The organism is Gordonia metallireducens, assembly GCF_021245825.1.
Classification (GTDB): Bacteria; Actinomycetota; Actinomycetes; order Mycobacteriales; family Mycobacteriaceae; genus Gordonia; species Gordonia namibiensis.
This window is the reverse complement of record NZ_JAJQJP010000002.1, coordinates 173,015-230,685: the sequence shown is the minus strand read 5'-3', so window position 1 is coordinate 230,685 and position 57,671 is coordinate 173,015. Positions and strand designations below refer to the sequence as shown.

Genomic DNA, 57,671 nt, shown 5'->3' with positions numbered 1-57,671 from the left:
CCGACGTTCACCGTCAATTGCTGCAGAGCGCGCACACCTTGGAAGCACTGGGCACCGATGTCCAGGACATCGAGTTCACCGTGCAAGAAGGCAAGCTCTGGATCCTGCAGACGCGCAACGCCAAACGGTCCGCGGCGGCCGCAGTGCGTTTCGCACTGTCGCTGCGCGCGGAGGGCGTCATCGACGATCGCGAAGTCGTGCGGCGCGTTGAACCGTCACACATCGCGACCCTGCTCAAGCCCGCACTGCAACCCGAGACGCGCCTTGCTGCAAAGCTTCTCGCCAAGGGACTACCTGCCTGCCCGGGCGTCGCCAGCGGTGTGGTGATCACCGACCCGGATGAGGTCCTCGAGGCCGCCGACGACCAGGACGTCATCCTGGCCCGTGCGACCACCAGTCCCGACGACATCCACGGCATGCTCGCCGCCGCTGCGATCGTCACCGAACTAGGCGGCGCGACATCGCATGCCGCGGTTGTCAGCCGTGAGATCGGACGTCCGGCCGTCGTCGGCTGCGGCGAGGGAACGATCACCTCATTCGCCGGTCAGGTCGTGACCGTGGACGGCAACAACGGCGAGGTCCGCGCCGGGGCCCTCGAGCTGACCGCGTGGAAGATCTCCGACAGTCCCGAACTGACCGAACTCGAAGCAATCATCGACGCCGTGCATCCATCGGCGGGTGCTGCAACGCTGCCCGACAAACTCACCGCGGCCCGCGCCGCCCTGGAATCCGAGACCTCGGGGGATCACGAATGACTGCGGTGACCGAGCCCGCTGGTACATCCCAAACGGCAGCCTCCTCGGCTCCACCCGTCACCTGGGGTCCGGGCCGGACCGACACCGTCGTCAACATCGTCGAGCGTGCGGTCCGCGACGCCGGCGACACCGTCTTCCTGGACTTCTCGGGCGAGCAAATGACCTACCGCGACGTGTGGGACCGGGTGCTGCGTCGTGCGGCCGGACTCCGGTCGCTGGGCGTGGGTCCCGGCGACACCGTTCTGTGCGTATTGGACAACAACGCCGACGCCGTCGTGTCCTGGTTTGCGACCAATGCACTCGGCGCGATCTGGGTGCCGGTGAACACCGCACTCAAGGCCGACTTCCTCCGTCACCAGGCTGCGGATTCGGGCGCGAAGGTCGCCATCGTCGAATCCGACTACGCCGAGCGGTTCGTCGAGATCGAGGACGGGCTGCCCGAACTGACGCATCTCGCCTACCGCGGCGAGGCGAGCGCGTCCCTGGCTCGGATCACCGCGTTGCCCCTGGCGGACCTCGACGCCGCCGGCGGCGGTGTCGAACTCGCTCCGGCACCGGTCGGTTACCGCGATCTGTCGATGCTGATCTACACCTCGGGCACCACCGGGCCGTCGAAGGGCTGCATGATCAGCCACAATTACGCGGCGAACCTGGCCGCGACCAGTGCCGCGAAACGCGATCGGACGCATACCCTCTGGACACCGCTCCCCTTATTCCACCTCAACGCGGCAGCGACGTCTGTGCTCGCGACCGCGGTCAACCAGTCGACGCTGGCGATCGCCCCGCGCTTCTCGCTCTCGAACTTCTGGCCGGAGGTGGAACGCACCGGTGCACGCCGGGTCTCGATCCTCGGCGTGATGATCTCACTCATCGCCTCGATGCCCGACACCCCGGAGATGCTGCGTTGCCACGGTCAGATCGTCCAGGTCGGCGGCGCGCCGTGGACCCCGGAACTGATCGAGACGTGGCGGACGCGCTTCGGCGTGGAGTCCGCGGGCAGTGCGGTGTTCGGCCTCACCGAGGCCACCTACATCACCAGCACGCCGTCGGACATGTCCCCGCCGCTCGGTTGCGCCGGCCGCCGCAACGACGACTTCGACGTCCGGATCGTCGACGACGAGGACAACGAGGTCCCCGACGGCCGGCCCGGCGAGATCATCTTGCGGCCGCGGCGCCCGCACATCATGTTCGAGGGTTACTGGCGTCGCCCGGAGGCCACCCTCGCCGTGACCCGGAACCTCTGGTTCCACACCGGCGACGTCGGGCGATTCGACGACGACGGTTGGCTCTGGTTCGTCGACCGCAAGAAGGACTATCTGCGTCGCCGCGGCGAGAACATCTCCAGCTTTGAACTCGAACGCACCTTCCGGAGCCATCCGGACGTGTCGGAGGTCGCCGTGCACGCGGTGCCGTCGGAGTTCACCGAGGACGACATCAAGGTGACCGCGATCCTCGTCGACGGGTCGACGCTGACCGAGGAGGAGTTGTGCGCCTGGTCGCTGGACAAGCTCCCCTACTTCGCAGTACCGCGTTACATTGAGTTCCGGCCGGAGCTCCCGAAGAACGCGACCGGCAAGGTCCTGAAGTATCAGCTGCGCGACGAGGGTGTCACCCCGTCGACCTGGGTCATCGACTCGTCCGATCTGACGATCGCCAAACGCTGAACCCGACTCGAGGAGAATTCATCCGATGACCGAACTCGATGTGCTGCAAGCGGTTCGACTCAAGGGTCGGGCGACGGCAGATCAGCTGGTCGCGACCACCGGACTCGACGCCGCCGACCTCCGGCAGACCCTGGATCAACTCGTGTCCGCAGAGCACGTGATCGCCAAGGGGTCGCTCGTACGCATCAGCGACACCGGTCGCGAGCGACTCGCCGAGTTGCTCGCCGCCGAGCGCACCGACATCGACACCGACGCCTTCGCGGCGGCCTACTCCTCGTTCCGAGATGTCAACGGCGACTTCAAGGCACTCATCACCGACTGGCAGTTGCGCGACGGACAACCCAACCCGCACGACGACGCGTCCTACGACACCGGTGTACTCGCGCGGCTCCCCCGGATTCATGAGCGCGTCTCGGCGGTCGTCGACGAAGCCGGACGTCACGTTCCGCGATTGTCGAGGTACGGCACCAAACTCGACGAAGCGCTCGCGAAGCTGAATGCCGGTGACACATCCTGGCTCGCCAAGCCGATCGCCGACTCGTATCACACGGTGTGGTTCGAGCTGCACGAAGAACTGATCCTCGCCGCAGGCCTCACCCGCGACGCCGAAGCCAAAGCGGGACACGCGCAGTAAGGAGTGGCAGCATCATGCCGTTGCAAGACCACATGCAGTTGATCTCGACCGACGACCACCTCATCGAGCATCCGCTGCTCTGGCAGGACCGGTTGCCGTCGAAGTACCTCGATGCCGGTCCCCGCATCATCGAGAAGGTGATGAACGAGGGCAATCCCCCTGCGCAGGTGTGGCAGTGGGAAAGTCGCGTCTACCCGTACATCGGTCTGAACGCGGTCGCCGGCAAGAAGCCCGAAGAGTACGGCGCCGAGCCCGTTCGCTACGACGACATGCTGCCGGGCTGCTACGACCCCAAGGCACGCATCACCGATATGGACATCGACGGAGTCCATGCGGCACTGTGCTTCCCGTCGTTCCCGAAATTCGCGGGCACTGTGTTCCTGCAGGGTGAGGACAAGGATCTGGCCCTGCTCTGCGTGCAGGCCTGGAACGATTACGTGCTCGACGAGTGGTGCCCCACCGCACCCGACCGCTACATCCCGATGACGATCATGCCGCTGTGGAATGTGGACCTGTGCATCAAAGAGATCGAGCGGACCGTCGACCGCGGCGCCCGCGCGATCTCGTTCGTGGAAAACCCGGTGCCGCTGGGCCTTCCGTCGTACCACACCGACCACTGGGACCGGTTCTTCGACGCCTGCGAGGATCACGACCAGGTGCTGTCGATCCACTTCGGCACGTCGGGAAAGCCGCCGATCACCGCACCGGAAGCACCGATGGCCGTGATGATCGCCCTGTTCGGTTGCAACTCGATGTACGCGACCGCCGACTTGCTGTTCTCGCCGGTCTTCCACCGTCACGACAAGCTGAAGTTCGCATTGTCCGAGGGCGGGATCGGCTGGGTGCCGTACATGCTGGAGCGCATCGACGCCACGTGGGAGAAGCACCGCTACTACCAGAACATCAACCAGACGGTCCGGCCGTCGGATCTGTTCCGCAAGCACATGTTCGGCTGCTTCATCGAGGACCAGCACGGCATCGACAACCGTTACGCGGTCGGGATCGACAACATCACGTGGGAGTGCGATTACCCGCACAGCGATTCCAACTGGCCCAACAGCCGCAAGGTCGTCGCCGAACAGATGGTCAACGTCCCCGACCAGGACGTTCACAAGATGGTGGAACTCAACGCCCGTAAGCTGTTCCGATTCGAGCGCACGTCATGACCAAACGCCCCGACCACGAACTCGTGGAACAGATTCCGGCCGCCGACTGGGTCGACCAGGACCTGCTCACCCGCGAGATGTCGGCGGACCTGCTGACCGACGAGATCGCTGCCGAGGAGGGACGTCTCGCCGCGTTGGCGGACAGTGACCTGTCGGAGTCGGACCGCAATGCAACGGAGCAGCTGCTACGACGCCGGATCGACGCGATGAAGGCCGCTCGCGCGAGTTATCTCGAGGGGTAGCAATCGGTGACTGTCCATACCCCGCTCCCTGAGGAGCCCGGAGCTTGCGGAGGGCGTCACGAAGGGCTGGCAACCCCTCTCACCAGGCCCTTCGTGGCTCGTCGCTAACGCTTCTCGCACCTCAGGGAGCAGAAAGAAGCCCAGCGGCCAGCGGAAGTAACCGCTGGTTGAGCAGGCGACGAGCGCAGCGAGGAGCCGTGTCGAAGCCAGCCGACCCGCTCAAACCGCCGCCGGCTTGTACGCCCCGTGGAACGTCATGGGTACGTGATGCCGAAGCGTCGCGACGGCGACCGGCCCTTCACTCGGACGGTCGGCCTTCAGCACGATCAACCGGGATCGCTTGTCCGACGGGCGGTGCTCGAGGCTGAGCAACCAGCCGCGACCCTCGCCCGGATTCTCGGGGTCCTCGGCGAACAGCGGCTCGCATACGGTGTTGCCCGGTGTGGTGTATCGATCCTGGGCGCCGGTCGTCGTGTCGACGGTGGTTATCGAGTCGGGGTCGCCACCACGCACCGACGCCTCGGCCAAGTACGTGTAGCGGTGCGTCGTGGTGACGAACCGCGGATCCACCTGAGGGAACTCGCATCCGAGCTCGTTCAACGGATCGCGCGTGACCACCTGGGTGTTGCGATTGATCCGCAATCTGGTGAGTGTGCCGCCGAACGCGGGCCCGGCTTTCTCGCGGAAATTGCACAGGAAGTTGTTCCACTGCGTCCAGCCGCCGGTCGCGTCGTGGGCGACGATGTCGACGACGGTCTCGGGTCCGGATTCGTACGCATTCGCGACGTGGAAGTGGAAGAGCGAATCGTATTCGATGCGTGTGGGTTTCCCGCCGTCACGCGGGACCAGCACGATGGTGGTGCCCAACTCCGGTTTGTAGGAAAGGGCTTCGCCGAACGGTCGCATGCCGAGCGCAACCGGGATTGGCCGGCTCACGACGAGCGGGCCGAGCACGAACACGAGATGGCGCTCGGTCAAGGCGAAGTCGTGGACGAAGCCGAGTTTCGGGATTGGCACCGTCCCGACGCTGTGCAGACGTCGGGACTTGTCGAGCCGGTAGCAGCGGATCATCGGACGCGGGAAGAAGTCCAGGCCGAAGTTGTACACGTCACCGGTGCGCGGGTCGATCTTCGGATGTGCGGAGAACGCGCCGATGCGCTTGAGTGCACCGTGGAAGGATTCGCTGCCGTGCGTCTCGAGTGTCTCGGCGTCGAGGCGGTGGGGGCGTCCGCCTTCCCAGAGCGTGTACAGCACGTCGTCGTGGACGAGAACGCTGGTGTTGGAGAGGTTCTCGGGAAACTTCAGCGCGTTGGCCAGCGGACCGCCGACGCGCTGGGTGTTGAACCCTTTCGGCGGGAGTTGGGTCTCGTTGGCGCGCTTGAAGCTCCGCGTGCGGACGTACCGATTGCGGTAGTGGATGCGGTCGGGCGAGATGTCGAAGCGGGACACCATGCCGTCGCCGTCGAAGATATGCGTCATCGGGTGCCCACCGATCTCGAAGCGACCGGGCCCGATGCGGAACAGTGCGCCACACAGAGAGGACGGGATCTGGCCCTCGATGTCGTCGACCTCGTAGTCAAACTCTTCGTGCTGGGAATCCCACGGGGATTCGCCGCCGGTTTCGCGCGAACTGGTCCGAGTCAGGTCTGATACAGACATGACTGAAGCGTCTCACGTGTGAGACAAATCGCGCAAGAGTGTTTCTCTTCGAGTGATCTACGATGTCGGCATGGCGAGCGGAGAAGACCTCACGAGTGCGGCACGGGCCGTGGCTCGTCGCGTCGGGGTCGGTGCGCTCACCCTCGCCGCGGTGGCCAAGGAGGCCGGCATCAGCCGCGCCACCATCTACCGCCGGTACGCCTCCCGCGACCAACTGATCTCGGCCATCGTCTCCTCCGAGCTGGATGCGTTGGAACGGGTCATGTTGAGCCGCCTCAAGTTTGCCGACGACCCGCGGGACACGATCTACATGCTCGTCCGTGAGGTCCTCGACTACAACGCCGGCAACGAGCTGGTGCAGGCCGCACTGCGCTACGACGCGGGGTCGCTGACGCCGTGGCTGATCCGCCGCGAGGGCCATCCGACCCTGATCGACATCGTCACCGACCGCGCACTCGCGTTCATCATCGAGTCACCGATCGCGCGGTACCTGTCCCCCAGCCCCGACGCCGCCGTCGAGTTCATGGTCAGCGCGGTGTGTGCCGAGTTGCTGTCGCCCGCCCGGTTCCTCACCCACGCCGACATCGCCAACCGCATCACCGACGCCATCTACCGGCCGCAGTCCGAGACCGCCTGACCCGAGACTCTCCGGCGAGACGGCCGACGCCGCGGCGAGTCGTTTACGGGGTCGTCTACGCGCGTGCCGTCCCAAGGTAGGCCTCCTCGATCCGCTCGATGTCGGTCGACAGCACGGCAGCCGAATCCTCCAGTCCCACTTTGCCGTGGACCAACACGACGGCGCGGTCGGCGATGTCGAGGGCGAGCCGCACGTGTTGCTCGACCAGGACGACCGCGGTGTGGTCCGTGTCGGCGACCTGGCGCAGAACGGGGAGGATCGACTCGACGACGATGGGCGCCAATCCCATGCTGAGCTCGTCGATGAGCAGCACCTTCGGGTTCTGCAGCAGCGCACGCGCAATGGCGAGCATCTGCTGCTCTCCGCCGGACAGGTCGCCGGCGGACACCGTCAGGCGTTTGGTCAGTGACGGGAAGTGGCCGAGTACGGTGTCGACGGCTTCCGCACGCGCCCGTCCCCGCAGACGTGTCGCCAGGTGCAGGTTCTGGCGGGTGGTCAGACGGCGGAACAGCGCCCGGTCGTCGGGTACGAGGACAAGTCCGGCGCGGACGGCCGCGCGGGCGTCGCCCGGTTTTACCGACTGTCCGGCGACGGTGACGTCACCGTCGAGACGCGGTAGCAATCCGGCCAGGGTCGTCAGGAGGGTCGTCTTCCCGGCTCCGTTGGGCCCCAGCAGCGCGACGATCTCGCCCGCGTCCACGGACAGCTCGAGGCCGTGGACACATGGGTTCCCGCGGCTGTACCCGGCATCGAGTCCGCGGCATTCCAGGACCGTCACGACATCTCCTCCACTACCTCGGCACGGCCGCGCTCGACGTCGGGGTCCGGGTCCGTCTCGTCTGGTTCGACGGCCATCGCCGACGACGGTGTACCCAGGTAGGCGCCGATGACGGCCGGTGACGTGCGGATCTCGTCGGGAGTGCCGTCGGCGATGACGGCACCGAGGTCGAGCACGATCACCCGATCGCAGAGGCTCAACACGAGGTCCATGTCGTGGTCGACCAGGACCATCGAGACCCCATGTGCACGTGCGGCTCTCAGGCGATCACCCAGCCAGCGGCTCTCGGTGCTGTCGAGCCCGGCCGCCGGCTCGTCGAGGAGCGCCACCCTCGGTTGCCCCGCGAGCACACGGGCGACCGCCACCAGCTGACGCTGCCCCTGGGAGAGGTCGGCGGCCGGGACGTCGCCGAGATGGTCGATCTCCAGCATCTGCAACACTTTTCGCACGTTGTCCGACGTGTCGCCGGGTGCGCGTTGTGCAGCGATCGCGAGGTTCTCCGCGACCGACAGTTCACCGTAGAGCTCGATGTCCTGGAAGGTGCGCCCGAGTCCGGCGCGGCTGCGACGATGTGGCGCCAGACCGTCGATCGACGCGCCGTCGAGCGACACCGTGCCGTCGGCCGGTGCGAAGCCGCTGATGGCGTCGATCAGCGTGGTCTTGCCGGCGCCGTTCGGCCCGATCAGTCCGACGATCTCACCGGCCCGGACGTCGAAGTCGACGTCGTGAACGGCGGTCACCGCGCCGTACCGGACGGTGACATCACGGACCGACAGGATGACCGAGCCGGTCGGCGGCGCAGGTGCATCGGCAACCGGCATCGTGAGTGTCTCCACCGGCTGTTCGGCTTTCGGTGCGACGCGTCGTCCCGGGTACGGAATCTTGTGCAGGTAGCCGACAAGGCCGTCGGGGTTGGTGACGACGGTGAGCACCAACAGGATTCCGCTGACGAGCATGTAGTAGTCGCCGAAGGATGCGTACTTGTCGACGGCGAAGTACATCACGCCGCCGGGTGCGATGACGCCGGCGAGGATCGCCCCGGAGATCGAGGTGACGCCTGCGACGTAGGTGACCGCGAAGAGCCCGATACCGGCGAAGACGGCGTAGGTGCCGGCGGTGGCGAGGGTCTGCTGATAGGCCAGCAGTGCGCCGCCGAGGCCTGCCAGGAAGGACGCGATCGCGAAGGCGATGAGCTTTGTGACCCCGACGTTGATACCGGCCGCCGCCGCGGACCGTTCGTTGGCGCGCACGGCGAGCATCGACGCCCCCAACCCGCTTCGACGCAGCGCTGCGACGGCGTAGGCCGCGACCGTCAGCACGATGAGGCACAGGATGCCGAAGGCGAGTCGCGGGTAGCCCTCACCGGCACCGATGCCGAGGTCGATGCCGAACAGCGAGGGCGAATCGACCGGTGCACCTTGGAGTCCGCCGTTGAGCGACGGGTTGCGGAACCAGAACGCCTCGCAGAACACCGCTAGCGCCAGTGTCGCGACCATGAGCGGCAGACCGCGCACCCGCAGCGCGGGCAGGCCGACGACGACACCGATGACCATGGCCGCGCAAGCGGCGAGCAGCGGTGCGACCGGGAACGGCAGGTTCAGGTCTTCGGTCATCCGGCTCAGCGTGTAGGCGCCGACCCCGGCGAGGGTGAGCTGCGCGAGCGACACCTGACCCGCGTATCCGGTGACGACGACCTGCGAGAGGGCGATGATGCCGTAGATCATGGTGGCGATCACGGCCAGGCGCAGACTGCCGGAGGTGGTGAAGAGTGCGATGACCGCGACGACGACACCGATGACGCCGGGGACCAGGAGGTGGTCGGGGCGGGGTGAGCGGCCGAGGTCCTGGCGGATGACCGCGCCGCGTCCGGGCAGGGGCTGCCCGCGCAGGAGCAGGAAGCCGACGATGAGGATCAGCGGAACCGCCTCGGCCACACCGGCGTCGGGCATCCAGTCCCACGTGGTCTGGAGTTTGGTTGCTTCGGACTGGAGCATGCCGATGACCAGACCGGCGGCGACGGTCACCGAGATCGCGGTGAAGTCGCCGACGAGTGCGGCAGCGAGCGCCGGGACGATGAACATTGTGTAGGCGACCGGGTTGAGCGGCACGATCGGCGCGATGAGGATGCCGCCGAGACCCGCCGTGGCCGACGACAACGCCCAGTTGGCGACGGCGATCCGGTCCGGTGAGAGCCCGGTGACGAGCGCGCCCTTCTCGGATTCTGCGGCGGCCTCGGTCGCGACACCGAAACGGGTGTAGCGCAACACGAGTCCTGCGCAGATCGCCAGGCCGACGATGACGACCGCGAGCAGTAGACGGTCGGTGGGTACGACGCTGGTACCGATCTTGAAGGTGTCGATCTTGAAGATCGGTCCGACGCTGGGCGCGTTCTCGCCGACGCGCAGCGCGATGAGCGCCTGGATGACGAGCATGAGGCCGATGGCGGCGACAGCCTTGGCCAACGCCGGTGCCGTGCGCATCGGTCGGAACACGAGCAGGTACAGGATGACGCCGAGGATCGCGGCGCTGATCACCGAGATCAGTACGGCGACAACGACGCCCACGTCCGATCCCAGGTCGATCGTCGTCGGGAAACCGGGTATGGGGTTGAGGAGTTCCCCTTTGCGTAGGAACGCATAGGTGTAGGCGGCGTAGAGAGCGACGGCGCCGGTGGCGAAGTTGACGACGCCGGAACTCTTGAAGGTCATCACCAGGGCGAGACCGAGCGCGGCGAAGACGGCGCCGTTGCCGAGGCCGAGGATCAGGAAGGCGAGATGGTCGGTCATGGAACTCCTCGATCGGGAGCCGCGCAGACACGCGGCCCCCGATCTTCTCGGAACTGTCAGTTGTTGACGACGGTGGTGTTCTCGAGCTTGGCGTCGGAGTTGACGTCACTCACCAGAACGGCCTTGCTGCACAGGGCGGTCAGCAGCGGGAACGCGGTGCCGTTGCAGGTCAGGGTGATTCCGGGTGCGGCGGGCAGCGGAATGTCCTTGGCCTCGGACAGCGCCTTGGAGAATGCCTTGGCGTCGACGGGACCCTCGAGGCCCTTGAGCTCACCCAGCGCGGCGACAGCCTGGTAGCCGATGTAGGCGAGACCGGCCGGGTCGGTGTCGGGTGCGTACTGCGCCATGATGCTGCGGTACAGAACCACGCTCGGATCGTCGGAGCTGACGTTGACCGTGGTGAACGCCTTGGCACCGGCGACGGCTTCGTTGCCGGTCGCGTCGAGGACCGGCTTGTCGAGGCAGCTGGCGATCAGGTACTTCTTGGCGTCCGGTGCGACCGTCTGCAGGGTCTTGAGGATCGAGATGCACTGGCGCGAGTCGCCGAGAATGGCGACCGCGTCGGGGTTGTCGGCCAGGCCCGCGGTGATCTGCGGGGTCAGGTCGGCGGCGCTCACGGGGACGGTGACGACGTTGAGTTCGACCCCGGCCTGCTGGAACATCGGCTCGCCCAGTGCCTTGACCGAGCCGGCCGCGTCGCCCGAGTCACCGATGATCAGGTTGACCTTCTTCAGGCCGTCCTTGGCTGCAGTGGCAGCCTGACCGGCCAGCACCGCGACGATGCCGCCCGACAGCATGAACGCGTTCGGGGTGGCCATTTCGGCCTGCGAGACCGGAGCCTGTGCGACGTAAGGGATTCCGGCGCCGACGACGATCGGCAGCATGACCGCGCCCTGTGCGCCGAGCGGCGACACGACGACGGACACCTTCTCCTCGACCATCTGGTTCGCGCACTTGGTGGCCGACGCCGGCTCCTCCTGCTGCTTGCAGACCACGAGGTCGATCTTGTGGCCGCCGATGCCGCCACCGTTGTTGTTCAGGTATTCGACGGCCGCCTCACTGCCCTCACGCACCATCGGCGTCGTCACCGCGCCGCCCTCGGGCACGATCAGTCCGATCTTGACCGCGTCGCCCGTGGCGGCGTTGCTCGGGAGCTGACTCGTCTCGCCTGCGCTCGAACTGTCGGAACTGTCGTCGGCGCACGCCGTCAGGCCGCCCAGGGCGAGGATTCCCGCACAACCCATGACGGTGGTCGCGCGTATGACGCGCTTGAGTGCAACTGGTGATTTCAACTGCGATCCCTTCGATGAAATGACGCCCTCGCGGTGAGCTGCGGAGGTCCGGTGGTCGGCGTCGTGGTGACTGTAAGCCCGACCGGTGTCGGTTATGCGTAGTTTTGGGAAACTAAGTGGTCCCTGATTCTGTTGCGGCACAAAAGATTAGAGAGAACAGCGACGAGCCGGGCATGCCAGAGCCACGCCGGCTCGCGGTCCGGTCGCCGTCGTCGAGCGCCCACCGATGGCCCCACCCCGCCGGGGCCGGTTGACCCGCATGAGCACTCACCACCCCTCGTGGAATCGCGTCACACCGCCCCCGACGGCTGAGTAGCGCCGACCGAGCGCAGCGAGAACGTCGCTATCGAAGTCCGTGTCGTGCGTCACAGTGGACTTAGAGGCAAAAGTTAGACGACCATCCAGAAATCGGTGGCCGAATGCGAGAATTGGTCAAGACGAGCCCCACTTAGCGGCTCGACGACCCGACGGAGGAACTGGATGAGCGATGCCGCGCCCGTCGGACGTCGGGAAAAGAACAAGCAGCAGACGCGTGACCGCCTGCTGACCGCGGCCCGCGAATTGCTCGGAACACGCGGCACCGACGCCACGGTCGAGGAGATCGCCGAACGCGCCGAAGTCTCCCGGGCGACCTTCTTCAACTACTTCCCCAGCAAGGACGACCTGGTCGGCGCACTGTACGTCGAACTGATGGGCCTGTTCAGCCGCGTCGTCGACTCGATGCTTCGGCAGCCGTTGAGTACCTACGACCGCGTGGTGGGAGTGTTCATCGACTTCGCCCAGACCTCCGAGGCCGACCCCGACTACATGCGCGTCGTCACCGGCGAGATCGAACGGATCTACTCGGCGTCGGAGAACCCGGAACGCAGTCATCTGTTCACCGCGCAGGTACGACGACTCATCGACGCAGGGCTGGAGCAGGGCGATGTCCGCACCGACCATCCGGTGGAGTTCCTGGCCCAGATGGTGGCGGCGATCTACGTGTCGACGATGCGGTACTGGCGACTCGACCCCGACCTGAAGATCATCGAAACCTTCGAGCGCGCAGGACGATACGCAGCCGAATCCCTCATGCCGCGCTGAGGTTCACTCGTCCCCCGGCCTCGGCACGGGCGTCTCCCAGCGGGCCCGCCGCTCGTCGTCGGACTGCTCCCACCACGGGGTTCCGCGCTCCCCGAGGGCGACCTTCGCGGCCTGCACGCCGGCGCGCGACTCGGGTGCACCCTTGGTGCGCTTCACCTCGCGACGCCACGCCATGAGGATCGACTGCAGTTCGGACCGTCGATCGTCGGGGATGAGGGGATCCGTCGCACGCCACTTGCGGCCGTTGATGACGACGTGATGGCCGTCGGGGGTGTGCTCGGGTTCGGGCATGACTCCACGGTGCCATGATCTGCCGCCGGCGTCGCCGATCGACAGTCACCCGGAGAAGGTTCCGGCGTGCACCGTCGCGTCGTCACCGAGGGGACGACGCAGTGACCACCGTTCGGTGAGCTTGCTGGCCGACATCTTCCACTCGCCGTCCTCGACGACGTACTCGTCGTCGTACTCCCCCGTCATGACCGTCTCGGTGCGGTCGAGCAGGTTCACCTGACGGAACTTCAAGGTCCATCTACCGGTGGCCGTGGTCTCCGAGGTCAGCGTGATGTCGGGATGGAAGCCGTGGTGCATGTCGAAGATGACGTACTTGCCGTCGACCTTGTGCCCGGCCACCTGCTCGAAGATCTTCGCCATTGGTTCTGCGTCGTCGAAGGTGCCGAGCGGGCCGTAGTCGATACGCGCTCCGTGAGTGATGAAGCAGCTTCGAAAGCCGTTGACATCCTTGGCGTCACAGGCACGCCAGTAGCGATGCTTGAGTTGCTTGATCGCCTCGACGTGCGCAAGTTCTTCGAGACGACGAGTGGCGTCGGTGTCCATGTGGTCACCCTAGGTGCTCAACGTTCGGGCTCTGGCGACTTCTGCAACAACGTCAGTGGAGGCCGGGTCGAGACACGGCACGCCTGGGCCGAGCGACGCACAGTAGAGTCCCGGCATGCCCACCACAGCAGTTGTCACCGGCGCCGGCCGCGGTATCGGCCTTGCTTTCGCCCGTCGTCTCGCGCAGGAGGGGCATCGGGTGATCCTCACCGACGTCGACGGCGCGGCGGCAGAGCGCGCAGCGGCCGAGATCGGCAGTGGCGCTATCGGCCTGCAGCAGGACGTACGGGACATCTCGTCGCATCGTCGGATTGCCGAGGAGGCGGCCACTCTCGGGCGGTTGAGCGTCTGGGTGAACAATGCCGGCGTGCTCTATGCGGGAGAGGCGTGGGAGCACTCCGACGAGCAGATCGCCACCATCCTCGACGTGAATGTGCGTGGAGTTATGGCGGGATCGGCCGCCGCGGTTGCCCAGATGCGCCTGACTGGTGGCGGAGTCATCCTCAATGTCGCGTCCCTGTCGGCGCTTGCTCCCGTACCCGGGTTGGCGCTGTACGCCGCCACCAAAGCCGCGGTGCTGTCTTATACGACCTCGCTGGAGGGCGATCTGCGGCACGCGGGTCTGCCCATCCGGGTTCGTGCACTGTGCCCGGATGTCGTGAACACGCAGATGGTGACCTCGCACGCGAACGACCCCGGCGCCGCGATGCTCTTCGCCGGCCCCCGACCGCTCGACGAGGCGGCCGTGGTCCGTGCCGGTATGGAACTGATGAACAGCCGTCAGGTGTTCCGTGTGCTTCCGCGCTGGCGAGGGGTGATCAGCCGGGCCGGAGACCTCGCACCCAGCGTCGGCCTCGGACTGATCGGTGCGATGCGCAAGATCGGAAGACGCCGGCAGGCTCGCTCGTGACCGCGTCTGTGGGACCGACACGGCTCCATCAACGGGTGCGACCCACCGCCAGCCAGTCGGTCGAAAGAAACGACCGCGCGTCATCTTCTGGCCGCAGCAGATCCAGCGATGCTCCGACTCCCGAGGTAACGAGTCACGGCTCCGGCGTATGCACACTCTGGATCGATCCGCCGCCCTCACACCGCGTTATGCATGCAATACGATCAGTCGTACGGGTACGCGTTCAAAATCTCACTGATTTCAAGATCGGTGTGCCTGCCCCATTCGGGAGACAGAGAGTGCATCAGTCGGCTCCACCGCGGGAACCATAATCTCCGAGCGTCATTGACACTTTTGTAGTCCGGATCCCGCAGCGCAGCGCTTTGAGCATGGCTGCTGGCGACATCGCTCATTACGCCGAGCACGATGTCGTCGATTCGGTCGGAGACGATCAGAGCCGCAGGTTCGCCCCTTTCTCTGAACTCGAAGCGATATCTGCCATCCGGGTCAATACTTAAGAACCCGCCAGGACTGTCCGGAGAGTCGCCAGGAAGCTCTGCTCGGCGGACTTTCTCACCAGCGACCTGTTCGAAATGTCGAACGGCTTCGTTTAGTCGTAGCTTCAAGCGATCAAGCCGGGACTGAGGGTCTTCACAGGTATCCGTCATGGAACAACCTCTTCTCGACGATGATCGGCATGCTTTGGGGCAAACGCCTCGAATGCTTGAGCAACCGGAGGCCACACGGTTCAGGTGGAGGAACAGCGCCTAGCTTTGAAGTGCTCGTAGCCTCTCTCCCCTTTCTGCCCTGATTCGGTTCGTTCTGTCTGTATTCGGTACGACAAAAAATCGCACCCACGCTTCGCGGTATAAGCGGTGCGCGGAAGTGGTCTCGAAGTCGAGGTCGGTGCCCAAAATAGTTAAGGTGAAGAGGTCGTCATCCAACTCAACCAACGTCGGTCGGATTGTGAAGCCCCAGCCGTAGCCGAGGTCGGCATGGATCTGATCGATGCCCACTTTGTCCACCGAATCAAGTTGCAGGTAGGAGTCGATTGTCCCCTTCGGGGCGTCCGGGAGTTCGATGTAGATAGGCGTAAGACCCCAGTACGTCTCATAGAAGCGCTCAAGTGAAGAGCATGCTAGTTCGCAGATATCGGTATTCACATCGTTAGCCTTCCGAGTGCTGTCCGCACCATCTATTCACGTATCCAGGACATAGGAACGAAGAAATCCGCTTCGAAGACGATCTGATTCCCCCCTCCGAGGAGAACACCGCCTCCGAATATCTCTTGAGGGGCAGCCGTGCCCTCAAAGTACCGAACTCCGGCTGGGACCTCGATCGTGGTTACTGCGGTCGCCTTATTCTTCCATTCGGGATTGAGCGCACTGTCGATGCGGGCCTGCACCGGTCCGGAGGGCTTAGTGCGTGTCCAGAACTGACCGAGAACGGGGCCGCCCTCGGTGAACGCCCGGTAGAGCGTCATTGGCCGAGTCGTCACCTTCTCGGTGTAGCTTCCACCGCGGAATGTCGCGTCCACCCAGTCTTCCTGCGGCCCCTTCTTCATCGGACCGAAGTGGTCTATGACCTTGTCTCCGTCGCAGGGCGTCAGTCCCAATGGGTCGCACGTTGTCGGAGGACGGGCTGAGTACGAGTGGGGGTTCGGCGCGGGCGCAAGTCCTAGAGGGTCCGGGCTGAGGTAGCGACCGGCGCTGGATTGGTAGTAGCGGTGGCGGTTGTAGTGCAGGCCTGTTTCGTGATCGAGGTACTGCCCCGGGTACGACCATGGCGTCGATTCGCCCGTCCACGTGGTCTCGCCGTAGAGGGTCCGGATTGATCGACCCACGACTTGCCCGCTGTCCGGGTCAATGAGCGCAGTCGGAGCAGCGATCTGGTCAGTGACGATCGCGAAGAACTCGCGGTCAACCTCGGATTGCGTCCAGTGGCGCACCGAAGGTGCAGTGGGAGCGGAGCTGCTTAGGTTGAGACCGAGATCGTGAACCTGATCGGCAGCGTGGGGCGAGTCGACCGCACTCTCGGTCAGGCCAATCGGCTCAGATGTGACCGTCTGCGCCAGCGGCGCGTACGCGGAAGGCGAATAGGTCCAGGTGGTGGCTTGCAACCGCAAGTCGGCGTCGTCGGACACCATCTCGGTCTGTTCGACGAGGTGCTCTCCGTGCCAGTGAAAGCGTGCGGTCTCGCCGGTCGACTGGTTCGTCTTCGACAGTCGCCGTCCGACGTGGTCGTACGTGTAACTCCACACCGTGCCGTCCGGCGTGATCACCGACCGCAGATGATCGTGAGCGTCCCAGACGTAGTGCCAGACATCCGGTTTGCGCGACAATCGACGTCGGCTCATCGACACAACGCGACCAGCAGCGTCGTAGCGGTAAGACGTACGCCCGTCGTCGACAAGAAGGGTGCCGGAGTAGCGGCGACGGCCCTTCGAGGCTCGCTGCGCTCGCACCTCAGGGAGCAATGGGTCGCGTGCGCCACCCACCTCAGGGAGCAATGGGTCGCCGGCGCCTCTTACCTCAGGGAGCATCGGGTCGCGTGCGCCGCCCACATCAGGGAGCAATTGGTCGCCGGCGCCTCGCGCATCCGGGAGCGAAGACTGGTTGCTGCCTCGCACCTCGGGACCGAGGCCGTCCTCGCCCGTAGACGCGTACTCGGTGATGTTGCCGGTCGAATCGTACGAGAACTGCTCGGTCCCAGCAGGACCAGTGGCCGCGACCACGCGCCCGAGCACGTCCACTCGGTAGTCGGTCCGACCATTGAGCAATGTCGTCGTCGAACTCGTCAGAATTCCGTCCGTGCGGTAGCTGTACTCGGCGGCTGCGACAGTCCGATCGGGGCGCTTCTCCCCCGCGTTCGCGCCACTGATGCCGAGATTCAGGGCCGACGGGCGGTCCGCGACCGCCATCACAGACCGTCCGGTAAGACGACCGACTGCGTCCCACCCCGAATCGATGGCCGAGCCCTCGAAGCGGCGACGCCGCTCACGGCCTGTCGGGCTCGTAGTGATGTCGCACGAACGACCCGCGCTGGACAGGAAGTCGAGAACACCACGCGGGTCGTAGCCGTATCGGGTGTTGACGCCTGTCGGCGACGTCAGCGACGCCAGTCGTCCAGCACCGGTCCAAGCAGATTCGATGATCCAGTCGGTCCGACCGTCGTCGACGCCGGTGAGCTGCGGAAGTCCGGCCGCGGTGTAGCTCGTGTGCCACCGACCGAAGACACCGGCTGCGCTCTCGAGTCGACCGGCGGCGTCGAAGCTGTATTCGGTTGTCTCACCACCGAGGTCAGGATTGACCGGGTCTGCAGTCAGATCACTGATGCGCCGGCCCGCTGCGTCGTATGTGAAGGACACCGTTTGACCCGCTGCGTTCGTGCGCGACGCGAGGCGCCCCTCATCGTCGTACGTGTAGGTCGTTGTGGCGGTGTTGAAGTCGGTTTCCGACGCCAGTGAGCCGTCAGCGTTGTAGGTGTACGTCCAGACGAGGTCGTCGGGGTTGGTGACCGCGATCAGTCGCCGGGTAGCGTCGTAACTGAATTCGGTGCGGGACCCGTCCGCGTCGATGCGTGCAACCGGCAGGTCGTAGTGCCCGTACTCCCAACGGGTCACGGCCCCGACCGGGTCGGTGTGTGCGACACAGTTGCCCTCGCCGTCGTACTCCCATCGTGACTGGCCGCCGTCCGGTGCGGAGACGCTGGTCCGGTTGCCCATTGCGTCGTAGGAGACGACCGTCCGCGCGCCTTCGGCATCGATGACCTCCGTGGGACGCCCGAAGCCGTCGTAGGTGATCCGCGTGGTATTGCCGAGTGTGTCCGCGATCGTGACCGGCAGGCCGGCACCGTTGTTCCGATACCGCACCACGACGCCGTCGGGATCGGTTCGCGAAGTCAGCGCACCGTGCTCGTCGTACGTGTAGCGAGTGTCGGCGCCCGCGTTGTCGACGACGCTGACCGGTGAACCGTTCTCGTCGTAGGAGATCCGCGTCGTGATGCCGCCCGGTTCGACGATCCGTACCGGACAGGCGGGCTCGGCGTACGCGATGTCGGTGACCTTGCCGTCCGGCGCGGTGATCGACTCGACGTCGCCGGAAGCGTTGTAGCGCAGCAGGGTGCGCGCGCCGCCGGGACTGGTGATGGACAGCGGTTGACGGTTGGCGTTGTAGTCGGTGGCCCTGATCCGTCCGGCGGCGTCGGCCTCCTGACGCACCCGGCCGTCGGTGTCGATGCCGTAGACGGTCGTCGCGCCGACGGCGTCCCGATAGGTCGTGTACGAACCGTTGCCGTCGGGCCGGAGTTGGTAGCTGAACCGGCCCGACCAAACACCGTTCATGCCGGACTGGATCGTCACCCGTCCGAGATCGTCGTAGCAGTTCCAGTACTCCATATCCAGCGAATCGCGCCACCAGGTCATCCGCGCAGCGTCGTCGTAGGCGAAATACGTTGTGGCACCGACCGCGTTGGTCGACACCGCGAGATTGCCCTGGTGGTAGTCGAAGGTGCACAGCTGCTGATCGACGGCGGCACCGCCCAGGCCCGCCGTCAGCCGGTAGCCGAGGATGCGGGCGCCGTCGCACTGCACCTCGATCCGATAGCCGGCCGAGTGTTCCACCGCCTTGGGTCGGCCCTGCTTGTCGAAGATGAATTCGATCCGGTTGTGGTGACGGTCGGTCATCGCCGACACCGCGATATCACCGGCGCGAACGTCCACCCCGTCGAGTTCGGGTATCGGGATGAAGAACCAGCTCACGCGGTCGCGGATGTGGGTGACCTGGTAACCGCCGGTTGGGGTCGTGCGCAGCTCCCAATCAGTCGGGGTGACACTCCGTGACACCGAATCACCGTCGGGCTTCGGGAAATTCGTCAACGTTCCGTCGCCATCGACGATGGTGACGAGCTCCTCCTCGACGATCGCTCGTGCATCCAGGGTCGAAGGTGTGGTCTGGCCCATCCAGCGGCCCCATCGATACCGCGAACGGTGCCGGTGCGTCAGACGCAGCGGAAGCACGCCGGGTAGTTCGACGTCGGTCAGCGGGAGGAAGTACTCGCCGGTCGCGACGTTGACCGGCTCTCCGTCGGCGCGGCACTGCGACGGCGCCTCGTTGCCCGCGCTGGTGCCCGCAACGTCCGGCGCGTCCTCGTTGGTACGCCAGGGCATCGCCGGGTCGTGGGGTTCACGCGTGTCGTGGTCGATCTCGGGCTCGGACTTCGGACCATTCGGCCCATCGTGATCGCGAAGCGTCGCGTCGGAATCCGGTGTCGTCGGACGGTGGTTCGGAGTGGCCGGTCGGTCAGGTGAAACCGGCCGGTCCGCGAGTACCGCCGGCGGGATCGACCGGTCGTCAGGCGTGACCCGTGGGGTGGGAGTACCCGGGTCGCGGTCGGGCATGTGTCGGACCGCCGGTTCGGGCACGTGGTGGGAATGTGATTGCGCGGGCCGGGCGCGGTCGCTCTCGCGGGCGTGGCCGGTGCTGTCAGGGGTGGACCGTGCGGGTGGAGTGCGGTCGGGAGTGTGCTCGGGGATCCGCGGTGGTGCCGCGGGGGTGTCGGTCTTGGTCGGCGTCGCTGCGCCGCCCGGAGTGTTTGAGGGTTTCGGCTGCCCGCCATCGGTTGTCGAATGCGGTGTCGACGCCGCGTGATGGCCGGAGACCGGCGCAACCGGAGTTGCCGGCGAGTTCTCCGACGGGCTCCGGGTCGGCGTGTCGGCCCCCTGGTGGGCCCCGGAGGGTGGGCCGTCACCGTGGGGCGCCACGGGTGTCGGGCGCGCTCCCGGTATTGGCGTGTCCGCGTCGGCGTGTGTGGGATGTGTTGTTGGACCGCCGCGTTCGTCGGCGGCTTTCGGTGGATGCGCACCGGTGGGCTCGTCGTTACGGCCGGGGTGCTGTCCGGAACCGTGGGAATCAGTTCTGGGCCGAGTCGGTTCGTGGTGGGTCGTTCCAGAGGCGTCGCGGTCGGTTGGTGCCGTTTCATCGGGGCGCGCGGGATTTCGACCGGCGGGGTCGCCATCGGTCTTGACAGAAGACGGTTCGCTACGGAGGTCACCGGGTGCGTCGTTGCGGTCGACCGGGACGCGAGCGGGGGCGTCGGAGTGGTCGGGGGTGTGGTTGGCGGGCGTCCCGGCCTGATCCGGGGTGTGTTCGACCGCGCCGGCACCCGTAGGCGTGGTCGTCTCGCCGCGGTCGGGTCCGGGCGGGTTGTCGTCAGCGGTCGTCCGCGAGCCAGGCGTGCTGTTTCCGACATCGGAGCTCGACGGATCCGGCGCGTCTCCATGGAACGCCGTCGTCGACTCAGGGGTTGGCGTGGGCGATGGGCCGTCGCCGTGCGTGCCGGTAGGTGCAGGGTTGTCGAACGTGCCTCCACCGACGGGCTGATCGGGAGACGATGCGGGAGTATCAGGACGTGCTGTCGGCGCGTCGGGTCCCGGAGTCGGCGTCGAGTCGACGGCTCCCCCGGCCGGTGTGCCCCGATCCGGCACCGACGATGGAGTTGTCGACGGTGCGTCGACCGGTGCATGTGGTGTCGGGGTGTCCACTGGTGACACCGGCGGGCCATCATGTGTCACCGGAAGTTCGGGGCCATGACTACCGAGCAGCTCGGAAGACGGTGTGGCACCGTGGTTTGCGGGCGTGACGGTGGGTGTGGAAGGCGATGGGTGCGGTGCAATCGGCGACGCACCAGGTGCATGGGACACAGACCCGGCGCGGGGCGTCGGAGATGATGGCGACGGCAGATGACGTGTGCTCTTGAGGCCTGCGGTGAGCGCGGATGTTCCCTTCGGCCCGGGCGCTACCGTCATGAGAACGTTGCCGGTGAAGTTGCCGAGGGCCTGAGAGGGATCGTCCGACCACCCCGAACCGATGAAACCGCGGACGAACTCGTCGGGGTTCGCCACCTGATGCACGAGGCCTGCCGCCATGCCCGCGGTGTTGCGTGCGTACTGGTGCGGGTTGGTGACGTTGTAGATGTTCGTCGGGTTGAGCATGTTGAGGGCTTTGACGACCTCGGTCACCGAGCCGATCATGCCGGCTTCGAAATGGTTGAACGCGGTAAAGCCAGCGGTGCCCACGTCTTTCGCGGTCATCGTTGCCTGTTCGTACGCCGACGGCATCGGTGGCGCCATGTTCGCGGCACTACTCAGTTCGGCCTTCGTTCCCGGCGCCGCCGAATTGCGGTGGTCACGGCCGACTTTCAGGATCCGTTCGGCCTCGGCCTTGTATCCCGGCCATGGATCCGGCCCCGGGTGGACGGGCGGGGTGTCGCGACGATCGTTCTGATAGTCGTCGAGTTCCTCGTTGTACTTGTCGGCCGCCTTGACCCACTCGTCCCGTTTGCGTTCGCCTTCCTCCCACACGCGGACGGCCTCGGCCGCCTTCTGCTGCGCGAACTCGACCACGCCGGCCCAACTGGACAGCGCGGCGGCGGCTTTCGACGCGGCGTCGGCCGCGGCGAACCACTTCGGAACCTGATTCGCGGTGGCATCACGGAAGCCGGCGGCGCCGTCCCCGGTCCAGTTGCCCGCCGAGATGCCCCGTATTCCCTCGCCGGCACTGGTGAAGTTGCCGGCGAATCCGGTGAACTTCGCGGCGAGATCCCGGATTCCACCGGGGTCGCCGAGGACCAGTTCCTTGGGGTTCTTCGACTCCTCCAGTTGCTTCTCGTCGGGCATAGCGCCCAGGGAGTTGGCGACGCTGTCGCCGAAGTCCTCGACCCCGGTGGCGATCTTGTCCAGACCGACACTGCGGAGACCGTCTCCGAGAAGGTCGGTGGCGCCGTCGACCACGCCCCCGAGCCACTCTTTACCGTCCTCGAGGAAGTCGAACATGCCCATTCAGGCCGCCCCGATCACTGGTCGACGCGCGGGGCGGGGAAACCCGGCTCGGTCGGGGTGTCGGCGGTGAATCCGTCGCTCTGGAAGCCATCGATGGTGTCGGTGACCCCGGATACGGGGTTGACCGCGTGGCGGCCGATGGTCCCCATGTCGTCGAGCAGCGTCGATCCGGTGGCGCTGAAGAACTCCTTGTGCCGCTGCATCTCCTCGGGGGTCAGCGCCCACTGCGGGTTGGTCACGGCGTTGCGGTTGTGGTCCCACAGATCGCCCAAGGACATCTCCTTGATCTGCTCGGCCGTCAGGTTCGGGTCACCGACAAGGTCCATCGCCCAGTCCTTGAGCTGGTTGGCGGCCCATTCTTCTTCGCGCTCATAGTGACTGGCGCCCAGTCCGAGGCCCTTGGAGAGCTCCGCGGCGCCGGTCACCAGCGCGCGGACGCCCCACTCCCAACGATCGCAGTATTCCTCTAGGCCGTCCTTGGGGTCGGCGTGGCCGATTGTCTTGCCGTCGAGATCGAGATCGCCGTAACCGCGACCGAGTCCTGCGGAGTATCCGGAACCGACGCCGGTCTGCCCCAGAGCGTCGATCACGCCGTTGATCCCGGCGCTGGCCTTCTCCATGTCGGCGGGATTGACGCCCAAGTTGTCTGTCATCGAACGACCTCGCCCTCGTCGTCGTAGTAACAGTGCGGAGTCAGGTCCTTGGTCGGCGGGAAGGTCATCATCTCCGACGTCGCGCAGTCGACGACGAGGCCCGTCGGTTCCGGGGCTTGGTCGAGGACGTCGTCGATCAGCGACTGTCCCTGGACCTCGACATAGGTGATGTCGGCGGAGTCGCGCTCGGTCAGGTCGGCGAAGTCGCGTAGACGCTGGGGACTCGTGAACGCCAGCATCCACGGCAGCCCACTCTGCTTGAGGGTGAAGAAACGGCCGTGGACATCGAGCGGTACCGAGAGTTGCGTCTCGCGTAGTGCTGCGTACAGCATCGGTGGGTCGCCGAAACCGGACAGGTACGCCCGCACTTCCCCCGCATACGTGACAGTCATCGAATCCCCCGACATTCATCCCCGTGCCGGATGATGCTAGATCACCCGACGCCGGATCTCCTCGCGGCCGTCCACAGGGTCGGCTCACCGTGTCGCGTTCGGCAGCCGGCTGGGTGCGGGATCGCCGTCCCCTTTCTTTGCGACCCCGGACGCGGCTCCCAGCGCGCGTCGCCGTACGAAGCCGCGTGCGTAAGTGTCATCGCGGCGTCGCCCAAAAGGGTGACCGGGCCCACTCTGACCTGGGTGATCGGCATCTTCCGAGTGAGCCCGGCCACGCTGAGGCCGATTTCTAAGGCTGTGCTCAGGTCCGCGTGTTTAGCCTCGTCGTGTCCGATACGAGATCTAATCGTTACTGAAACAGAAAAGCTGTGCCCTTGAATTTCCTGAACGCTCATCACTCACCCCAGACCCGCACCCGAAAGGCAGTGCGCGCTGCCGCGCTCGTGGCCTTTGCAGGCGCCGCCGGCCTGACGGTCGGCACCGCGGCGCAGGCATCGGCCCAGCCCGCGCCTCAGCCGCCGGCCCCGCACATCGCGCTGCCGGAAAACGTGAAGATGCCGGCCGGCCTGGCCCTTCCGCCTGAGGTCGACAAGTTCGCCCGCGACATCCTGCCGCCGTCGGTCTTCACCCCCGGCGCCCCGGGCATGCGGAAGGCCGTCAAGCCCGTCAGTGGCACCGTCACCTCAGGCTACGGCGCACGCTGGGGCTCCAACCACAACGGCGTCGACATTGCCAACAAGATCGGCACCCCCGTCTATGCCGTGACCGACGGAGTCGTCGTCGAGTCCGGCCCGGCCTCCGGCTTCGGCCAGTGGGTCCGCGTGAAGCAGGACGACGGCACCACCGGCGTCTTCGGGCACGTCGACCAGAGCTTCGTCCGCCCCGGACAGCACGTCACCGCCGGCCAGAAGATCGCCACCGTGGGCAACCGCGGCCAATCCACCGGCCCCCACCTCCATTACGAGGTCTGGGACGCCAACGGCACCAAGATCAACCCCCAGGTCTGGCTCAACAAGCGCGGCGTCCACCCGTGATGGACGCTGCCTCCTGAGCAGCTGCTCTGCCAAGTATCGACGCGATGTGTCCACCATTCAGTGGGCACATCGCGTTCTTGTTTGCTCGACGAAGTGGCGCCACTTGATCGCAGCACCACAAATCGACGACTAATCGACATCGCGCAACGGGAGGACGAGGTCGCAGTACGAGTCGCTGCATTCCTCGAAGCGATCGACAAGATCCAGCTGCCAGGGTTGTGCGGTACTGACAACGAGATCGTCCCACGATCGTGCGCTTGGAATTCGAGACGCACGGTATGCGTCACTGATGACGGTTGCGGCAAGTGTGCCGGTACGGAGCAGGGCCGGAATGTTCGCGTGACGGATGTGAGATGGATGCAATACGCGCACGGTGTCTCCGACCGCCTGGTGCGCCGCCATTCGTGCAGCCACCTTGCCCAACGAAATCGCCGACACGAGACCGTGGGCGGCCAAGAGCAATTCTGTGCGACGACGCTGTTCAGGCCAGTCCAGCTTTGCGGTTCCCGTTCTGTGGAACGCTTCAGCGTGCACGTATGTGCGCATGAGCACCTCGACGACGATCACCGTCATCGACGGAGTGGCTATCCCGCTCCGAAGATTCCATCCGGTTCCGTTGCCCAGACCGCTGTATGCATGCAGCGCGAACTTCCGTAGCGCCTCAGAATCACTCTCGTACAACAACGACATTCCTGGAATCGGCAGACTCATTGGCGTAACGACATCCGCAAGCAGATGCTGGCTGAGTCGTAGAGCCGCTTCAGTAAGAGGCATTGGCCCCCGAAACCCGTCGCACGCAACGGCACAAGGAATCCCGTTCTCCCAACGAACCCCTCGGAACTCCCCTTGCATCACTTGCCTGAGCGCCTCTATGGGACGCCCCAGATCGTGTCCAGCTGACTTCACGCGATGTGCGCGGCCCCCGAACCCTGGACCCATGTGGTCGACAGGCAAACGTTTGCCTGCGGCCTCCCAGTTCTGGACGATGGACGTTTCCGTGAGATTCCGCAGCCTGTCGCGCACCGCCGTGTCGATCGTCGAATCGAACCAGCTCGACAGTAGGCCGATGACACCGGCAGCGCCGACTGCAAGAAAGTCCGAGGACCTCCACTGGAGGCGATGTTTGGTGAGCCACTCCTCCCACGCTTCGCGTTGCCTTGCTGTCAGCGCTTGGTCGAGATCAACTTCGTCCCAACCTCGTTCCAGCCGAAGTTGCTTGTTGTACTCAGTTAGCTCCTCGTAGGACTGCCGACGCGACGTTTCCGGGAGATCGACCGCCGGCTCCTCATCGTTCAGCGCGGCGGTGATGATGTCGTCGAGCTCGCTGAGGCGTCGCGCCTGCGTGTCGAGGTTGAGCTCGATCTCGTCGTCACTCATTGTGCGCTCATCGCCGGCAACCGGTCACGAACCACTGTGAGCGTCGTTGTGGCGGAGCGCAGTTCGCGAAGTTCGTGCTTCATCTCTTCGATCTGGGCTTTGAGTGAGACGTTCTCGGCTTTTGTCTGCGCATTTTCGACACGCAGAGTGCCGATTCTGTCGACGAGCAACTCGGTTCGGTCAGTCAGGGTGTTGATGTTCTCCTGAAGACTTTCGACCACACGACGCATCTTCTCGTCGCGATTGGAGGAGTTCGCCAGTACCAGTCGCGCGATGAGGTCCAATTTCACAGCTTCGGCGGCGATCGCCTGAGATGCGAGCGGACTGAATCCAGTTCCGGCAGCGGCAGCGCCACCAAGGGCGACGCCTCCAATTCCAGTCAGAAGCATTGTCCCGCCGGCGACACCGAATCCGCCCGCAGCCAGCGATCCACCGCCCAGGGCCGCCAATCCAGCCGACGTCGCGGCCGCACCGGTCAGACCCATCGAGCTTCCGATCGCGGCGCCGATCGCTGGGGCCGCCCATCCTGCGGTGGCGATTCCTACACCCGCCCCGACCACGGTCGCCGCTGCGACTCGGCCCCACTTGATCGATTTGAGGCGCAGCGCTCTTCGAACGGCGTCGAGCTCTTCAGTCGCAGACTTGAGGTCGCCTAGCTTCAAACCTGCGAGGTCGCGGTCCGCGACTTCGAGACTCTTCTGGCGAGTCTTCTTATCCCATTTACTTGCGTCAGCCCACGGTTGGAAAGTGAGTAGTTCGACAAGGATCACCATTGCTGCCGACCGAGTCTTGACCCGGTCCGCAAGCGGAGCGGCCAGGTCGACGAACAGATCGACCTTTTCTTCGATCGACCTCTGGTCGAAGTCCTCCAACTCAGAAGGAACCCAATCCGCTCTACCTACCGGCACCACATCCACAAAGGACTGCAGAACAAACCGATGCAAGTCATTCGTTTTCTGAGTGGTGTTCCGATCCTTGCGCTCCGCTTTGAGGTCAGCGGCGAGCATGCGCGCCTGCAACGAGCGCACCGTCAGCACCTGAAGCGGGGTGAGCCTCAGTTCTTCAACCACTTCATTCGCGGTCACTTCAGTCATGGAGATCCTCGATCGGTCCAGGGTTGTCGCAGGCACTGTACCGACTTCGTCCGACACCGCTCGTCGACATTCCAGACATGCGACCAGGAAGTCGTAGCTTCACTTTCACCCGTCGCGACTCCCATCGGACGGCGGACTGGGCAACCGCCATCCGAACGTCGCCGTCGGCGGCGCGTCCTTCGCGTACAGCCGTGCCGGGCGGCCGCCACCGACCCTCGTCGCGGGCTTCCCCTCGGCGTCGAGGAGCGGCGCAAGTAATGGCTGCGCCCGCCGATTGAACGAGTCCCGCATCAGGCGCCGCCCGAGGATCGCTTCATGCAGTTCCCGCAGCTCCGACAACGTGTACGGGGGTCGCAGGAGGTTGTCCGGGTCGGGTTGGTCTTCGTAGCGTTCGCGGAGTTTGTCGGTGGCCGCTGCAATGATCTCGGCGTGGTCGTAAAGAACCCGCTCCCCTGACGTCAGCTGACCTGTTGGCGTGACGGGCGCGAGTTCACCCGTGACGTCGGACAATTCGACGGCCGGCAGTGCCACGGCATGCGCGACCGAGATCGTCCACCCGCGAGGATCCCGGTCAGGATCACTGAAGACCGCCAGCAGGTGCGGATGGACGTGATCGGGCGAGAGCCCCAGTTTCAGTTCGAGCACCTCGCGCACCGTCTCCTCGACGGTGTGCCGCTCCCGGACGAACCGCCCCGGCAACGCGACCCTCCCCTCCTCGTCGCGCTGGATCACCACGTTCAGCGCGCCGTCGGAGACCGTGAGGACCGCGATGTCGACGGCCACGTTCGGTCGTGGGTAGTCGGTGAGCGTCGTCGAACGAGTGGTCACAATAAAAGACTATGCGAATGTCTGCGCAAAGCACTAAACTCATATTCGCGCAAAGTCGCCGTCTCGATCGGATGCCGGGACGGAGGAAGGAATGATGATGAAACTCTCCGCTGCTCTGGACGTCGAGATGGTGGCCCACGAGACCGCCGATGAAGTGACCGTTCTGCTGGAACTGCAGGCTCCCGCAGGACCCGAATCCAAACGCACCCCTACTGCCTTGCAGGTGGTGCTCGATCGGAGCGGGTCGATGTCCGGCAGTCCGCTCGAGGGTGCGAAGAAGGCGCTGGCCGGCGTTGTCGCGCAGCTGGATCCGTCGGATGCGTTTGGCGTGGTCACCTTCGACGACGACGCGCAGGTCGTTGTGCCGGCCACTCTCCTGTCGGACAAGCAGCGCGCGGTGGACGCGATCGGGTCGATCGTGACCGGTGGTTGCACCGATCTGTCGTCTGGGTACCTGCTCGGCCTGCGGGAACTGCGGCGTAGCGGCCTGGCCGCGGGGATCCAGGGCGGCACGGTGCTGATCATCAGCGACGGCCACGTGAACCGCGGGATCACCGAGGTCGACAAGTTCGCGAGTGTTGCGTCGAAAGCCGCCGCGGACGGGATCGTCACGTCCACGCTCGGTTACGGGCGCGGTTACGACGAGACGTTGCTGTCGGCGATGGCGCGGGCGGGCAACGGCAATCATGTGTTCGCCGACAACCCGGACGCCGCGGGTGCGGCGATCGCCGGCGAGGTCGAGGGACTGCTGTCGAAGTCGGCGCAGGTGGTGACGCTGACCGTGCGTTTCGTCCCGCAGGTCAAGGAGTTATCGCTGTACAACGACCTGCCGGCACACCAGACCGCCGACGGCGAGGTGATGGTCGAACTCGGCGACTTCTACGCGCTCGAGGAGCGGAAGCTGTTGCTGCGGATGAAGGTCGACGGCCTGGCCGCTCTCGGGCTGACGCAGATCGCGACGCTCGAACTCCGGTACGTGGAGACCGCGACGCTCACCGAACACACGGTGTCGCTGCCCATCTCGGTGAATGTGGTCCCGGGCGACGAAGCGTCGGGTCGCGTTCCGGACCCGAAGGTGGAGTCGGAGCGGCTCTACCAGGAGGGACAGGCCGCGAAGCTCAAGGCATCGGAGGCGTTCGAGGCCGGCGACCTGGATGCGGGCAACCAGCTGCTCGGCGAGTCGGCGTCGCAGCTTCGACGGGCATCGGCGTTCGCTACTCCCGAGGAGCACGCGCTGATCGAGCAGGAGTTGCGGAGCATCGAGGTGCTGGGTGCGGAGGCGCGGGTCGAGGGTGCGGGGTACGCGTCAAAGATGTCTCGGGATTCGTACCACCTCGCGAACCGCAAGCGCGGGCGTCGGCGGGCGTAGTGGGTTGTAGTCGGCGTGTGGCCACCGGGCTTGGGCTCGGTGGCCACTTCTGTCCTGAGCGGCTTCACCGCGCCCTCTCCCAGTTCGCGCGGGACGTGGAGGCGTACTCGATTCGGAGGAGTTCGGCGCTGCGGGTTGGCTTCCGTGGGTCTGCCGGGGTTCAGACTCCACAGCGAGCAGGATCAGATGGCGGAATCGCCGGGCCACGCTAGTCTGTTCGGCGAGGGTGGGGCGCCGTCGGGGCGCGCGAGCGTGAGGGGGACTTGTGACGACACCGTTCTCAGATGACTCGGTATTTCCCAGATTGGGCCCACCGGTGCCACCTAGGTCGGACGACGCCGACTACCAACTCCGCTCCAAGCGCGCGTTGTGGGAGCGGCGGGCAGAGGTCGCGAGAGACGCGGCGAAGGAGCTATCAGTAGCGAAACGGCTACTCGCAGGGGCAGGTCGTACAAACAAGCTCGGAGAATGCACTGAAGGCCGGGACGTTACGAAGGCCGTCCGATCTGCGATCGAGTCACTCTCGGCAGAGTTAACAGATCAAGCTCTGAGAGCGACTGCACTGAGTGAACAATGCAGCTCTGCTGTCTTGAGCTTCGAAGACGTGGACGCTAGAGGTGCCGCCAGTCTTGAACAATAAGTATCGGAAGATCACACCGACGTTGATCGCCGTGGGCACCATCGTGACTGGAGTCGGACTGTCAGCCTGTGGCGTTGCCGGTTCGCCCACACCAACGAGTTCGTCTGGTCCGCACTCGTCAGCGGCAATCGGAGTTCGTCAGACGGACGACGCTGGGCGGCGACTTCCATTCGACACTGAGTTTCCAGATCGCTGGAGTAGCAATAACGACGGCACTTCGTACGAGCCTTGCACCCAAGTGCCTGAGGAAGTTGTTCGACGCTTCGGGCTCGATGTGGAGTCCGTAAGCGATGTCGCAGGGTCGAACTTCCAGACAGCCCGCGGTTGTCAGTGGAGCTATTTGAACAACGAGTTGTCATTTCTCTCGCAGTTCGTTGGAAATCTAGACCGGCCGCAAGGCGGTCTTTCTGCACACAAAGAGGAGTACGCCTCCACGACCTGGCACCCAGACATCGAGATTGAAGGTCGGCGAGTAATCCTCGGGTCCTCGGATCCGTCAGACTGCGCAGCTTACGTCCAGTCTGGGGAGGCCGTAGTCATAACCAACGTCGTCCTGATTAAGCAGAACCCGCCGCCCATCGAAGCTGTCTGCGCATCTGCGGCCGACTTCCTCCGCTCGACCATCGACGGCATTCCTGAGTAGGCTGAAGACGCCGTTGTAGCGGCGCTATGTAACGCAGCAGAACCGCAATCGGCAACGCCCTGACGAAGATTCAGACCACAGATGTATGCGCGTAAGACTGGTACCTCACTGGTGCGTCGTCCATCATCGACGCGGATTTCTCCGGACCCCACGTCAAAGATGCCCGTGAATGGGCAGTCATTAGGCGCCTGGGTGGCGACTCGCTTCGTTAGCGATTGGTCGTGACACAAACGAGCTTCACCAACTCCGCCCGGTTCCTTACCCGCGTTGCCGTGAAGACCCGACTCACATACTTCTTCACCGTGTCGACTCCCAGATTGAGGATCGACGCGATCTCTTCATTGGTATGCCCGTCCGCAACGAGCTCCGCCAACTCGATCTGCCGCGGCGACAGACACTCCCGCCACGATGGGAGCGGTTGCCCGGGAAGCAGTTTCGCGAGGTTCGACAACTGCCGCGACAGCAACCCCATGGCGTGCAACCGAACGCGGTCCGGTTCCCTACCCTCCGAGTCGAACAACCCGACCAACCCGTGGCAGTCATTCGCGAGGTCGAGATGCATCACGGCCGCGCTGTGTAACTGCTTGCGATACAGGAAGTCCTGTAGATAGCTGATCGAATCCCCAGCGAGTCCGCCGAGCTTGCCCGCCGAAATCGCCGGGTTCTTCGACAGCGCCGCCCGCGACTGCGCGGACGCGAAGACATCCTTCGGATACCAGCGGGCTTGATACTCGTCGATCACCGGCATGATCCGCCCCGTGACCACAGGGTCAGGATCCGAGAACGCGGTGACAAAGGTCGGGCCGGCGAAGAAGGTGGTGTTCAGACAGTCGTAGTGCTCGTGCAGCGCACCCATCAACACGTTCTTGAACGCGTCGAGGGTCTCCGCCCGCGAACACACGTCGAGAATGGCAAACATCCGCTCGTACTCATCAACGGGCAACGCGACCGTCTGACTGACCAACGCCCACTCCTTCCTCTGGAAGCGATCCCCGAACTGTACCGGTTCAAGTGTGACGCGGAGCACATGCAACGCCATGCAACGGTTCCGCGGTTGCCGGGCGATCAGGGCCTGGAGCAAACCGTCCACTTTCGTGCACTGTGGCGCCAGTCACACACTTCCTAGTCTCGGGATCATGGCCGACACGACCGTCGGCCGAGCAGATCGACAGGAGATCCCATGAGCAGGCTTCGTTTCGGATACTTCATGGCGCCGTTCCACGCACCCGGCCGCAACCCCACCGCAGCCCTCGAACGCGACCTCGACCTGGTCGAACACCTCGACCATCTCGGTTACGACGAAGCCTGGTTCGGCGAACATCACTCCGCGGGCAGTGAGATCATCGCCTCCCCAGAGATCATGATCGCCGCCGCTTCGCAGCGGGCAAATCGCATCCGATTCGGCACCGGCGTCACCTCGCTCTCCTACCACAACCCCCTGTGGGCGGCCGACCGCATTATGCAGCTCGACCACCTGACCCGCGGCCGCACCATCTTCGGCGTCGGACCCGGTTCCCTACCGACTGACTCCGCGATGATCGGCCTCAACCCCACCGACACCCGCGAGCTACTACAGGAGAACCTCGACATCGTCGTGCGACTCCTCCGTGGCGAGACGGTGTCCGCGAAGACCCGCACCCACGAGCTGTACGACGCCAAGCTGCAGCTGGCGCCCTACTCGGCCGACGGCATCGACGTGGTGGTCGCCGCAGTGGCGTCGCCAACCGGGCCACGACTCGCCGGCACCCACGGACTCGGCCTGCTGTCGATCGGCGCGACACTCTCCGCCGACGGATTCGACGCGCTCGGCCACCACTGGAACGTCATGGAGGAACGCGCCGCGGCCAACAACGTCACCGTCGACCGCAGCAAGTGGACCCTCGCAGGCCCGTTCCACATCGCCGAGACCGAAGCCGAGGCGTACCGGCAGGTCGAGTACGGCATCGAGCAATGGTTCGACTACTTCCAGCACGTCGCCGCGTTCCCCCAGATGGCTGTCTCCGGGAGCAAGCTGACGGAGATGATCGACTTCATCAACGAAGCCGGCATCGGCGTCATCGGAACCGCCGAGCAGGCTCGGAATCAGGTTCAGCGGCTGTGGGACCAGTCGGGCGGCTTCGGATGTCTGCTGCAGATGGGCCACGACTGGGCGAACCCGCAGGACACCAAGCGTTCCGCGGAACTCTTCGCGCAGGAAGTGTTCCCGCACTTCCAGGGACAGGCACAGGCGACGCTCGACGCCGCTGAACATGCCCGTGCTGTGCGGGAGGGTCATGCCGCGAAGCAGCTCGAGGCCGTCGACCACATGACACGCAAGTACCAGCAGGAGCTCGCCGCGAAGGCCTGAGTCTCGCCGCCTCCAAGCACGACAGGGCACCCGCCCCACGGGCGGCATTCGCTGAAGATGGCTCGCGTGCGCTCCCCGGTCGCCGTCGCGACAGTTGCGACGGCGACCGGCTGCGTGCGACGGCGGCTCGCTCGCCTCAGGATCTGAAGTCTTTGCGACAATGCGTCGCATGGTCGAACAGAGCATCTGGATGCAGAAGGTCGCCGCCGATCCCGGACACTCCCAGTGGTACGTCGAGCGATTCCGCACCATGGAGCGTGAGGGAAAGGACGTCGTCGGTGAGGCCCGCTTCATCGACGCGATGGCTGCCCGCGGTTCCCGCATCCTCGACGCCGGATGCGGCGCCGGCCGCATCGCCGGATACCTCGCGTCGGTGGGTCATGACGTTGTCGGAGTAGACGTCGATCCGGTCCTCGTCGCCGCGGCTAAGAAGGATCACCCGGGACCGCGCTGGCTGGTCAACGACCTCGCAGAACTCGACCTACCTGCCCGCGGCATCGACGAACCGTTCGACATCATCGTGTCCGCAGGCAACGTCATGACCTTCCTGGCGCCGAGTACCCGCGTCACCGTGCTAAGTCGGTTGCGTGCGCATCTGCGCGACAACGGGCGCGCGGTGATCGGTTTCGGTGCGGGCCGTGATTATCCGTTCGACGAGTTCCTCGGCGACGCGTCGACGGCCGGCTTCTCGGCTGACGTGCTGCTGTCGGCCTGGGATGTCCGCCGGTTCACTGTGGATTCGGAGTTCTTAGTGGCTGTGCTGCAAGCGGCGTAGTAATTAACGCCCTCGGTCCGCCTTTACAAACGTTGCGCCGAGCGCAACTACGCAGCATTGAGCACCATCAGTCCACCCGAGACTCCCCTGTGGACTATATCCTCGATATCCTCACAAGCCCGGTAACATGCCGGGCGGTCGAAGGGGGAACCGTGGAACTGGCAGCCAATCTCGCGACGCTGCGCGCCGTGTCGCAGGACGTAGCCGCTATGCATGGCGACATCAGCGAGGAGTGGTCGACGATCACCAAGCGCGCCGAGGATCTGTTCGGCGTCAGCTGGTCTGGGGCGGCCGCAAACTCGTACGAAGAGCCCTGGGCGCACTGTTGCGAAGGCGTCGACCATGTCTTGAACGGCCTCGCGACCATGGGACAACTACTTCTCTCGGCTGCTCAGACGTATGCGGAAAGCGACACCTCGGGTGCGAAAGTTATTGAGAGCTCGTCTACTTACATGCCGTTAAGGTTGCCGTGACTTCTGACGACGCCTACCGCATCGAGTTGGCAGCTGTGGAGAGGTTCGTCGAAGACCTCGCGCGGTTCGCGACGGCGGTCGACGAGCGAATTCACACCCTGGACAAGCGAGTTGACGACCTTCACCTCGTGTGGACTGGCGAAGGCGCAGTGGCCCACCGTGATGCGCACACCCAGTGGCGCGAGGGCGTGAAGGATATTCGCGAGGCGATCGTCGAGATTAAGAAGGCGGCAAATCGCTCACACTCGGCGTTCAGTGGCTTACAGGAGCATCAGCGAAAGATGTGGCCTTGACGCCACCGATAGCGGTGCGCCCAGCATCGTTCTCGACAGCAGCAAATGCGTTCTTAGAAGTCCATGCCGAGATCGGCCGAACCGTCAACGACCTTTACTTCTCACTACAGTCGTGCGGCCAGATGGCCGGTCAAGATGGGGCCGGCCGAAGCTTCGCCGCCTACTATGACAAGACGGTCAACGGCGAGCAGAGTCTCTTGGCAGGTATTGCGCTCATGGGGAACGCGTGCGCCAAGATGGCCGAACTGCTAGACGCCTCCGCGCTCAACCATGCAAACGTGAACAGCGCGATCGGGCTGTGCACGCCGGCTTCTCCCACCGGAAGCCTCAAGAAGCTCGACAAGATTCCGACGCTGTCGGTGGGTTCGTCCTTCGGCGGACCAGGAGAACCGAGCAACTGGGAGAAGCTGAAGGAGTTCATCGAAGGGGAAATCTTCCCCGATGGAGATCCCGCCAAGCTCGAGAAGGCGGGAGAGGCGTGGACACGTGCGGCGACTTCACTACGCAAGCAGCAGAACGCCGTTCAATCTGCGATAAAGCCGATCGCCGGCGAACGGTCGGCCGAGGTTGTCCCAGCGCAAGATCAAGCATCCCTGATCGACCAGCACCTCGGCGGGATTGCGGAGTCGTGCGATGCCACCGCCAAACTATGCAACCAGTTCGCGCAAGAAGTGCGTGAGACCCGAGACAAGATCGCCGACCTCGTCCGGGAATTGACGTGTGAGCTACTGGTGGCGGCTGCGGTCGGCGTCGCATTGATGCTGGTGACTTCAGGGCTCAGTAGCCTTTTGGCAACCGCGGCAGGAGTGGCTAAGGCAACGCAAACGGGGGCACGTATTGCTGGCGTGATCCGCGCACTGATGACCGCAGTCGGTCCCGTCTTACGACCGGTTGCGTACGTGCTGGATCCGGTCGGCGCTGCCGCTGGTGATCTGGGCGCACTGATGGGATCGCGTGCCGCGATGTTCGGCATGAACATGTCGAAAGGGTCCGTGCGGGCGGCCGAGCTCGCGGCGGCTTTGGAGAGGATCCCCGACTGGGCTCACGACGAACTCAAACGCGCCGTCGATCCGGACTTCCTCCGCAAGTCGCTGGAAGCAGGAGGCGTACCGAAGAACGTCATCGACGACGCGATAGCTAACAACCCTTACCGCAACCTCACTCCGGAGCAGATACTGGACCGATACTGGGTTGACGGCAAGGGTTGGGCGTACCCGCCCAACAACGGGTTCAAGGGCGATTTCCACGTGTCCGACAACATCCCCGAAGGCACTCGTCTGGACAGGATAGGTTCGAGCGATGGCGGTTTCATGGGACGTGACGGGGACTCGTATGGAGCACGTGCGCTTTCTCCCGGCAAGACGGGCGCCTACCACGAGTGGGTTGGTACTGGAAAACCGTTGCCAGACGCGTGGGAGGTGCGACATGGCGAAGTTGGGCAAGCGTTTGGGCATCCTGGCGGCGGCGAACAGTGGGTGGTCATAGACAAGCGAACCAATATGGAAGTATCGATAACCGACCTCGAGGAGGCTGGTGTGATCAGGGACCCGAAGAAGAAGTGATACGAGGGCTCAAGATGGATAAGTGGAGTGGTCTGCCGGACCTGTTGTCGTCGTTTGAGTATTGGTCCGCGGTACAGACAGCGCTCGCGGACGAAGGGCACTTAGAAAGTGCCGCACCACTGTACGGACATCCCTATCTGGATAACGGACGGCTGATCATCCCCCGAGGTCCCGGCATGGCGGAGGACTCAGACGGCTACACCGACTATTCGATCGTTGAAGAGCCCACACTCTTCTCGGTACGCCTCTCGGGCCGAAGCCGTGGCACGCAGATTCCTGAAACGGCGAACGCGTGGTTCGGGACGTTCGACGACGTAGCGAAGTACTTCACCGCCCGACGAGTCGCTGCGCCTACCCGAAGCCGGGTCCAGCCGGACCGAGTGGAGTCGATCAATACCCGCTGGCTGGATCGAGGCCTCGCTCCTGGATGGGACCAGGTCGACGAACCTGACCCCGGCGGCTTCTCGCCGGCAACAAGGTACTTCCGAAGCGACCAGCCGGAGAGGTTCTACTTCACCGTCAACACAGACTCTGCCACATCGTTCGTACTGAACCTCAGCTGGCGCGAACTCAATTCGACGTTCAGCGAAGGACTTTCAGGGATCGAGAGGATACCGATGCCGAAGTTCTCGGATGACTAACTTCGAGGGTACGCCCAGGTCGTCCCAAACGCCTCGTTTGGCGAATGCTCGGACATCGCGAATCACTTCGTCGGCGGGATACCAGCTTTAGTACGCGAAGTCGTCACTGCCCCTTCGAGGTTCGCGAGAGCATCAACCACCCGTGGCTGAACCGCGGGCGGCGTCAGTATCGAACCAGGTCAGGCAACTCCCCCGAGAGGGTTCTCGCCACGACCAAACGGCCGCCACCCTGCACTCTCGACGGTCATCGCAGCGCTAGGTCGTCACGCAGTGTGCCGCTCGCAAACCGAGATGTGACGCAAGCTCAAGGTGCCGCCTACGACGAGCTGCAGGTGCGGGCGTGCACGCACGAAGCGCCGAAGGTCAGTTGTCAACCTCCACGCCATGTCGCACCGCAAACTCGGCTAAGCCGTCGTCGTATCCCTGTCCGACCGCACGGAGTCGCCAGATGCCGTTACGCCGGTAGATCTCGGCAACGATCATCGATCGCTCGGTCGTCGCTGCATCGAGTACCGCTGTGGCGAAGCTGAATTCGGGAGCGTCGATGGTTACCGATAGTGCTCCGACGTCACCAAAAGTGGCCGTCTCAATCGATGCGCCGACCATGATGCGGTCGACGTCTTCACCTACCGCCGAGAGGTTGACCGCTATCCCCTGCTCCCGATCTCCGTCAATACGCAGATGCACTGCGCTGTCCGGGCTGGCGGGCTGGTTGTAGAAGACGAATTCGTCGTCGGACAGCACTTTGTGGTCTCGGTCCAATTCGAAGGCGACGACATCCACTTCGAACGGCGCAGATCGATCCGCCGCCCAGGCGACGTTGACGGTGAATTCGGTGATGTCGAAGGGGACGTCCACCACCGCGCCAGGCGCCAGGTTCCTCGGTACTGGTGCTTGAGTTTCAACGCCGGTCGCAACAATGGATTCTGCTGCATCCGTGAGCGTTTCGCCCGTCATTGTGTCGAGGTGATGCGATTCAAGGATTGGAAGTTGCCTGTCATGTGCTTTTCGTACACGAGGATCCGAATACCCACCATCCAGCACCAGGAGGTGTGTGACGCCGGCGGTGAAGTTGATGGCCGGAGTCGCGCCCAAGCTCGTCAGACGAGATCGGATCGCAGCCGCTTCACCGTGATCGCCACCGAGCACGAGGACTCGACGCCCGCTCCACGGTAGAGCCGCCGGCTGTTGGGATGAACGCATGGACGGGGGCTTCGGCAGTACCTCGATGACGGGGACGGACTTCGGGGTTCCCGGCACGACTCGTTCGACGAGCCGCAGGGCGGTGACCTCGTCGACGAGAGGGATGCCCTTGTCCCGCGCGAACCTCAGCTTGACGCTGTCCGGGGCTCCTCTATTCGCGATCACCAAGCCCGTTTTCCCGCTCACGCTGTTCATCACGTCGAGGCCTGCATCGGTGAGCCGACGACCAGTGAATCGCCCCGGGTTTGCTGGGGGCTCGGTTACTTGGTTCCAGCGACTGCCGAGACCGGGTTCTCACGGTAGCTGGTGACTGTGTGGGCCGACCAGTAGGTGGTCTCGTACTCGACGGGCGGAACGTGCCCGATCTCGCCGTGCAGGCGGCGGTGATTGAACCAGTCGATGTACTCGGCGACGGCGATCTCGACCTCGCCGACACCGCCCCAGCCACCGCGAGGGCGCATGACTGGGTTACGGATACACTCGGCCTTGAACAACGAGTTGAACGCCTCGGCCATCGCATTGTCGTACGAATCACCCTTGGAGCCAACAGAAGTCACTGCGTCTGCTTCGGCGAGACGTTCGGTGTAGCGGATGGCTCGATACTGCACTCCGCGGTCGGAGTGGTGAATCAGCCCGGCCACGCCCTGGCCGGCACGCGACCGCGCCCACAACCCCATATCCAAGGCGTCGAGCGCGAGGTCGGTGTGCATGGTGGTCGAGACCTGCCAGCCCACGACCATCCTTGAGAAGACGTCGAGGATGAACGCGGCATACACCCACCCCGAGTGTGTGCGGATGTAGGTCAGGTCCGCCACCCACAGCGCGTTGGGCGCCGCCGCGGTGAACTGCCGTTCGACACGATCGGCCGGCTGCGGAGTTTCGGCCCCCTCGCTGTGCGTGGTCTTCCGCGTCTTGGATCTCGTTATCCCCTGCAGCCCATCAGCTTTCATCAACCGCTCGACGGTGCACCGGGCCACGCCGATACCCTTTCTGCGTAGTTCGGCGTGGACTTTGCGGGCACCGTAGACGCCGAGATTGTCGGCATGCACGGTGCGGATTTCACCGAGGATCTCGCGGTCACGGACCACCCGTGGCGCCTCGACTCGTCGAGAGCTCAGATGGGCTCGGACTGTGGACGGAGCGATCTGGGCGGCCGTGTCGCGCAGGGCCGCGCAGATCGGATCGACTCCGTGTTCGTCGCGGAAAGCGGCGACGAACTCCACGATCAACGCTGTGGGCGGTCGATCTCCGCCGCAAAGAAAGCCGAAGCCTGCTTCAAGATGGTGTTCGCCCGCCGCAGTTCACGGTTCTCCCGTTCCAGCTGCGCGATCCGCTCAGCCTCGCTGGTCGTGGTCCCCGGGCGGTCCCCGCCATCGATCTCGGCCTGCTTGACCCAGGTGCGAAGCGCCTCCGGGTGCACACCGAGTTGATCGCCGATCCGTTTGAGCGCCCCTGGTCGCGTGGCTGGGTCCTTGCGGGCCTCCACCGCCATCCGCGTCGCCCGCTCCTTCAGCTCAACGCTGTACTTCCGTGGTGCTGCCATGCTCTCCATCCTTCACAGATTCGAGAGCCTCCGACAAACCCGGGGCGTTTCAGGCACGCGCAGGCCATTCCTAACTTCGTGACGGCCATTCGACCTTCGAAGAAGATGCGCGGCGTCGATGAGCTCCTTCAGGAGATCGTCACAGAACGCAACCGATGGGCACACGGCGCGAAGCCCTCCACGGGCGGAGAAGCGCTGGCTCGTGCGGCCCAATTGGCACCCACGGTCGAGCAGCTACTTAGAAAAATCAGCTTCCTCGGCTCGTATCGCTGGCTACTCGTCCGGGATTCGCGATACGAGCGATTGAAGTCCAGTTTTGCGGTCGACGCCGGAGTGGCGATGAATGACCACCCCGTGTTCGAATCGGCCCGAGTCGAGTCACGAATCCCGATGGCCGACAGTACGTTCTACGTTGAGCTTGGCGACCAATACCTGACACTTGCCCCATTCATCGTCTATCGATACTGCAGCCATTGTCACAATTCCGAGATGTTCTACGTTGATCGACTTCGAGACGCGGACGCGGTTCTGAAGAGTTTCGCGCGTGGTCACGAGCGGTTCGATGACGAGATTTTCCTCGAGCTAAATGAACTCCGTAGCGCATGACATCACTCGACGACACCTCCGAGACGTTGCCTGCCGAAGTACCCGCCGACACGCATTCGTCAGAGGCGTGCAGCTCGGTCGTTGGACCAACCGCGTGGTTGATCGATATAGACGGCACGCTCGCGCTGCGTGCCGACCGGAGCCCGTTCGACTGGGACCGCGTTGGCGAAGATCTGCCGAATCAACCCGCCATAATCGCTGCACAGGCGATAGCCGCACACCCGGCAGTCACAGCAATCGTCGCTGTTTCCGGTCGCGAGGAGATATGTAGACGTCAAACCGAGATGTGGTTAGACGCTCAGTGCATTCCGTACGACGAGTTACTCATGCGACGAATTGGCGACAACCGGCCTGATGACGTCGTCAAGCGGGAGATCTACCAAACCGAGATCGCGCCTCGACTTCGGGTAATTGGTGTACTCGACGACCGCGACAGGGTTGTCCGGATGTGGCGGAGTCTCGGGCTTACGTGTTTCCAAGTCGCTCCTGGTGACTTCTGACGTAATAGATGCCGCGGTTCGATCGACTTCGGGAAGCGGGAACGATCGGTCCGATAGCGTCTGTACGCCGGTCGGTGGTCAGAGAGCCCTTACACACCCGCTGTACTACGACTCTGTAGCGGGCGCCCTAGGGGCCACGGCATCGACGCGGTGGTCGCCCCAGGGCATTTCTTACCGGGGCGCAGTTTGCTGTTCGGCTGGGACAAGCCGCTGCTGCACCAGGCCGCAGCGGAGATTGCTTTATGCACCGCGGAAGAGACGCTCGGCAATGTCGACACACTCGGTGGTCGGTCGGCACACCTGTGGGTGCAGCCGGCTACGATCACCACCATGACATTGGGCCCCGATTCGAGCGACTCTCAGCCCTTTATCGTCGATCTGTTCGCTGGGCCCGGCGGTCTGGACGTCGGCGCTGCGTGGCTCGGAATCCCGAGCGTGGGGATCGAGTTCGACGACCACGCGTGCGCGACGAGGCACGCAGCTCGTTTGCGGACGGAGCCCGGAGATGTCCGGGCGTACGACCCGTCGATGTTCCCGCAAGCAAACGTCCTGACCGGCGGGCCTCCCTGCCAGACCTTCACGGTCGCAGGTTCCGGTACAGGACGGCGGGCCTTGAATGAGGTGGTCGCATCCGTCGACAAGATGGCCGCCGGTCGCGACATCAAGGAGAGCCTTGCAGTCTTCGACGACGAACGCACGGGTCTGGTGCTCGAGCCCCTGAAGTGGGCATTGCAGGCAATTCGCGCAGACGCTCCGTTCGATGCCATCGTCCTCGAGCAGGTACCGCAGGCTCTACCGGTTTGGGCTGCGTACCGCGAGGTTCTGGAGCGTTACGGCTATGGCGTCGACCATGGGATTCTCCGCACCGAGGAGTATGGAGTCCCTCAGACCCGCCGCCGCGCAGTCTTGATCGCACGCTTGCACGACGAGGACGTCTCGCTGCCCCGCCCCACTCACCAGACTTATCGAAAGGGTGCACAGCGTCAGGCATCCATGGATCGACGACCGTGGGTCACGATGTCGGACGCTCTCGACCGGGATTCCGACTTCGTTGTGGTCTCGAACTACGGCAGTGGCGGCGACCCCCGAAAACGAGGTGAACGCCGATCAAATGAGCCCTCCGCGACCGTCACCGGCAAGGTAATGCGAAACCGTCTGAAGAGGGGCGGCAAAGACATCGGCCGATTCACCCACCACGAGGCCGGCCGTCTCCAGACCTTTCCACCCGACTATCCCTGGTCTGGCAACGACGTCGGCCAGCAGATCGGCAATGCCATTCCGCCCAGACTCGCGGTCCACATCCTCGCGGCCGCCCTCAACTGGTCCTTCGACGAGGCGGAGCTGGATGCTGCCGTTCGGATGTCCTGGCGTGCAGCTCAGGACGGCGTCATCTCCACAAAGCAGCGCGAAGAAGTGCGCGAGCTCGTTAGTCTGTTCGATTGAATGCAAGGCCCCGAATAGCCTCGCCGTAAGACCCTTCTGGCACGATTCGAAGGCACGACTCATTCGCTAGCCGACGAATCTCTTCGGACCGTGTCGTCTGCGCGCGTGTACGCCCGGAAACTCACCTCTTCTCCCCGACAGATCTGCACGGTTTGTCGGTGGGTTCGGGTAATGGTTTAGGGCTCACCGGAATTGGCCAGGGCCCACATCACGCATGTGGAACAACGATTGAAAAGCGGTGGTGACGGTGGTCGTCAACGGTAACGACGCGGTGCTTGAGGCCGTGCAAAAGCTCTCGGAGCTTGCACTGCGGACCTACGAGGTCAACCCAGGGTTGGTCGAGGAGCATGCAAACGGTGAGCGACGTATTCACCAGGGCGGCTACGGAGATCGTCAGTTATTCGAGCTGGTACAGAACGCGGCCGATGAGCTTCGCGACTTCGAGTTCCGCGGTGGCACCATCGAAGCAGTTCTCACGAAGACGCATCTGTATTGCGCCAACGAGGGCTCCGCCATAACGCCGGCAGGCGCCGAGACCATTCTGCGCATGGGTGTCTCCAGGAAGCGCGGCGGCCAGATCGGGCGATTCGGTGTCGGCGTGAAATCCGTCCTGAGTGTGACCAAGACACCTCAGTTCTTCAGCTCCACGGGCGCGTTCGGGTTTGATGCAGACTGGTCGGCAAACGAGATCCGTACCGCTGTCAACAAGTCATTGGTCGAACAGGGACGACCCGAGATGGAACTGCCGGACACACCGGTGCTGCGTCTCGCCCGTTCTCTGGATGTCAAGGCGGAGCGGGAAGCCGACCCGATCCTCAACTCGTTGCTCGAGTGGGCCACCACCGTGGTCAGGCTTCCTCTCCTACCCGGCGCGGCAGACGAGCTCGCGGCGAGTATGCACAAGACCAAGAGCAACGCGCTGAGTTCCGTCGAGGAATTCCCGGCACTGTTCCAGCTGTTCTCGCCTCACGCCGGGAAGGTCGTGCTGGACGACCGGCACGTCAAACCTGCAGTCCGCAGGGAGCTCACCGTCGGTCACAGTGGACCGGTGACCATAATCCACCAGACCAGGAGCGGGTCGAAGCCGAGTGACGAGCGCTATCGCGTCTTCACCATGCAGCATAGCGTGACCGAAGAGGTCCGATCTACATCTGGAGAACTTCACGATCGAGCCTTGCTCGACGTCTCGTGGGCTGTCCCGGACTACCGCGTCGAGAAGTCAACCGAGGCTCCGCTGTGGACGGTTCCGTCGGAACGTGGAGTGTTCTGGTCTTACTTCCCCACGAAATACCCGACGACACTAAGCGGCGCACTGAATGCCGCCTGGAAGACGAACGAGGATCGACAAAACCTCCTCGACAGTGCGGATTTGAACCGAGAATTGCTGGACGTCGCAGCTCAGTTGGTCATCGATTCATTGCCCGATCTCGTGGTGGACGACGACCCGGCTGCCTACCTCGCGTTGCTCCCGGGCCGCACGAGAGAATCGCCGAATTGGGCATGTAAGTACTTGACCGGCAAGGTCTGGGAACTGGCCGCCACGAGTCCCTCGCTGCCGGATCAGGACGGCACTCTCCAAGAACCCAAGGCGATTCGCATACGACCAGAAAAGGTCTCGTACGGAACCCTGAGTCTCTGGTCGGAATACACCGGAAGGCCATCGAACTGGGTGCACCCGTCGGTCGACGCAGCGGTACTCCGGCGAGGCAAGATGGCTCACATCCTCGAGGCGGCACCGTCGTGCCGACCAGAATCAGTGGTCGCGTGGCTCGAGGCCTTGGTCCAGGACGGGTCCGCGGAGGCGTCGAAAGCAGCGCTCCGCGTGCTCAGCCGACTGCTCACCCACGACCTCGCGGGCGACCCGAGGCTCATTGCGGACGCCAAGTCGGCACGGATCGTCCTGACCTCAAGAGGCAAGTTCGTCGCGCCGATATCTGGGCAGATCTACCGGCGGACGTCAGACGACGTACTCCAGGACGATCTCGTATACATCGCGGACACCATTTCCGACGATCCTTCGATGGGATCGGTTCTCGACCAGCTCGGCATCCGAGAAGCCGACTCCGACGGACGATTTCGCAGCGTCCTCGACCAGGGCTTCGCCGGCTACACCGACACGCACTGGGCTCGATTCTGGGAATTGGCGCGGGTTGCCGGCGGCGCGAGCCAAAGCAGCACGATCCTTGCCAAGTACCCGGCGGCGGCCGAGGTTCTTGAGGTCAGGAATGTTGAAGGTGACTTCGTGGTCATGTCCTCCTGCCTGCTTCCCGGACCGGTTGTGCCGATTGATGGCTCCCGAGACGCCGAGGTCACGGTCGATCTGACATTCCATACCGATGATGTTTCGCTACTGCGTGCGTTGGGTGCGAAAGATCGGCCGGAAGTCGGTTACCAACCCAGTGACGAGCCGTGGTTCATCGAGTACCGCGCCGCTCAGTACGAGAGGTACTGCGAGAGCCTTCCGGGGACCAGCCACCGAGTACAGCCCCATACCCTGCGTACCGAGGGCGGTGCGATGGCGGGGCCACTGCAGATCTTCACCAGCCTGTCCGACGAGGGCAGGGCGAAGTTCATCGCCGCGACGCCGCCCGACGGCCTAGTTAAAAACTGGACCCGTCAGGTGGGCAAGAACTCGAACGCACGGGTTCAAATCCCCTCGCCAATTCGCTGGCTCTTCACGCGTCACGGATTCGTCGAGACCAGCCTCGGACTGCGAAAGACCTCCCAGGCCGTGGGCCCCGAGCTCAAAGAGTACGAAGAGTTTCTACCCGTCGCGCGATTGAACCCGGCACTTGCCGATCGACTCAATCTGAAGTCGAAGCCCGAGGACGTGCCATCACAACGTTGGGCAGCCCTCCTGAACACAGTCAAAGAAAGTACGGACGACGCTTTCATCGGACGCTCTTACGCACTGTTGATTCGAGTAGCGGTTGACCTCCTCAACGAGGAGCCCGGTGTCCGGTGCCGCGTCGGGTCCCAGTGGGACTTCCGCCCCGACGATGAGGTTGCGGTTGCTTTGAACCGCACCGAGTTCGACGAGCTCATCCGGCAGCAGCAGCCGGCGATTCTGGTCGATCGCCCGCAGGATCGTGTCGAGGCAGAGTTCATGCTCGCCGAGTGGGAGATGCGCCGATTCGGCGACGTCATCGAGAAGGAGGTCAACCGAGTCCCGTCGGGCTCCGCGACAGCTCTCGCTGATGCGCTGCCAGCGTTCAAGACCAATCCTGGTGAGCGTGCGATCCGATCGATCGCGTTCCAGGAATGTGACGAGCTAGAGGAGATCACCCGAACACCCTCGGGTACGACGCGCGAGCCCCTTCGGTCTGCACGCGATGGCGACACGGTGCTGATCCCCGCGGGGCTGTCGACGCTCGACCAAATGGTTGCGGTCGACGCCGAGCTCGGCTTTGGCCTCGGGCGACAAAGGTGCGAGAAGTTACTCGCCCACTATGCGGACCTGTTGAAATCCGAGGACTTTCGCAACCGACTTACGGCCATCCGCATCGAAAAGTCGATCCCAGGGAAACTTGCCCTTCTGCTGACGGCCAAGCAGCTCCAGGCGGGACTCCCGGGCGGCCTGATTGCCCGCGAGATGACCCACTCGGGTAAGAAGATCACGCACACACGCATCGCAGAGTTGGCGTTCAACGCCTTCGATGATGGCGTACTGCGCCAGTACGCAACCGACATATGCTCCGACTACCAGAATGCGCCGGCCAGATTCGACGGCGGAGCGAAGGCACTGAAGTTTGTCACAGACCTCGGTTTCCCTGATTCTTTTGCAGGGGCCCGCATCCCGGCGCCGCCCCAGCGGGAGGAAGCGCGTGGACCCGTGGACTTCCCCGCGCTGCATGTTTACCAGGACGTGATCGCGCGCAAGTTCGTCGAGTTCCTTTCGACGAAGAAACCCTCCCGTGCAATGCTCAGCCTGCCAACGGGCGCCGGCAAGACACGGGTGGCGGCAGAGGCCGTCATTCGCTGGATTCGACAGTTCGGAGTCCCGACCGGGCCCGTCCTATGGATCGCTCAGACGGGTGAGCTCTGCGAGCAAGCGGTTCAATCGTGGCGATTCGTGTGGGAACACGTGGGCCCGGAGCAGAACCTCGTGATCGATCGTCTGTGGAACACCAACTCGGCAACACCCGTGACAGGGCGGCCTCACCTGGTGGTCGCCACGGACGCGAAGCTCGCGTCATGCCTGGGAAGCGACGAATACGAGTGGCTGCGTCAGGCATCTCTCGTCATCGTTGACGAAGCGCACGTGGCCACGTCCAAGGAGTACACGGGAATCCTTGAACAGCTGGGACTCACGAGAAGCAAGACCGCACGTCACCTCGTCGGATTGACGGCCACACCGTTCCGCAACGACGAGAACCTGACCCAACGTCTGGCCGGCAGGTTCGGGAAGAAGCGTCTGGACGACGGGATCCTCGGAGACAACCCCGTTGGAAGGTTGCAGGACCTCGGGATCTTGTCGCGTGTCGAGCACCGGAAATTACCCGGCGCGAAACTGACCCTCAACAAATCGGAGCTGGATGAGATTGCACGGCTGAAGATCGACGGCGTTCTCCCGCGAAGTGCCGAGCGTCGCCTGGCCGAGGACGAGAACCGAAATTCCAAGCTGCTCGACGAGATCACCAAGATGCCTGGCGATTGGCCGGTGCTGGTTTTCGCCACGTCCGTCGATCACGCAAAGGTGCTCGCCGCGGGCCTCAACGACAGGGGAATCCGCTCTGTGGCCATCGACGGGACCACACCGCTGGCCGATCGGCGTAGAAGCATCGACGAGTTCCGGAACGGAAAGGTCAGAGTCATCACCAACTTTGGCGTGCTCTCTCAGGGCTTCGATGCACCTGCAACCCGAGCGGTCGTGATCGCTCGACCCGTGTACAGCCGCAACATCTACCAGCAGATGGTGGGTCGCGGACTCCGCGGTGTGAAGAACGGCGGCAAGGACGAGGTCTTGATTCTCGATGTCGCGGACAACATCACCAACTTCGACCGCAAGCTCATCTTCAACGACTTCGAGCATCTGTGGTCGGGTAACGAGTCATGACCGGAGTGTGTCCGCCGGTGGTCACGCACCGGCGGACACACTCGAACGATCGTCATCGAGGTACCCCGCCAACGTTTCTCGTGTGTTCTCGTCGACGATCCAGTTGTCGAACCCCACGCCGAATGTGGTTCGCCCGGACAGTACTGACATCACGGTTCCGGCAGCGATCGCGGGATTTCGGAAGTCTCGGCCGGCCAGCTTCGCTGCTCCGGGAGCCGAGGCGATCCGGAGACGCGACGTTCGTGGATCAAAGAATCCGACGACCTTTGCGTCCTCGTGAACCAGGACAACTCGCACATCGCCCTCCGGCGAGTACTGGATTTCGGACGATTGCGATACCGGTTCGGGCTCCGCGTGCCGGAACTCGATGTCCGGTCGCTCCTCGATCAGCGGCTCTGACACCGTCTCGAGTGCAGGCTTTTCCTTCGGCCACAGGAGATCCCATCGATTCAGCCCGTCTTGAACAACCCACTTCTCGATGTTCACGTGGCCGGATCGACTGTCTCGCGGATGGGACTTCACCCACGCGTCGATCACTGCTCGTACGCGCTTGACGTAGGGCGTCACGGGAGCAACGTAGAACGCAGGAGGTGTAGATCCCCGATCGGTGAACACAACTGCATCGAGATCGTCGCCGGCCGTGAGCTCTGCGTCCGTCTGGCTAACTCGCCAGCTGCCGCCGATACCACTGTGGACGCGGACCGTTCGTCGTATGCCGCTGGGGCTGAGGACATTCAGGACACCAGTTGGGTGGGCAGAAGGTATATCCACGGAGGCCCCTTGGGCCTCAAGCTCATCGATTACGGTTTGAACGGCCGGGCTGACCGGCCTTCTTGAGGGCTCTTGGGTTACTTCGGCTGACGCTAAATCCGCGGTGACTGCAGCAGATTCGTCGGCGGACCCGTGTGCTGCATCCAATGAGGCCGAATACTGGTCCGCAGCCGTCACCGATTCAGCGACAAAGCCACCCAGTGCTGTCCAGATCTGTTCGAGGCGCTCTATCGAAACCGATTGAAATTCGGTTCCAACAGATCTCATCCTGTCCGCGATTTCTCTGACATCGACGGGTTGCCCACCAGACGAGCTCTTAAGCGTCGCCACGATATCCAGCGCCGATATTCGGCTTTCCGTTTGAGTTGATTGACGTCCACCGAGGCCGACGACGTTGTCACCGATCTTCATCCAGGTGATGCCATCGATGCCTCGCATGATCGCCTGCTCGACCTCGAGATCCGGGAGCACCTCCTTGAGCTCGGTCCACGTCAGGAGACCGTCGTACTCCTCGAATATGTCGAGAATCGCGTCCTCGGGATCCCACTCATCGGACACGACCACTTCCGCATCGACCGTGTCCGACGCGTCGTGGGGTTCTCGCGAATCGCCACCCAGCCATGAAGCCAGGTGCCGAACAGCATCTTCTGCGGTGACGTCGAAGTGCTCGGCGGCGATGGCCATCAGGTCCTCGGCATGACCTTCCGAGCCCCCGACATCGGGATCCTCGACAGTGGCGTTGACGTAGACAAGAACGAAGGCTGTGCGACCGACCCAATCCGTCGGGTGAACGACACGTCCCATCCGTTGCAGCATCTGGGCTCGGGTACGCGCGGTAGCCAAGACAATGCCTACCTGCGACGTCGGCACCGCTATGCCGTCGTCCATCAACCTACTCGTCGCCAACAAGGAAATCGTCCCGGTGGTGAACCTGCCCAAGACCCACGACGGATCCTGATTCGAGACGATCGGTGATGCGGTGACAGCCGCAGGCAGAACGGCGTCGACGACTCCGGCGGAGACATGATCCGCCGGAGTAAAGACGATTGTTCGCCGTGCGTCGCCGAGCCCACGTGCCATGCTCCCGACAGCGCTCACCTTCGCGGCGCATTCGTCGAGAACACGGCGACGCGCGGCGAGTGCGTCGAGGTACTCCTTCGCGAGGAAGCTGATCTCTCCGACCAGCGCCCCGGAGTCGATCTGACGTGCGGTCTCATACAGGCCGGCGCTCAGGTCGACCCCGGTGTCGCGGAGCTTTCGCTCGGCGTCGGAAAGGCGTTGGGAGCAAGCGTCGTAGTCATCGCGTTCGTCGCGCGAGAAACTGACTCCGACGGTGAGTACCAGCGGACGCCCGAGGATGCCCTCAGCGACAGCACGCTGATAGTCGCAACCCTCGATCAGGTCGCCGAGATACGGACGAACAATCCGCTCGGTCTGGGAACTGGACCATTCGTACGCCGCGGTGAGTCCGAGTCGCTCGGTGATCTCTGCTCGCGGGAACACCACGTCGGTGTAGTCCGCCACAGGTATTCGCTGCAGTTCGTCAACGATCAACAGTCCGGCACCACGGAATGCCGTCAACCGGCGCTTACCGAGTCCAGCCGGGGTGCAAACGATGAGCTGTTCCGGCACGGCCAGCGCCTTGGAGTCGTCGGGCGTACCGACCTTCACCCCTGGCAATGACGTCTCAAGGATGCGGCGCCAATGATCAACGAGTTCGCGATCCGGGACGAGGATCAGCGTCGGGACACCGCGTCGACGGGCATCAGCGATCGCTGCGATGCCCACATCCGTCTTGCCCGCGCCGGTGACCGCCTCGACTACGCCGACACGACCCGAACTCATCCACTTTTGGAGAGCCTCTGTCTGCCAGGGACGCAGCGGTCGACTCATCCCCAGTCGTTCTGACAATTCATCGGCCGACACAAGGTCCCAGGCCTCGGCACCACGGGGCGGCGGCGCGAATACAGCGTCGTGGTCCAGCAGTGCTTGCTGTATCTCGGTAACCGTCGCTGACAGGCGATCGGCGAGCTCGACCGATGTCAGCGGTCCGACGCGGACGATCTCGCCACGAATCGAATCGCAGAGTGTCTGCATGGTCACATGCCCCCTTGCCGCTGTCGTCCGCTAGTTTGACTCTCAACCATTAGATCTACCAACACCGACGGAGTTATCGACATGAAGGCCGAGGCAAAGCTGGTCCGCGAACTCTTCGAGGGCGAGCAATGCTTGGTTGTCCCTGTCTTCCAGCGTCCGTACGTCTGGACGAGGACCAAGAACTGGGAACCCCTGTGGGCCGATATCGTCGCGATGGCTGACACGCTATCTCGGAATTCAGCAGCCGAACCCCACTTCCTCGGCGCGGTGGTTCTTGATTGCACCGAGAAGGACTCGGCTGACATCAGCGTGTTGCAGGTGATCGATGGTCAGCAGCGGATCACCACCCTCCAGATCGCCCTGTGTGCAGTGCGCGACGCTTTCGAGACCGCGGGTATCGACCGCAAGTTCGTCAGTGCGATCAACAAGCTCACAGTCAACGAAGACCAGCTGTCGACGGAGAAATTCGCGCCCTACAAGGTGTGGCCGACCCTGCGTGACCGTGACGCGTTCACCGCGATTGTGGACCACAGAAACACGGTCGACGGCGATGACTCTCGACTCCAGGACGCCTACGAGTTCTTCTTCGATGAGACGCTCGCGTGGCTGGGTGAGGCCGACCCGGATCATGCAAGGGTTAAATCGCTGGTCGATGCCCTCCGAATCGGACTCCAACTCGTTTCCATCGAGCTGACCGGCAACGACAACGCACAGGTTATTTTCGAGAGTCTCAATGACCGTGGAACGCCACTCCTGCCCAGTGATCTGGTCAAGAACTCCCTCTTTCAGCTACTAGAGCGCGCGGGCGTCGATGTCGAGCAGGCCTTCGATGACCACTGGCGCCGCCTCGAAACCCCATTCTGGCAGGAGGACGTACGTCAAGGCCGCATCATCCGGTCGCGCTTGGACGCCTTCTTCGGCCACTACCTGACCATGAGGACTGGAGAAGAGGTCACAACGTCCGGTCTCTTCAATCGGTTCAAACGACTGACGTCGACGATGGATCGCGACGAATTGCTCGAGCTGCTCGCGGATATCGCCGAGTGCAGCGAGACGTACAGGACGATCATCGATCGGTCGGGCACCGACGTGCACGACCGTCTTCTCGAGACCGCCGACGCTCTGGATACGACAGTTCTTGCTCCTGTCGTGCTCTACCTCGACCGCAACGCAGACATCGACGACCGGATCGAGGCATTCGGCTACCTCGAGTCCTGGTTGGTCCGTCGTGCAGTACTTCGATCGACGAGCAAGAACTACAACCGGATGCTCCTTGACCTCCTTCGAGTGCTCCAGCACTCCGACGGCCCGTATGGCGAACGGATTCGGACGGTCTTCCAGTCCAACACTTCGGAGTCAGGTCGTTGGCCGACCGACGCCGAGATTCGCGAGGCGCTCGTTTCCTCGCCGATTTTCAAGAATCTGACCCGCACCCGAGTCCAACTTGTACTCCGCGGATGTGAGCGAGGGTTGGCCCCCGCTCACGAAGGCAACCCCGTGTCGGACTCGGTGTACGCCCTGCTGGCCACGGCAGACGACGACGTGGATGATGTTCACCGAGCGTCTCTCGGTAATCTGACACTTGTCCCCACGACGGTGTCGCGCGCTCTGGGCAAAGCCCACGACTGGGCATCACGTCGTCGCATCCTCGAGTCGACCGACTTTTGTCTGAATCGATCACTCCCTGAAGCCCTCTCTGACGTACCCATCAGCGTGCGGGGGGCCGAGTTGGCCACTGGCTTTATCCGCACATGGCCCCACCCCGATTCGGTCGCCCCTGCCGATGATGTGCCTGAGACCGGTCCGCAGGACTCCGCTCACGACGAGTCCGACTGGCTGCGCGACATCTGGTCTGAGATCGAAGGCTTCTTTGCCGACCTCCCCGTGGGCTCTGTCTCGCGCCTACAGGATCGAATCGAGGTTGTCGATGCAGTTGGCGGGTCACCGCACGAGGCACTGACACAGTCGGTTGCCGATGGGTTCGCATTTCGAGAGATCGCAGGCACCCTCTATATCGAGAAGATCCGCTCCGCGACTGCGACCGCCACGGAGGAGTCGGCCGACCAGCCGATCGAGGAGACCTCGGTGTCTACTCGCCCCAGGGGATTCGATCGTCAGCAGACAGCGCGGACCCGCACGGTCCACAGCGAGTCCATCAGCGAACTGATGCGTGCGGGCCTCATCACTGAAGGTGACCGCGTCTATCACGAGCAACCGCGCAAGGGAACGTCTTTCACCGCGAAGATCACGAGAGCAGGGCAGTTCCTCACCGGCGGAAGACATTACGCCAGTCCCTCTTCCGCCTTGTCCGACCTGACAGGTTCAAGCAGAAACGGCTGGCGAGACTGGCGGCTGGAACGTACCGGGGAGACGCTGGAACAGATTCGTGAGCGGTTCCGTCAGGAGCGTGAATCCGCGGAGTAGCGGTCAGCGCTCGGGAGTCACGAGTCCGAGCACTCTCGGAACCAACCAGAAGCCCGACGGACCGAGGCCTGCCGCCTCCGTCAAGTGAGGATCGCAGGCGGCAGTCTCTACCGACACCAACCGAAGTCCGTCAATCGCGACCCCGTCCCAGCCATCCCGGAAGCGGTAACCGAACTCGTAATCAAGGGCATTCCCGAATCTGTCGCTGGTCACCCCCAACTCAGCGCCGCTTGCAGTGCGCAACACGAAAATGGGCACACCATCTGGTGACATGGAATCAAAGACCCCGGTGACAAGTGCGCCGGAGCGAACCTTGGTCAGCTCGACTTGCATCGCTCGCTGCCGTTCGGCGTCGTTGGGTACCGGCGAGGTGTCGCGAACATCGCGAGGTCCGAATTCGATTGCGAACGTGTACTTTTTGCCTTGCTTGCTCTTCTTGCGTTCGCGCTGACGGTTGTCCCTCGACTCGAACCACGACCACTGCCCGGGGACGTCGATCACCGCAACTTCATCCCGTGCGCGACTCAAAGCGACATATCGCTGCCGGATCACCGGCCACTCACTCATGTCTGCGGCGGCGCCATTGGGGTGAACGAAAAACACCCGGTCGAACTCCAAACCCTTGGCGCGGTGCACAGTCGATACGATGACCTGTGCGTTGTCGGGCTCTGTCAGTGTCAGCGGAAGCGACCCGGAGGAGACGAGTGACCGGAGCCGCGGGAGATTGAGCTGTTGCATGGTCCGAGTCCGGCCTTCTGCGCCCTTGAGCAAGTACCACGCTTCGTCCTGCAGACTCGAATCGAGCTTTGCCTCAATTGCTGCCTCGACATCGGACCGTGCAACTTCGGGCCCTGCCATTCCTTCGAAGATCCTGGCTATCCAAGGAGCAGCGCCGAAGTCCTGCGCAGGTCTGCGCACCACGTGGCTTATCCCCTGTTTCGTCAGGAAGCGCGATACCCGGAGAACCTCACCGTTGGTGGCGCACAAGACTGCCGTGCGCCCGGCACCTGGGTCGTCGAGAAACCCCCAGTCCATCACCTCGCCCGAATGCGGAAGAGTGTATTCGAATCTTGTCACCGATTGGGCCGCGTCGTCGCGGCTCTTGTCTCGAACCACATGACCGAGGTCAACCACCGCACGTGGAAAGTCCCCTCGTGCACGGTAGTTTTTCTCCAACGCGACAACGCTCGCCCCGAACTCCCCCGTGAGCTCGGCCATGAACTCCGACGACGTCCGTTTGCTATGAGAATCCTCCAGCGTGAAGTCGTAGATTCCCTGCAACGGGTCACCCAGGCAGGTAAAGCCGACCGACTCGTCGAGACGAGCGAGCAGTGCGAGGACCATCTCGGCTCGGTCCCCTACGAGGTCCTGGACCTCATCGAGAATGACGTGTTCGAGGTCGTCCAATTCGTCGAGAGCGTCGGTGTCGGACTCCAGGAGTTTCGTAGCCTGTCGGACGCGATGATCGAAGGAGCCGACAGGTTCGACGCCACTCTGTGAAATGAGGTACGCCGCAAGCGAATCGAAAGTCCGGACATCGGTGGTGGCAATGTCGCGGCCCGCGAGTCGCGTCCGAACGGCCTGCACAGCCGCCCGCGAGAAGCTGAGCACCATGATGCCCGTGGAAGCCGATAGAGCCTCTTCGTCGACGAGATAGGCAATGCGGGAGGCCACGACCTCGGTTTTGCCCTGACCCGCACCTGCAACCACCAGCAGACGTGCGTCGGCCGGCGCCTCGGCGACCGCTCGTTGAGACTCATCGAGTTCGAAATCGACCGTGGTCACTTGTACCCCCCCTCATCAGTCACTTGCATTACCAAGCATCGACGACGGGGTACCCACGTACGTGACAGCCATTCGCTCGCGTGCCCGTGAGCCGGCTACGTACAGCACGGAACGGATGCGCTTGAGTTCTCGCTCGAGCCCCTCCCCTGTCTTGCGCCGCACAAAAGCCGGTGGGAAGTCTTGGTCGCCCAGCCTGGCCAACACCACGCCCCGGAACTCCAGACCCTTCGCTCGATGCATCGTCATCACGCGGACCGAGTCGCCAAGCTTCTCTACAGCGGTATCGGCACCGACCTCGGAGGCCGATATGCCTGCGTTCTTCAGAGCGGCGACGATTCCATCGAAGTGCCACTTTTCGTAAGTGAAGACCGCAATGTCGCGGGCAGGCAGACCCTCGCCGATCCATCGGGCCACGACCTTGGCGATGCCGTTGTCTTCTTCCTTGACCGACTCAAAGCCGTGGGTCTCGGGTTCTGGCCCCCCGAACACCGACCGGGAGCCCTGTAAGGTGTCGGACTCGATATCCAGGTCATCGACCTCGGGATCGGCCACCTTCAATGTCCATTGCAGGATCTCCCGGCTCGTCCGATAGTTGATGGTCAGGCGCCGCGATCGACCGCGGGTCTCGATGCCATACCGCGAGAGCGGTGTCGGCCGCCCATAAATGCGTTGATGGGCGTCGCCGACGATGAACAGATCGTCGGTGCCCGGCGCGACCAGAGCCCGCAGGAGCCTCCAATGCGCCGGGTGCAGATCCTGGGCTTCGTCGATCACCGCGTGGCGATATCCGAATCTCCCGGCGAGCCTTGGATCCGATTGAAGCGAGGAGGCCGCTCGCGCAGCCAGTTCCGTGTAGGTGATCAAACCGTCGGCGCGCATCAACTGCTGGAATCTTTCGATTACCGACCACACGTCACCACGTTGAGGTCGCGAAAGCCGTTGTGAACGACCGGTTCGCGGCACATGGAGGTAGCTTTTCTCATCCTCGATCGCGTTTCCCAGGACGACCAGGGCCCACTCGTCGGCGAGGAACGCGGGTTGCCAGGCTCCTTTTGCACTCGCGGCAGCCGTCTTCCACAGTTGCACAACACGGTTGTCATCGTCGGCCACCAGGGTGGACGCCGCGAGAATGGTTCGTCCGGTGTCGGTCGCCGCCAATACCTTCCGTGCCAATGCATCCACGTTGAGAACCTCGACGCGCTGGGTGATCTCTTTGCCGGCGAGCTCGATCAGCTGCTCCTCGATCGCTCGCACGAGATTCCGGGTAAAGGTGGTCATCAGGACCTTGGCGTCGACGCCTTCGGACTCGAGCCGTTTGGCCAGGTGCCGGGCGCGATGAAGTGCTGTCACCGTCTTGCCGGTACCGGCTCCACCTGTAACCCGAAATGGTCCGTTCCAGCCGTCGTGAGTGGCCAGGGATCGCTGCAGCGGGTGCAACCACACGCGCCAGCGGGCGAAATCTCCCTCCAGCACTGCACGGAGCTCGGCTTCGTTATCGCCGGCTGCAGCGGTGAAGTTCAAGCGACTGATGGGTCGTTCCAGCGCCTTCTCGAGGTCCTCGGGATCGACCGGACCTGGTTCCTCGAGTGCATAGTCCTTCCACACGTCGTCTGGACTCTTGCCGAAGGCCAGATCCAGTACTGCGCTTGCCTGTGTATTGGGCAACGCCTCGGCAATGGAGAGGAACGACTGTTCATCCACGACCTCGACGAGGCGCTGTGCGACCTCGGTGTCGACCCCGAATCTCTCGAGATCGGCCACGGTGATTGTCGGTGGCATGAAGGCCGCGCGATCAGTGTGGGTCGTCGTTGTTGCTGATTCCACGGCGTTTCCGAGCGCGACGCGGTCGTATACCTCGGCGGCACCGGTCTTGGTGTTGACCTGCACCGTCAGGTTCTGCGCAAAGTCATAGGCATCGTCATGCTTCATGACTGCGACGAGATACAGCGCCGAGTCACCGCCAGGGTCGAGGAGGACTGCACGGTAGCCGTCGGTAACTCGCGCAGTGCGGACGAACTTGTTCGCGGCAGCCTTTGGTTGTTTGAAGTCCAGCCCGGTCGCGTCCGGGTCCTGTTGGAGTTTGACCATGAAGTTCAGCACTCGGGACTTGAGGCTACCGTCCAACTTGTCGTACGACCCCTGGAACTTCTCGTGCATCTGGACGTACTTCGTCATGCCGCTCCTCCCTGTAGGGCGTCCGCCACCTCGTCGACTTCGATGGAGTCCGGCTCCGAGACGTGAAATACGCGCCAACCGTTGTCGGCCAACCACATGTCGCGGTCTGCCTCCACGTCCGTCACGACGGCGACCTTCGGCTCCTCCCACCCGAGTTCCACGATCCAGGCGGTATCGCCGGGACCGAACTCAGCGCCGACTTCTGGCGCCTCGGCACCGGCCGCGGCCAGCGCTACGACGAGCCGTTCCACCGCTGGGTCGGCGTATTCATGCACGATGCTCCAGTCCTCCGACATCGGGGTCACGATGTCGGTTCGCGGTTTCTCGGTGAAAGCGAGTGGTACCGGTACTGCCAGGAAGTCCCCGACCGACCGTGAGGTCCAGATTGCGGCCATGCGACGCGGCATCAACGCACCGAAGCGTGGGAGCGGCAGGAACTGCAAGATGTTCGACCACCGTAGCCATCCGCGCCAGTGCGCATCGTGTGTGGTGCCTCCCACGGTGGTGTCCGAGTCGTCGAGGAGCGTGAATACGCCAAGTGTCGATTCGAACTCGGCCGGATCGGCGCAAACCAGGATCGGTAGGCCGCTCAGTCCGTGGCGTGGGACGACCATGAGGGGTCCACCGTGCTGGTCGACCGGCGCGTCGGTTGCCATATCGACGAGTACCTGTGCGAGGTGTTCGCCATCTGTTTGTACGGGCGGGGCCTGACCGTGCTTGTTTGACGGATTGACGAGTGCGAGCACGGTGGCGGCCGCCCCGTCGGCCCAGACGTCGGCGTCGGGATCGGCAAGATATGTGGTCAGGAAGTCGATCGGATTGTCCCACAGCACCTTCAGTCGAGTGTCGGAGACCCGAACCGCGGCGTCGTTCTTGAGGTTCTGGTGGACGATGTCACGAGAACGGTCCTTCGGCGATCCACTTTCCACCGCGGTGACGTCCTCCCAAGAGATCGACCACACCCGATAGTCCGCGTTGCGCAGAGCGTTTCGCTTGCGGGCGTCGTCGTGGGTGCGGTTGTTCTCGACGCTCGCGTGGAACTGTTTACCGTCGAGGTACACCGCAACATCGGCGGTCTGTGCGTCGACTCGGGTGAACAGGAAGTCTGGTTCGGTTGCGACCCCGTCGGCAACCACCTGTACCAGCGGGCGCATCCGCCATCTGGCAGGCCCTCCGTCGGGGTTGGTCAACCGGATGTCGAGTTCTTCGCCCTTGCTTCCGAGAGCGATCTCGTACGAAGCGTCGGGCAGCTTGTCGATGTGGGCCTTGATCACCTCACGGAATCGCCGCTCCAGTTCGCTGAGTTGTACGGTACCGATGTCGATGCCGGCGACTGTCGGGATCCTCTCTACGTCCCAGTCGTCAAGGAAGTCGTCGAGGAGTTTCAGCGCGGTTTCTCGCGACGCGTGGGGCATCTCTCGTGACGAAAGCACTCCGTAGAGACACCTGTGGCATGCCAAGCGCTCTTCCGCGCGACAGGGGCATTCCGCCAAGGAGCGTCGTGCGAGTTGAAGGATGTGCCGTATTCGGTCGGGTTCACCGAATCGATCGAGATAGCCGGTACCGCCTGGAACGGTGTCGTGCAGCACCAGGAACCGCCGCGTGGCACCACCCGAGTCCGTCATCGTGGATGCCACCACCGACAGGTGCTGTGGGTCGCCGCCGAAGTCCTTTCGCAGACCCAACAATAA

At 63.8% G+C, this 57,671-nt stretch carries 42 protein-coding genes, 1 pseudogene and 1 other annotated feature (2 of these 44 running past the window's edge); of the genes and pseudogenes, 22 read left to right on the top strand and 21 right to left on the bottom strand.

The window, feature by feature from the left end; translation table 11 throughout:
* The 5 genes in view from LQD00_RS01025 to LQD00_RS01005 are tightly spaced (at most 25 nt apart) and all read left to right on the top strand, a layout consistent with a single transcriptional unit that may run on beyond the window.
* Nucleotides 1–755, top strand: partial view of a pyruvate, phosphate dikinase gene (locus LQD00_RS01025; protein WP_232715253.1) — the 3' portion only. It extends 745 nt beyond the left edge of the window; 755 of the gene's 1,500 nt are visible here — the last part of the coding sequence; the start codon falls outside the window, past its left edge; the stop codon is at nucleotides 753–755.
* Nucleotides 752–2,419, top strand: a complete 1,668-nt coding sequence (locus LQD00_RS01020) for an AMP-binding protein (RefSeq protein ID WP_232715252.1) — start codon at nucleotides 752–754, stop codon at nucleotides 2,417–2,419. The genes LQD00_RS01025 and LQD00_RS01020 overlap by 4 nt, the downstream gene beginning before the upstream one ends.
* 25 nt (nucleotides 2,420–2,444) lie before the next feature.
* Entirely contained in the window at nucleotides 2,445–3,053 is a 609-nt protein-coding gene (locus tag LQD00_RS01015; protein WP_232715251.1) for a MarR family transcriptional regulator, read from the top strand.
* Between the two features lie 14 nt (nucleotides 3,054–3,067).
* On the top strand, nucleotides 3,068–4,219 hold the full coding sequence (locus LQD00_RS01010) for an amidohydrolase family protein (RefSeq protein WP_232715250.1): 1,152 nt from the start codon (nucleotides 3,068–3,070) through the stop codon (nucleotides 4,217–4,219).
* Complete coding sequence (locus tag LQD00_RS01005) at nucleotides 4,216–4,461, top strand: hypothetical protein (RefSeq protein ID WP_232715249.1); 246 nt, start codon at nucleotides 4,216–4,218, stop codon at nucleotides 4,459–4,461. The genes LQD00_RS01010 and LQD00_RS01005 overlap by 4 nt, the downstream gene beginning before the upstream one ends.
* 219 nt (nucleotides 4,462–4,680) lie before the next feature.
* Here the strand turns inward: LQD00_RS01005 and LQD00_RS01000 are convergent, their stop codons facing one another.
* Nucleotides 4,681–6,120 carry a carotenoid oxygenase family protein gene (locus LQD00_RS01000; RefSeq protein WP_232715248.1) on the bottom strand — a complete coding sequence of 480 codons (1,440 nt, stop codon included), beginning with the start codon at nucleotides 6,118–6,120 and terminating at the stop codon, nucleotides 4,681–4,683.
* Nucleotides 6,121–6,190: 70 nt separating this feature from the next.
* On the opposite strand from LQD00_RS01000, the gene LQD00_RS00995 reads away from it, so the two are divergent.
* The gene (locus LQD00_RS00995; protein ID WP_232715247.1) at nucleotides 6,191–6,757 is read left to right on the top strand and encodes a TetR/AcrR family transcriptional regulator; all 567 of its coding nucleotides are present in this window, start codon (nucleotides 6,191–6,193) and stop codon (nucleotides 6,755–6,757) included.
* A 55-nt stretch (nucleotides 6,758–6,812) separates the two neighbouring features.
* Here LQD00_RS00995 and LQD00_RS00990 read toward each other — a convergent pair whose 3' ends face one another.
* The 3 genes from LQD00_RS00990 to LQD00_RS00980 are packed head-to-tail and all read right to left on the bottom strand — an operon-like array spanning nucleotide 6,813 to nucleotide 11,613.
* Nucleotides 6,813–7,535, bottom strand: coding sequence for an ABC transporter ATP-binding protein (locus tag LQD00_RS00990; RefSeq protein ID WP_232715246.1), 723 nt, complete (start codon nucleotides 7,533–7,535; stop codon nucleotides 6,813–6,815).
* On the bottom strand, nucleotides 7,532–10,321 hold the full coding sequence (locus tag LQD00_RS00985) for a branched-chain amino acid ABC transporter permease/ATP-binding protein (RefSeq protein WP_232715245.1): 2,790 nt from the start codon (nucleotides 10,319–10,321) through the stop codon (nucleotides 7,532–7,534). The genes LQD00_RS00990 and LQD00_RS00985 overlap by 4 nt, the downstream gene beginning before the upstream one ends.
* A gap of 56 nt (nucleotides 10,322–10,377) precedes the next feature.
* The gene (locus LQD00_RS00980) at nucleotides 10,378–11,613 is read right to left on the bottom strand and encodes an ABC transporter substrate-binding protein (protein WP_232715244.1); all 1,236 of its coding nucleotides are present in this window, start codon (nucleotides 11,611–11,613) and stop codon (nucleotides 10,378–10,380) included.
* Between the two features lie 480 nt (nucleotides 11,614–12,093).
* On the opposite strand from LQD00_RS00980, the gene LQD00_RS00975 reads away from it, so the two are divergent.
* Nucleotides 12,094–12,696 (top strand): TetR/AcrR family transcriptional regulator, encoded by a 603-nt coding sequence (locus LQD00_RS00975; RefSeq protein WP_232715243.1) that lies wholly within the window; start codon nucleotides 12,094–12,096, stop codon nucleotides 12,694–12,696.
* A gap of 3 nt (nucleotides 12,697–12,699) precedes the next feature.
* On the opposite strand, the gene LQD00_RS00970 is transcribed toward LQD00_RS00975, so the two are convergent.
* Both LQD00_RS00970 and LQD00_RS00965 read right to left on the bottom strand, forming a co-directional pair.
* On the bottom strand, nucleotides 12,700–12,987 hold the full coding sequence (locus LQD00_RS00970; RefSeq protein ID WP_232715242.1) for a hypothetical protein: 288 nt from the start codon (nucleotides 12,985–12,987) through the stop codon (nucleotides 12,700–12,702).
* A 45-nt stretch (nucleotides 12,988–13,032) separates the two neighbouring features.
* Nucleotides 13,033–13,530, bottom strand: coding sequence for a nuclear transport factor 2 family protein (locus LQD00_RS00965; RefSeq protein ID WP_232715241.1), 498 nt, complete (start codon nucleotides 13,528–13,530; stop codon nucleotides 13,033–13,035).
* Between the two features lie 115 nt (nucleotides 13,531–13,645).
* Between LQD00_RS00965 and LQD00_RS00960 the strand changes: the two genes are divergently transcribed.
* Entirely contained in the window at nucleotides 13,646–14,440 is a 795-nt protein-coding gene (locus tag LQD00_RS00960; protein ID WP_232715240.1) for an SDR family NAD(P)-dependent oxidoreductase, read from the top strand.
* Between the two features lie 203 nt (nucleotides 14,441–14,643).
* Here LQD00_RS00960 and LQD00_RS00955 read toward each other — a convergent pair whose 3' ends face one another.
* The 5 genes from LQD00_RS00955 to LQD00_RS00935 form a co-directional block, all read right to left on the bottom strand.
* The gene (locus LQD00_RS00955) at nucleotides 14,644–15,087 is read right to left on the bottom strand and encodes an immunity 63 family protein (protein WP_232715239.1); all 444 of its coding nucleotides are present in this window, start codon (nucleotides 15,085–15,087) and stop codon (nucleotides 14,644–14,646) included.
* A gap of 99 nt (nucleotides 15,088–15,186) precedes the next feature.
* The gene (locus LQD00_RS00950; protein WP_232715238.1) at nucleotides 15,187–15,582 is read right to left on the bottom strand and encodes a hypothetical protein; all 396 of its coding nucleotides are present in this window, start codon (nucleotides 15,580–15,582) and stop codon (nucleotides 15,187–15,189) included.
* Nucleotides 15,583–15,614: 32 nt separating this feature from the next.
* Nucleotides 15,615–22,256: a putative T7SS-secreted protein gene (locus LQD00_RS00945; protein WP_232715237.1), complete on the bottom strand. Its 6,642-nt coding sequence runs from the start codon at nucleotides 22,254–22,256 to the stop codon at nucleotides 15,615–15,617.
* Nucleotides 22,257–22,270: 14 nt separating this feature from the next.
* Nucleotides 22,271–22,909 carry a hypothetical protein gene (locus LQD00_RS00940; protein ID WP_232715236.1) on the bottom strand — a complete coding sequence of 213 codons (639 nt, stop codon included), beginning with the start codon at nucleotides 22,907–22,909 and terminating at the stop codon, nucleotides 22,271–22,273.
* Entirely contained in the window at nucleotides 22,906–23,301 is a 396-nt protein-coding gene (locus LQD00_RS00935) for an SseB family protein (RefSeq protein ID WP_232715235.1), read from the bottom strand. The genes LQD00_RS00940 and LQD00_RS00935 overlap by 4 nt, the downstream gene beginning before the upstream one ends.
* 374 nt (nucleotides 23,302–23,675) lie before the next feature.
* Between LQD00_RS00935 and LQD00_RS00930 the strand changes: the two genes are divergently transcribed.
* Nucleotides 23,676–24,335, top strand: a complete 660-nt coding sequence (locus LQD00_RS00930; protein WP_232715234.1) for a M23 family metallopeptidase — start codon at nucleotides 23,676–23,678, stop codon at nucleotides 24,333–24,335.
* A gap of 129 nt (nucleotides 24,336–24,464) precedes the next feature.
* On the opposite strand, the gene LQD00_RS00925 is transcribed toward LQD00_RS00930, so the two are convergent.
* The 3 genes from LQD00_RS00925 to LQD00_RS00915 form a co-directional block, all read right to left on the bottom strand.
* Nucleotides 24,465–25,712 carry a hypothetical protein gene (locus LQD00_RS00925; RefSeq protein WP_232715233.1) on the bottom strand — a complete coding sequence of 416 codons (1,248 nt, stop codon included), beginning with the start codon at nucleotides 25,710–25,712 and terminating at the stop codon, nucleotides 24,465–24,467.
* On the bottom strand, nucleotides 25,709–26,806 hold the full coding sequence (locus LQD00_RS00920) for a hypothetical protein (RefSeq protein WP_232715232.1): 1,098 nt from the start codon (nucleotides 26,804–26,806) through the stop codon (nucleotides 25,709–25,711). The genes LQD00_RS00925 and LQD00_RS00920 overlap by 4 nt, the downstream gene beginning before the upstream one ends.
* A 105-nt stretch (nucleotides 26,807–26,911) precedes the next feature.
* Nucleotides 26,912–27,634, bottom strand: coding sequence for an NUDIX hydrolase (locus tag LQD00_RS00915; protein WP_232715231.1), 723 nt, complete (start codon nucleotides 27,632–27,634; stop codon nucleotides 26,912–26,914).
* A 97-nt stretch (nucleotides 27,635–27,731) separates the two neighbouring features.
* On the opposite strand from LQD00_RS00915, the gene LQD00_RS00910 reads away from it, so the two are divergent.
* Both LQD00_RS00910 and LQD00_RS00905 read left to right on the top strand, forming a co-directional pair.
* The gene (locus LQD00_RS00910; RefSeq protein WP_232715423.1) at nucleotides 27,732–29,003 is read left to right on the top strand and encodes a vWA domain-containing protein; all 1,272 of its coding nucleotides are present in this window, start codon (nucleotides 27,732–27,734) and stop codon (nucleotides 29,001–29,003) included.
* 617 nt (nucleotides 29,004–29,620) lie between these two features.
* Complete coding sequence (locus tag LQD00_RS00905; RefSeq protein ID WP_308195910.1) at nucleotides 29,621–30,286, top strand: DUF3558 domain-containing protein; 666 nt, start codon at nucleotides 29,621–29,623, stop codon at nucleotides 30,284–30,286.
* 208 nt (nucleotides 30,287–30,494) lie between these two features.
* Here the strand turns inward: LQD00_RS00905 and LQD00_RS00900 are convergent, their stop codons facing one another.
* Entirely contained in the window at nucleotides 30,495–31,325 is an 831-nt protein-coding gene (locus LQD00_RS00900) for a helix-turn-helix transcriptional regulator (RefSeq protein WP_406566926.1), read from the bottom strand.
* Between the two features lie 141 nt (nucleotides 31,326–31,466).
* Between LQD00_RS00900 and LQD00_RS00895 the strand changes: the two genes are divergently transcribed.
* From LQD00_RS00895 to LQD00_RS00870, 6 genes are all read left to right on the top strand, one after another.
* Entirely contained in the window at nucleotides 31,467–32,633 is a 1,167-nt protein-coding gene (locus tag LQD00_RS00895; RefSeq protein ID WP_232715230.1) for an LLM class flavin-dependent oxidoreductase, read from the top strand.
* 169 nt (nucleotides 32,634–32,802) lie between these two features.
* Nucleotides 32,803–33,408: a class I SAM-dependent methyltransferase gene (locus tag LQD00_RS00890; RefSeq protein WP_232715229.1), complete on the top strand. Its 606-nt coding sequence runs from the start codon at nucleotides 32,803–32,805 to the stop codon at nucleotides 33,406–33,408.
* 152 nt (nucleotides 33,409–33,560) lie between these two features.
* Nucleotides 33,561–33,881, top strand: a complete 321-nt coding sequence (locus tag LQD00_RS00885) for a WXG100 family type VII secretion target (protein ID WP_232715228.1) — start codon at nucleotides 33,561–33,563, stop codon at nucleotides 33,879–33,881.
* Nucleotides 33,878–34,174: a WXG100 family type VII secretion target gene (locus LQD00_RS00880; RefSeq protein ID WP_006359071.1), complete on the top strand. Its 297-nt coding sequence runs from the start codon at nucleotides 33,878–33,880 to the stop codon at nucleotides 34,172–34,174. The genes LQD00_RS00885 and LQD00_RS00880 overlap by 4 nt, the downstream gene beginning before the upstream one ends.
* Complete coding sequence (locus tag LQD00_RS00875) at nucleotides 34,165–35,736, top strand: TNT domain-containing protein (RefSeq protein ID WP_232715227.1); 1,572 nt, start codon at nucleotides 34,165–34,167, stop codon at nucleotides 35,734–35,736. Before LQD00_RS00880 ends, LQD00_RS00875 begins: the two co-directional genes overlap by 10 nt.
* Nucleotides 35,737–35,912: 176 nt before the next feature.
* Nucleotides 35,913–36,377 (top strand): hypothetical protein, encoded by a 465-nt coding sequence (locus tag LQD00_RS00870; RefSeq protein ID WP_232715226.1) that lies wholly within the window; start codon nucleotides 35,913–35,915, stop codon nucleotides 36,375–36,377.
* A gap of 363 nt (nucleotides 36,378–36,740) precedes the next feature.
* Here LQD00_RS00870 and LQD00_RS00865 read toward each other — a convergent pair whose 3' ends face one another.
* Nucleotides 36,741–37,775 (bottom strand): TerD family protein, encoded by a 1,035-nt coding sequence (locus LQD00_RS00865; RefSeq protein ID WP_232715225.1) that lies wholly within the window; start codon nucleotides 37,773–37,775, stop codon nucleotides 36,741–36,743.
* 65 nt (nucleotides 37,776–37,840) lie between these two features.
* Nucleotides 37,841–39,123: pseudogene (locus tag LQD00_RS00860) on the bottom strand (IS3 family transposase).
* Nucleotides 38,717–38,845 (bottom strand) — a sequence feature (AL1L pseudoknot). (Overlaps the previous pseudogene by 129 nt.)
* A gap of 78 nt (nucleotides 39,124–39,201) precedes the next feature.
* Between LQD00_RS00860 and LQD00_RS00855 the strand changes: the two are divergent.
* The 4 genes from LQD00_RS00855 to LQD00_RS22810 all read left to right on the top strand — a co-directional run bounded on the left by LQD00_RS00855 (nucleotide 39,202) and on the right by LQD00_RS22810 (nucleotide 46,728).
* Nucleotides 39,202–39,729: a hypothetical protein gene (locus tag LQD00_RS00855; RefSeq protein ID WP_232715224.1), complete on the top strand. Its 528-nt coding sequence runs from the start codon at nucleotides 39,202–39,204 to the stop codon at nucleotides 39,727–39,729.
* Nucleotides 39,726–40,229, top strand: a complete 504-nt coding sequence (locus LQD00_RS00850; RefSeq protein WP_232715223.1) for a phosphatase domain-containing protein — start codon at nucleotides 39,726–39,728, stop codon at nucleotides 40,227–40,229. The genes LQD00_RS00855 and LQD00_RS00850 overlap by 4 nt, the downstream gene beginning before the upstream one ends.
* A gap of 150 nt (nucleotides 40,230–40,379) precedes the next feature.
* Nucleotides 40,380–41,672, top strand: a complete 1,293-nt coding sequence (locus LQD00_RS00845; protein WP_232715222.1) for a DNA cytosine methyltransferase — start codon at nucleotides 40,380–40,382, stop codon at nucleotides 41,670–41,672.
* Between the two features lie 238 nt (nucleotides 41,673–41,910).
* Entirely contained in the window at nucleotides 41,911–46,728 is a 4,818-nt protein-coding gene (locus tag LQD00_RS22810) for a DEAD/DEAH box helicase (protein ID WP_232715221.1), read from the top strand.
* A gap of 21 nt (nucleotides 46,729–46,749) precedes the next feature.
* Here the strand turns inward: LQD00_RS22810 and LQD00_RS00835 are convergent, their stop codons facing one another.
* Nucleotides 46,750–49,596: a DEAD/DEAH box helicase gene (locus tag LQD00_RS00835; RefSeq protein WP_232715420.1), complete on the bottom strand. Its 2,847-nt coding sequence runs from the start codon at nucleotides 49,594–49,596 to the stop codon at nucleotides 46,750–46,752.
* Between the two features lie 81 nt (nucleotides 49,597–49,677).
* On the opposite strand from LQD00_RS00835, the gene LQD00_RS00830 reads away from it, so the two are divergent.
* A complete protein-coding gene (locus LQD00_RS00830; RefSeq protein ID WP_232715220.1) occupies nucleotides 49,678–52,020 on the top strand; it encodes a GmrSD restriction endonuclease domain-containing protein in 2,343 nt (780 codons plus the stop codon).
* Nucleotides 52,021–52,023: 3 nt separating this feature from the next.
* Here LQD00_RS00830 and LQD00_RS22805 read toward each other — a convergent pair whose 3' ends face one another.
* The 3 genes in view from LQD00_RS22805 to LQD00_RS00815 are tightly spaced (at most 15 nt apart) and all read right to left on the bottom strand, a layout consistent with a single transcriptional unit that may run on beyond the window.
* Nucleotides 52,024–53,805, bottom strand: coding sequence for an ATP-dependent helicase (locus LQD00_RS22805; protein ID WP_232715219.1), 1,782 nt, complete (start codon nucleotides 53,803–53,805; stop codon nucleotides 52,024–52,026).
* Nucleotides 53,806–53,820: 15 nt separating this feature from the next.
* A complete protein-coding gene (locus tag LQD00_RS00820; protein WP_232715218.1) occupies nucleotides 53,821–55,980 on the bottom strand; it encodes a UvrD-helicase domain-containing protein in 2,160 nt (719 codons plus the stop codon).
* Nucleotides 55,977–57,671 carry the final stretch of a DEAD/DEAH box helicase gene (locus LQD00_RS00815; protein WP_232715217.1) on the bottom strand. The gene runs 4,548 nt beyond the window's last position, so 1,695 of the gene's 6,243 nt are visible here — the last part of the coding sequence; the start codon falls outside the window, past its right edge — the gene reads right to left on this strand; its stop codon occupies nucleotides 55,977–55,979. The genes LQD00_RS00820 and LQD00_RS00815 overlap by 4 nt, the downstream gene beginning before the upstream one ends.

Coding starts and splice junctions, on each gene's coding strand:
- LQD00_RS00910 (WP_232715423.1), top strand. CDS start 27,732: ATGAAACTCTCCGCTGCTCTGGACGTCGAGATGGTGGCCCACGAGACC.
- LQD00_RS00960 (WP_232715240.1), top strand. CDS start 13,646: ATGCCCACCACAGCAGTTGTCACCGGCGCCGGCCGCGGTATCGGCCTT.
- LQD00_RS00940 (WP_232715236.1), bottom strand. CDS start 22,909: ATGACAGACAACTTGGGCGTCAATCCCGCCGACATGGAGAAGGCCAGC.
- LQD00_RS00895 (WP_232715230.1), top strand. CDS start 31,467: ATGAGCAGGCTTCGTTTCGGATACTTCATGGCGCCGTTCCACGCACCC.
- LQD00_RS01010 (WP_232715250.1), top strand. CDS start 3,068: ATGCCGTTGCAAGACCACATGCAGTTGATCTCGACCGACGACCACCTC.
- LQD00_RS00850 (WP_232715223.1), top strand. CDS start 39,726: ATGACATCACTCGACGACACCTCCGAGACGTTGCCTGCCGAAGTACCC.
- LQD00_RS00890 (WP_232715229.1), top strand. CDS start 32,803: ATGGTCGAACAGAGCATCTGGATGCAGAAGGTCGCCGCCGATCCCGGA.
- LQD00_RS01015 (WP_232715251.1), top strand. CDS start 2,445: ATGACCGAACTCGATGTGCTGCAAGCGGTTCGACTCAAGGGTCGGGCG.
- LQD00_RS00995 (WP_232715247.1), top strand. CDS start 6,191: ATGGCGAGCGGAGAAGACCTCACGAGTGCGGCACGGGCCGTGGCTCGT.
- LQD00_RS00920 (WP_232715232.1), bottom strand. CDS start 26,806: ATGACTGAAGTGACCGCGAATGAAGTGGTTGAAGAACTGAGGCTCACC.
- LQD00_RS01020 (WP_232715252.1), top strand. CDS start 752: ATGACTGCGGTGACCGAGCCCGCTGGTACATCCCAAACGGCAGCCTCC.
- LQD00_RS00975 (WP_232715243.1), top strand. CDS start 12,094: ATGAGCGATGCCGCGCCCGTCGGACGTCGGGAAAAGAACAAGCAGCAG.
- LQD00_RS00830 (WP_232715220.1), top strand. CDS start 49,678: ATGAAGGCCGAGGCAAAGCTGGTCCGCGAACTCTTCGAGGGCGAGCAA.
- LQD00_RS00945 (WP_232715237.1), bottom strand. CDS start 22,256: ATGGGCATGTTCGACTTCCTCGAGGACGGTAAAGAGTGGCTCGGGGGC.
- LQD00_RS00925 (WP_232715233.1), bottom strand. CDS start 25,712: ATGAGTGACGACGAGATCGAGCTCAACCTCGACACGCAGGCGCGACGC.
- LQD00_RS00985 (WP_232715245.1), bottom strand. CDS start 10,321: ATGACCGACCATCTCGCCTTCCTGATCCTCGGCCTCGGCAACGGCGCC.
- LQD00_RS01005 (WP_232715249.1), top strand. CDS start 4,216: ATGACCAAACGCCCCGACCACGAACTCGTGGAACAGATTCCGGCCGCC.
- LQD00_RS00870 (WP_232715226.1), top strand. CDS start 35,913: ATGGCGGAGGACTCAGACGGCTACACCGACTATTCGATCGTTGAAGAG.
- LQD00_RS00970 (WP_232715242.1), bottom strand. CDS start 12,987: ATGCCCGAACCCGAGCACACCCCCGACGGCCATCACGTCGTCATCAAC.
- LQD00_RS00820 (WP_232715218.1), bottom strand. CDS start 55,980: ATGACGAAGTACGTCCAGATGCACGAGAAGTTCCAGGGGTCGTACGAC.
- LQD00_RS00835 (WP_232715420.1), bottom strand. CDS start 49,596: ATGCAGACACTCTGCGATTCGATTCGTGGCGAGATCGTCCGCGTCGGA.
- LQD00_RS00955 (WP_232715239.1), bottom strand. CDS start 15,087: ATGACGGATACCTGTGAAGACCCTCAGTCCCGGCTTGATCGCTTGAAG.
- LQD00_RS00865 (WP_232715225.1), bottom strand. CDS start 37,775: ATGAACAGCGTGAGCGGGAAAACGGGCTTGGTGATCGCGAATAGAGGA.
- LQD00_RS00965 (WP_232715241.1), bottom strand. CDS start 13,530: ATGGACACCGACGCCACTCGTCGTCTCGAAGAACTTGCGCACGTCGAG.
- LQD00_RS00900 (WP_406566926.1), bottom strand. CDS start 31,325: ATGGCGTTGCATGTGCTCCGCGTCACACTTGAACCGGTACAGTTCGGG.
- LQD00_RS00935 (WP_232715235.1), bottom strand. CDS start 23,301: ATGACTGTCACGTATGCGGGGGAAGTGCGGGCGTACCTGTCCGGTTTC.
- LQD00_RS01000 (WP_232715248.1), bottom strand. CDS start 6,120: ATGTCTGTATCAGACCTGACTCGGACCAGTTCGCGCGAAACCGGCGGC.